The 52,802-nt window shown below is 71.8% G+C and carries 64 protein-coding genes (2 of these 64 cut by a window edge); 30 read left to right on the top strand and 34 right to left on the bottom strand.

Annotated elements, in window-relative coordinates:
• A protein-coding gene (locus VM685_RS20260) for a S9 family peptidase (RefSeq protein WP_325461990.1) crosses the window boundary here: on the bottom strand, positions 1–1,973 show its 5' portion. 112 nt of this gene lie to the left of the window's left edge; the window shows 1,973 of its 2,085 coding nt (coding positions 1–1,973); its start codon is at positions 1,971–1,973; its stop codon lies off the left edge, out of view.
• Positions 1,974–2,158: 185 nt separating this feature from the next.
• Here VM685_RS20260 and VM685_RS20255 point away from each other — a divergent pair, with 185 nt between their 5' ends.
• Complete coding sequence (locus VM685_RS20255) at positions 2,159–2,974, top strand: trypsin-like serine peptidase (protein WP_414693396.1); 816 nt, start codon at positions 2,159–2,161, stop codon at positions 2,972–2,974.
• 160 nt (positions 2,975–3,134) lie between these two features.
• Here the strand turns inward: VM685_RS20255 and VM685_RS20250 are convergent, their stop codons facing one another.
• The gene (locus VM685_RS20250; RefSeq protein WP_325461988.1) at positions 3,135–3,584 is read right to left on the bottom strand and encodes a MaoC family dehydratase; all 450 of its coding nucleotides are present in this window, start codon (positions 3,582–3,584) and stop codon (positions 3,135–3,137) included.
• 230 nt (positions 3,585–3,814) lie between these two features.
• The gene (locus VM685_RS20245; protein ID WP_325461987.1) at positions 3,815–5,353 is read right to left on the bottom strand and encodes an acyl-CoA synthetase; all 1,539 of its coding nucleotides are present in this window, start codon (positions 5,351–5,353) and stop codon (positions 3,815–3,817) included.
• Positions 5,354–5,483: 130 nt separating this feature from the next.
• On the opposite strand from VM685_RS20245, the gene VM685_RS20240 reads away from it, so the two are divergent.
• From VM685_RS20240 to VM685_RS20230, 3 genes are all read left to right on the top strand, one after another.
• Positions 5,484–6,368: a crotonase/enoyl-CoA hydratase family protein gene (locus VM685_RS20240; protein WP_325461986.1), complete on the top strand. Its 885-nt coding sequence runs from the start codon at positions 5,484–5,486 to the stop codon at positions 6,366–6,368.
• Positions 6,369–6,671: 303 nt separating this feature from the next.
• Positions 6,672–7,091, top strand: coding sequence for a MucR family transcriptional regulator (locus VM685_RS20235; RefSeq protein ID WP_325461985.1), 420 nt, complete (start codon positions 6,672–6,674; stop codon positions 7,089–7,091).
• Between the two features lie 198 nt (positions 7,092–7,289).
• On the top strand, positions 7,290–7,775 hold the full coding sequence (locus VM685_RS20230) for a PAS domain-containing protein (protein WP_325461984.1): 486 nt from the start codon (positions 7,290–7,292) through the stop codon (positions 7,773–7,775).
• Positions 7,776–7,779: 4 nt separating this feature from the next.
• On the opposite strand, the gene VM685_RS20225 is transcribed toward VM685_RS20230, so the two are convergent.
• The 5 genes from VM685_RS20225 to VM685_RS20205 all read right to left on the bottom strand — a co-directional run bounded on the left by VM685_RS20225 (position 7,780) and on the right by VM685_RS20205 (position 10,791).
• Positions 7,780–8,208: a SufE family protein gene (locus VM685_RS20225; RefSeq protein WP_325461983.1), complete on the bottom strand. Its 429-nt coding sequence runs from the start codon at positions 8,206–8,208 to the stop codon at positions 7,780–7,782.
• A 42-nt stretch (positions 8,209–8,250) separates the two neighbouring features.
• Entirely contained in the window at positions 8,251–8,583 is a 333-nt protein-coding gene (locus VM685_RS20220) for a hypothetical protein (RefSeq protein ID WP_325461982.1), read from the bottom strand.
• Between the two features lie 167 nt (positions 8,584–8,750).
• Positions 8,751–9,260: a helix-turn-helix transcriptional regulator gene (locus VM685_RS20215; protein WP_325461981.1), complete on the bottom strand. Its 510-nt coding sequence runs from the start codon at positions 9,258–9,260 to the stop codon at positions 8,751–8,753.
• Positions 9,257–9,910: a cytochrome b/b6 domain-containing protein gene (locus VM685_RS20210; protein ID WP_325461980.1), complete on the bottom strand. Its 654-nt coding sequence runs from the start codon at positions 9,908–9,910 to the stop codon at positions 9,257–9,259. Before VM685_RS20210 ends, VM685_RS20215 begins: the two co-directional genes overlap by 4 nt.
• A 110-nt stretch (positions 9,911–10,020) precedes the next feature.
• On the bottom strand, positions 10,021–10,791 hold the full coding sequence (locus VM685_RS20205) for a HAMP domain-containing sensor histidine kinase (RefSeq protein WP_325461979.1): 771 nt from the start codon (positions 10,789–10,791) through the stop codon (positions 10,021–10,023).
• 167 nt (positions 10,792–10,958) lie between these two features.
• Here VM685_RS20205 and VM685_RS20200 point away from each other — a divergent pair, with 167 nt between their 5' ends.
• Positions 10,959–12,632: a PAS domain-containing sensor histidine kinase gene (locus VM685_RS20200; protein WP_325461978.1), complete on the top strand. Its 1,674-nt coding sequence runs from the start codon at positions 10,959–10,961 to the stop codon at positions 12,630–12,632.
• On the opposite strand, the gene VM685_RS20195 is transcribed toward VM685_RS20200, so the two are convergent.
• Positions 12,568–13,452: a hypothetical protein gene (locus tag VM685_RS20195; RefSeq protein ID WP_325461977.1), complete on the bottom strand. Its 885-nt coding sequence runs from the start codon at positions 13,450–13,452 to the stop codon at positions 12,568–12,570. The two genes, VM685_RS20200 and VM685_RS20195, sit on opposite strands and share 65 nt — an antisense overlap.
• A 220-nt stretch (positions 13,453–13,672) precedes the next feature.
• Here VM685_RS20195 and VM685_RS20190 point away from each other — a divergent pair, with 220 nt between their 5' ends.
• Positions 13,673–14,005 (top strand): DUF1491 family protein, encoded by a 333-nt coding sequence (locus tag VM685_RS20190; RefSeq protein WP_325461976.1) that lies wholly within the window; start codon positions 13,673–13,675, stop codon positions 14,003–14,005.
• A gap of 193 nt (positions 14,006–14,198) precedes the next feature.
• A complete protein-coding gene (locus tag VM685_RS20185) occupies positions 14,199–15,239 on the top strand; it encodes an ATP-dependent DNA ligase (RefSeq protein ID WP_325461975.1) in 1,041 nt (346 codons plus the stop codon).
• A gap of 215 nt (positions 15,240–15,454) precedes the next feature.
• Here the strand turns inward: VM685_RS20185 and VM685_RS20180 are convergent, their stop codons facing one another.
• Complete coding sequence (locus tag VM685_RS20180; RefSeq protein ID WP_325461974.1) at positions 15,455–16,432, bottom strand: TerC family protein; 978 nt, start codon at positions 16,430–16,432, stop codon at positions 15,455–15,457.
• Between the two features lie 10 nt (positions 16,433–16,442).
• On the bottom strand, positions 16,443–16,640 hold the full coding sequence (locus VM685_RS20175) for a DUF465 domain-containing protein (RefSeq protein WP_325461973.1): 198 nt from the start codon (positions 16,638–16,640) through the stop codon (positions 16,443–16,445).
• 401 nt (positions 16,641–17,041) lie between these two features.
• Between VM685_RS20175 and VM685_RS20170 the strand changes: the two genes are divergently transcribed.
• The gene (locus VM685_RS20170; RefSeq protein WP_325461972.1) at positions 17,042–18,676 is read left to right on the top strand and encodes a peptide chain release factor 3; all 1,635 of its coding nucleotides are present in this window, start codon (positions 17,042–17,044) and stop codon (positions 18,674–18,676) included.
• Between the two features lie 36 nt (positions 18,677–18,712).
• On the opposite strand, the gene VM685_RS20165 is transcribed toward VM685_RS20170, so the two are convergent.
• Together VM685_RS20165 and VM685_RS20160 are read right to left on the bottom strand one after the other, a co-directional pair.
• Positions 18,713–18,895, bottom strand: a complete 183-nt coding sequence (locus tag VM685_RS20165) for a YdcH family protein (protein WP_325461971.1) — start codon at positions 18,893–18,895, stop codon at positions 18,713–18,715.
• A gap of 204 nt (positions 18,896–19,099) precedes the next feature.
• Positions 19,100–19,978: a LysR substrate-binding domain-containing protein gene (locus VM685_RS20160; protein WP_325461970.1), complete on the bottom strand. Its 879-nt coding sequence runs from the start codon at positions 19,976–19,978 to the stop codon at positions 19,100–19,102.
• Positions 19,979–20,089: 111 nt separating this feature from the next.
• On the opposite strand from VM685_RS20160, the gene VM685_RS20155 reads away from it, so the two are divergent.
• Positions 20,090–21,538, top strand: coding sequence for an NADP-dependent isocitrate dehydrogenase (locus VM685_RS20155; protein ID WP_325461969.1), 1,449 nt, complete (start codon positions 20,090–20,092; stop codon positions 21,536–21,538).
• Positions 21,539–21,678: 140 nt separating this feature from the next.
• Positions 21,679–22,191, top strand: coding sequence for a hypothetical protein (locus tag VM685_RS20150; RefSeq protein ID WP_325461968.1), 513 nt, complete (start codon positions 21,679–21,681; stop codon positions 22,189–22,191).
• Between the two features lie 60 nt (positions 22,192–22,251).
• On the opposite strand, the gene VM685_RS20145 is transcribed toward VM685_RS20150, so the two are convergent.
• Positions 22,252–22,482, bottom strand: a complete 231-nt coding sequence (locus VM685_RS20145; RefSeq protein ID WP_325461967.1) for a hypothetical protein — start codon at positions 22,480–22,482, stop codon at positions 22,252–22,254.
• A 125-nt stretch (positions 22,483–22,607) separates the two neighbouring features.
• Here VM685_RS20145 and VM685_RS20140 point away from each other — a divergent pair, with 125 nt between their 5' ends.
• A complete protein-coding gene (locus VM685_RS20140) occupies positions 22,608–23,897 on the top strand; it encodes a family 1 glycosylhydrolase (RefSeq protein ID WP_325461966.1) in 1,290 nt (429 codons plus the stop codon).
• Here the strand turns inward: VM685_RS20140 and VM685_RS20135 are convergent.
• Complete coding sequence (locus VM685_RS20135) at positions 23,894–24,124, bottom strand: hypothetical protein (RefSeq protein ID WP_325461965.1); 231 nt, start codon at positions 24,122–24,124, stop codon at positions 23,894–23,896. The genes VM685_RS20140 and VM685_RS20135 overlap by 4 nt on opposite strands.
• Positions 24,121–24,303 (bottom strand): hypothetical protein, encoded by a 183-nt coding sequence (locus tag VM685_RS20130; protein WP_325461964.1) that lies wholly within the window; start codon positions 24,301–24,303, stop codon positions 24,121–24,123. The genes VM685_RS20135 and VM685_RS20130 overlap by 4 nt, the downstream gene beginning before the upstream one ends.
• Positions 24,304–24,661: 358 nt before the next feature.
• On the opposite strand from VM685_RS20130, the gene VM685_RS20125 reads away from it, so the two are divergent.
• From VM685_RS20125 to VM685_RS20115, 3 genes are all read left to right on the top strand, one after another.
• Entirely contained in the window at positions 24,662–24,994 is a 333-nt protein-coding gene (locus VM685_RS20125) for a hypothetical protein (protein WP_325461963.1), read from the top strand.
• 121 nt (positions 24,995–25,115) lie between these two features.
• Entirely contained in the window at positions 25,116–25,409 is a 294-nt protein-coding gene (locus VM685_RS20120) for a hypothetical protein (RefSeq protein ID WP_325461962.1), read from the top strand.
• A gap of 10 nt (positions 25,410–25,419) precedes the next feature.
• Entirely contained in the window at positions 25,420–25,668 is a 249-nt protein-coding gene (locus VM685_RS20115) for a hypothetical protein (RefSeq protein WP_325461961.1), read from the top strand.
• 268 nt (positions 25,669–25,936) lie between these two features.
• Here VM685_RS20115 and VM685_RS20110 read toward each other — a convergent pair whose 3' ends face one another.
• A complete protein-coding gene (locus VM685_RS20110) occupies positions 25,937–26,479 on the bottom strand; it encodes a hypothetical protein (protein WP_325461960.1) in 543 nt (180 codons plus the stop codon).
• Positions 26,480–26,615: 136 nt separating this feature from the next.
• Between VM685_RS20110 and VM685_RS20105 the strand changes: the two genes are divergently transcribed.
• The 4 genes from VM685_RS20105 to VM685_RS20090 all read left to right on the top strand — a co-directional run bounded on the left by VM685_RS20105 (position 26,616) and on the right by VM685_RS20090 (position 29,246).
• Positions 26,616–27,212 (top strand): GbsR/MarR family transcriptional regulator, encoded by a 597-nt coding sequence (locus tag VM685_RS20105; RefSeq protein ID WP_325461959.1) that lies wholly within the window; start codon positions 26,616–26,618, stop codon positions 27,210–27,212.
• Between the two features lie 140 nt (positions 27,213–27,352).
• Positions 27,353–28,252, top strand: coding sequence for an SRPBCC family protein (locus tag VM685_RS20100; protein ID WP_325461958.1), 900 nt, complete (start codon positions 27,353–27,355; stop codon positions 28,250–28,252).
• Positions 28,253–28,303: 51 nt separating this feature from the next.
• Positions 28,304–28,588, top strand: coding sequence for a hypothetical protein (locus tag VM685_RS20095; protein ID WP_325461957.1), 285 nt, complete (start codon positions 28,304–28,306; stop codon positions 28,586–28,588).
• A gap of 190 nt (positions 28,589–28,778) precedes the next feature.
• Positions 28,779–29,246, top strand: coding sequence for a hypothetical protein (locus VM685_RS20090; protein ID WP_325461956.1), 468 nt, complete (start codon positions 28,779–28,781; stop codon positions 29,244–29,246).
• Between the two features lie 187 nt (positions 29,247–29,433).
• Here VM685_RS20090 and VM685_RS20085 read toward each other — a convergent pair whose 3' ends face one another.
• From VM685_RS20085 to VM685_RS20040, 10 genes are all read right to left on the bottom strand, one after another.
• A complete protein-coding gene (locus tag VM685_RS20085) occupies positions 29,434–29,673 on the bottom strand; it encodes a DUF6894 family protein (RefSeq protein WP_325461955.1) in 240 nt (79 codons plus the stop codon).
• Between the two features lie 361 nt (positions 29,674–30,034).
• Positions 30,035–30,658: a glutathione S-transferase family protein gene (locus tag VM685_RS20080; RefSeq protein ID WP_325461954.1), complete on the bottom strand. Its 624-nt coding sequence runs from the start codon at positions 30,656–30,658 to the stop codon at positions 30,035–30,037.
• Between the two features lie 61 nt (positions 30,659–30,719).
• The gene (locus VM685_RS20075) at positions 30,720–31,721 is read right to left on the bottom strand and encodes a sensor histidine kinase (RefSeq protein ID WP_325461953.1); all 1,002 of its coding nucleotides are present in this window, start codon (positions 31,719–31,721) and stop codon (positions 30,720–30,722) included.
• Positions 31,722–31,867: 146 nt separating this feature from the next.
• Positions 31,868–32,527, bottom strand: coding sequence for a glutathione S-transferase family protein (locus VM685_RS20070; RefSeq protein WP_325461952.1), 660 nt, complete (start codon positions 32,525–32,527; stop codon positions 31,868–31,870).
• Positions 32,524–33,030 carry an SRPBCC domain-containing protein gene (locus VM685_RS20065; protein WP_325461951.1) on the bottom strand — a complete coding sequence of 169 codons (507 nt, stop codon included), beginning with the start codon at positions 33,028–33,030 and terminating at the stop codon, positions 32,524–32,526. The genes VM685_RS20070 and VM685_RS20065 overlap by 4 nt, the downstream gene beginning before the upstream one ends.
• Complete coding sequence (locus VM685_RS20060) at positions 33,014–33,367, bottom strand: metalloregulator ArsR/SmtB family transcription factor (protein WP_325461950.1); 354 nt, start codon at positions 33,365–33,367, stop codon at positions 33,014–33,016. The genes VM685_RS20065 and VM685_RS20060 overlap by 17 nt, the downstream gene beginning before the upstream one ends.
• Positions 33,368–33,528: 161 nt before the next feature.
• Positions 33,529–33,885 carry a DUF2200 domain-containing protein gene (locus VM685_RS20055; RefSeq protein ID WP_325461949.1) on the bottom strand — a complete coding sequence of 119 codons (357 nt, stop codon included), beginning with the start codon at positions 33,883–33,885 and terminating at the stop codon, positions 33,529–33,531.
• 101 nt (positions 33,886–33,986) lie between these two features.
• Entirely contained in the window at positions 33,987–34,148 is a 162-nt protein-coding gene (locus VM685_RS20050; protein ID WP_325461948.1) for a hypothetical protein, read from the bottom strand.
• A gap of 81 nt (positions 34,149–34,229) precedes the next feature.
• Positions 34,230–35,369 (bottom strand): zinc-binding dehydrogenase, encoded by a 1,140-nt coding sequence (locus VM685_RS20045; protein WP_325461947.1) that lies wholly within the window; start codon positions 35,367–35,369, stop codon positions 34,230–34,232.
• A 118-nt stretch (positions 35,370–35,487) separates the two neighbouring features.
• The gene (locus tag VM685_RS20040; protein WP_325461946.1) at positions 35,488–35,994 is read right to left on the bottom strand and encodes a hypothetical protein; all 507 of its coding nucleotides are present in this window, start codon (positions 35,992–35,994) and stop codon (positions 35,488–35,490) included.
• Between the two features lie 122 nt (positions 35,995–36,116).
• Here VM685_RS20040 and VM685_RS20035 point away from each other — a divergent pair, with 122 nt between their 5' ends.
• A complete protein-coding gene (locus tag VM685_RS20035; RefSeq protein WP_325461945.1) occupies positions 36,117–36,716 on the top strand; it encodes a hypothetical protein in 600 nt (199 codons plus the stop codon).
• Here the strand turns inward: VM685_RS20035 and VM685_RS20030 are convergent.
• The gene (locus tag VM685_RS20030; protein WP_325461944.1) at positions 36,713–37,339 is read right to left on the bottom strand and encodes a glutathione S-transferase family protein; all 627 of its coding nucleotides are present in this window, start codon (positions 37,337–37,339) and stop codon (positions 36,713–36,715) included. The two genes, VM685_RS20035 and VM685_RS20030, sit on opposite strands and share 4 nt — an antisense overlap.
• Before the next feature lie 222 nt (positions 37,340–37,561).
• On the opposite strand from VM685_RS20030, the gene VM685_RS20025 reads away from it, so the two are divergent.
• Together VM685_RS20025 and VM685_RS20020 are read left to right on the top strand one after the other, a co-directional pair.
• Positions 37,562–37,903 carry a hypothetical protein gene (locus VM685_RS20025; RefSeq protein WP_325461943.1) on the top strand — a complete coding sequence of 114 codons (342 nt, stop codon included), beginning with the start codon at positions 37,562–37,564 and terminating at the stop codon, positions 37,901–37,903.
• 90 nt (positions 37,904–37,993) lie between these two features.
• Positions 37,994–38,611 carry a DUF938 domain-containing protein gene (locus tag VM685_RS20020; RefSeq protein ID WP_325461942.1) on the top strand — a complete coding sequence of 206 codons (618 nt, stop codon included), beginning with the start codon at positions 37,994–37,996 and terminating at the stop codon, positions 38,609–38,611.
• An 87-nt stretch (positions 38,612–38,698) separates the two neighbouring features.
• Here the strand turns inward: VM685_RS20020 and VM685_RS20015 are convergent, their stop codons facing one another.
• Both VM685_RS20015 and VM685_RS20010 read right to left on the bottom strand, forming a co-directional pair.
• Positions 38,699–39,250 carry a demethoxyubiquinone hydroxylase family protein gene (locus tag VM685_RS20015; RefSeq protein WP_325461941.1) on the bottom strand — a complete coding sequence of 184 codons (552 nt, stop codon included), beginning with the start codon at positions 39,248–39,250 and terminating at the stop codon, positions 38,699–38,701.
• Between the two features lie 334 nt (positions 39,251–39,584).
• Positions 39,585–40,106, bottom strand: coding sequence for a hypothetical protein (locus tag VM685_RS20010; protein ID WP_325461940.1), 522 nt, complete (start codon positions 40,104–40,106; stop codon positions 39,585–39,587).
• 210 nt (positions 40,107–40,316) lie between these two features.
• Here VM685_RS20010 and VM685_RS20005 point away from each other — a divergent pair, with 210 nt between their 5' ends.
• From VM685_RS20005 to VM685_RS19990, 4 genes are all read left to right on the top strand, one after another.
• Positions 40,317–40,925 (top strand): hypothetical protein, encoded by a 609-nt coding sequence (locus VM685_RS20005; protein WP_325461939.1) that lies wholly within the window; start codon positions 40,317–40,319, stop codon positions 40,923–40,925.
• Positions 40,926–41,380: 455 nt separating this feature from the next.
• Positions 41,381–42,763 (top strand): hypothetical protein, encoded by a 1,383-nt coding sequence (locus VM685_RS20000; protein WP_325461938.1) that lies wholly within the window; start codon positions 41,381–41,383, stop codon positions 42,761–42,763.
• A gap of 10 nt (positions 42,764–42,773) precedes the next feature.
• Positions 42,774–43,844 carry an energy transducer TonB gene (locus VM685_RS19995; protein ID WP_325461937.1) on the top strand — a complete coding sequence of 357 codons (1,071 nt, stop codon included), beginning with the start codon at positions 42,774–42,776 and terminating at the stop codon, positions 43,842–43,844.
• Positions 43,845–43,909: 65 nt separating this feature from the next.
• Positions 43,910–44,584 carry a hypothetical protein gene (locus VM685_RS19990; protein ID WP_325461936.1) on the top strand — a complete coding sequence of 225 codons (675 nt, stop codon included), beginning with the start codon at positions 43,910–43,912 and terminating at the stop codon, positions 44,582–44,584.
• Here VM685_RS19990 and VM685_RS19985 read toward each other — a convergent pair.
• The 4 genes from VM685_RS19985 to VM685_RS19970 all read right to left on the bottom strand — a co-directional run bounded on the left by VM685_RS19985 (position 44,581) and on the right by VM685_RS19970 (position 49,346).
• Entirely contained in the window at positions 44,581–45,336 is a 756-nt protein-coding gene (locus tag VM685_RS19985) for an ABC transporter permease (RefSeq protein WP_325462052.1), read from the bottom strand. The two genes, VM685_RS19990 and VM685_RS19985, sit on opposite strands and share 4 nt — an antisense overlap.
• Before the next feature lie 8 nt (positions 45,337–45,344).
• Positions 45,345–46,085, bottom strand: a complete 741-nt coding sequence (locus tag VM685_RS19980) for an ABC transporter ATP-binding protein (protein ID WP_325461935.1) — start codon at positions 46,083–46,085, stop codon at positions 45,345–45,347.
• Entirely contained in the window at positions 46,082–47,077 is a 996-nt protein-coding gene (locus VM685_RS19975) for an ABC transporter substrate-binding protein (protein WP_325461934.1), read from the bottom strand. The genes VM685_RS19980 and VM685_RS19975 overlap by 4 nt, the downstream gene beginning before the upstream one ends.
• 472 nt (positions 47,078–47,549) lie before the next feature.
• A complete protein-coding gene (locus VM685_RS19970; RefSeq protein WP_325461933.1) occupies positions 47,550–49,346 on the bottom strand; it encodes an ABC-F family ATP-binding cassette domain-containing protein in 1,797 nt (598 codons plus the stop codon).
• A 97-nt stretch (positions 49,347–49,443) separates the two neighbouring features.
• Here VM685_RS19970 and VM685_RS19965 point away from each other — a divergent pair, with 97 nt between their 5' ends.
• From VM685_RS19965 to VM685_RS19945, 5 genes are all read left to right on the top strand, one after another.
• Positions 49,444–49,908: a YcgN family cysteine cluster protein gene (locus VM685_RS19965; RefSeq protein ID WP_325461932.1), complete on the top strand. Its 465-nt coding sequence runs from the start codon at positions 49,444–49,446 to the stop codon at positions 49,906–49,908.
• Between the two features lie 54 nt (positions 49,909–49,962).
• Positions 49,963–51,189: an alpha/beta hydrolase gene (locus VM685_RS19960; RefSeq protein WP_325461931.1), complete on the top strand. Its 1,227-nt coding sequence runs from the start codon at positions 49,963–49,965 to the stop codon at positions 51,187–51,189.
• A gap of 95 nt (positions 51,190–51,284) precedes the next feature.
• Positions 51,285–52,244, top strand: coding sequence for a DnaJ C-terminal domain-containing protein (locus VM685_RS19955; RefSeq protein ID WP_325461930.1), 960 nt, complete (start codon positions 51,285–51,287; stop codon positions 52,242–52,244).
• A gap of 101 nt (positions 52,245–52,345) precedes the next feature.
• Positions 52,346–52,630 carry a PepSY domain-containing protein gene (locus tag VM685_RS19950; protein WP_325461929.1) on the top strand — a complete coding sequence of 95 codons (285 nt, stop codon included), beginning with the start codon at positions 52,346–52,348 and terminating at the stop codon, positions 52,628–52,630.
• Between the two features lie 32 nt (positions 52,631–52,662).
• Positions 52,663–52,802, top strand: the 5' portion of a protein-coding gene (locus VM685_RS19945; RefSeq protein ID WP_325461928.1) for a response regulator transcription factor. The gene runs 550 nt beyond the window's last position; only the first 140 of its 690 coding nucleotides appear in the window; it begins with the start codon at positions 52,663–52,665; its stop codon lies beyond the right edge, outside the window.

Genomic DNA, 52,802 nt, shown 5'->3' with positions numbered 1-52,802 from the left:
TTGATCTTCAGGAGGATGGGCGCGTCGCCCGCCTGGAATTCGCGCAGCTTGGCCACCCACTTGGCCGGCTCCCAGTAGGTCACCCTGGGGTCGGAGAGCCCGCCGGTCGCCAGGATCGGCGGATAGGCCTGGGCGCTCACCTGGTCGTAGGGGCTGTAGCCGGCGATCCGGTCGTAGGCGTCGGCGTCCTCGATCGGGTTGCCCCACTCGGGCCACTCCGGCGGGGTGAGCGGCAGGGTCGTGTCGCTCATGGTGTTCAGCACGTCCACGAACGGCACCGCCGCGATGATCGCGCCCCAGAGCTCGGGCCGCAGGTTCGCCACCGCCCCCATCAGCATGCCGCCGGCCGAGCCGCCGTAGGCCGCGATCTTCCCCTTCCGCCCATAGCCCTGGTCGATCAGGTGTTCGGCGCAGGCGATGAAGTCGGTGAAGGTGTTGGTCTTCTTCTCGCGCCGGCCGTCCAGGAACCAGCCCCAGCCCTTGTCCGAGCCGCCGCGGATGTGCGCCGTGGCCCAGATCCAGCCGCGGTCCACGAGGCTGAGGTTCCGGATCGAGAAGCTGGGCTCCATGGCGTGGCCGTAGGAGCCGTAGCCGTAGAGCAGCACCGGCGCCGACCCGTCGAGCGGGGTGTCCTTCAGCATCAGCACCGTGATCGGCACGGTCTCGCCGTCGCCCGCCGTGGCGAACAGCCGCCGGGCCACATAGCGCGCCGGGTCGTGGCCCGAGGGGATCTCCTGGGTCTTGCGCAGCGTCCGCTCGCGGCTGGCCATGTCGTAGTCGAACCACTGCCGGGGCGTCGTCGGCGACTGGTAGACGAAGCGGGTGACGGTGGTGGCGTACTCGAACCCGCCCTCCAGGTTCAGGGCATAGGCTTCCTCGTCGAAGGCGATCTCGTGCTCGCCGCCCTCGCGGGCCATCACCACCAGCCGGTCCAGCGCATTGACCCGCTCGGCCCGCACCAGGTGGCCCTCGTAGGCGAGGAAGCCGGTGATGTAGCGGCCGGGCTCGTGGGCGATCCAGTCGCGCCAGGTCGCCTTGGCCGGGACCTCGGCGTGCGAGACGCAGAGCTTGAAGTCCAGCGCCCCGTCATCGTTGGTGCGGATCACCCAGCGGTCCGTCCAGTGGTCGAGGCTGTACTTCACCCCCACCCTCCGCGGCTCGGCGACGACGGGCGCCGCCGTCGGGTCCGAGGCCGGGATCAGCCAGCTCTCGGTGGTCTCCTGGTTGCCCACGTGGATGACCACATGGCTGTCGTCGGCCGTCACGCCCACGCCCAGGAACATGCCGTCGTCCGGCTCCTCGTAGACCAGCACGTCCTCGCCGCCGCGCGCCGGCCGCCGGAAGACCTTGGACGGCCGCGCGTTCTCGTCGCGCCAGATCCAGAAGATCCACGCGCTGTCCGGCGAGAAGGCGAAGTCGCCGTAGGCGCTCTCGATCGGCGCGGCCACCTCCTCGCCGGTGGCCAGGTCCTTCACCCGGATGGTGTAGTATTCGCTGCCCTGCTCGTCGGCCGCCCAGGCATAGAGCGCATGGTCGTTGCTGTGGCCCGCCCCGCCCACGTGGAAGTAGGCCTTGCCCTTGGAGAGCGCGTCTTCGTCGATCAGCACCTGCTCCTCGCCGCCGCCGCGGGGCTTTCGCCCGTGCACGGGATGCTCGGCGCCCAGCTCGTAGCGGACGTAGTACTCCCACCCGCCGTCGGGGGCGGGGACGGAGCTGTCGTCCTCCTTGATCCGCCCCTTCATCTCCGCGAACAGCTGCGCCTGCAGCTCTTCGGTCGAGGCCAGCATGGCCTTCATGTAGGCGTTCTCGGCCTCCAGGTGCTCGCGCACGTCGGCGCGCAGGGCCTTCGGGTCGCGCAGCACCTGCTGCCAGTTGTCGTCCTTCATCCAGGCGTAGTCGTCGGTGCGGACGCGGCCCAGCTGCTCGATGCGGCGGGGATCCTTGCGGGCTTTCGGCGGTGCGGGGAGGCTCATCCCGGCTAGATGCGGCGCCGGGACCGCCGGCTCAAGCGCGTACCCGCGTCACTAGGGCGCGACGCTGCCGTACGTTCTCGTCTTGTTGCGCGGGACGAACCCTCATTAACTAGGTGTGCATCGAGATCGCGCGAAGACGCGAGGGGCGTAGTTCACAATCTGGGAGCCTTGGGGGCGCCATGGTCATGGATCTCTCCGTCGAGCTGATCCACGCGACGGTTCAGCTGGAGCAGCCGCTCGGCGACGGCACGCGCACGGTCGGCACCGGCTTCCTCATTTCCGAGACGGCGCCGGACGGACGGCCGCGGACCGTGCTGGTCACCGCCAACCACGTCTTCCAGAAGATGCCGAGCGCCAACGCCCGGATCGGCTACCGCATCTCCAACGCCGACGGCTCCTGGAGCTACTCGCCCCAGACCCTGAAGATCCGCGACCCCAAGGGGACGCCGCTCTGGACCCAGCACCCCAGCCGCGACGTCGCCGCCATCGCCATCACCGCCCCGCCGGAATTCGCCAAGGCTGCGATCCCCGCCGACTACCTCGCCGCCGACGACACCTTCTCGCGCTACCAGGTGGGCGCGGGCGACGAGATGATGGCGCTCGGCTTCCCGCGCGGGCTCGCCGCCAACCAGGCCGGCTTCCCGATCCTGCGCTCGGGCCGGGTGGCCTCCTTCCCGGTCGCCCCGGCCAAGATCTTCCCGACCTTCCTGCTCGACTTCTCGGTCTTCCCGGGCAACTCGGGCGGGCCGGTGTTCATGACCGACAACTCCCGCCGCCGCGCCGGCGCCGAGGGCGAGGCGAAGTTCATCGCCGGCCTGCTCACCCAGCAGGTGGAGCTGAACAACGAGCGGCTCGAGATCGGCATCGTCACCCACGCCAAGTACATCCGCGAGACCCTGGCCCTGGTCAGCGACCCGGCCGCGCCCGTCACCATGGCCGCCGGCGAACGCACCACCGGCGCCAAGGCCGCCTCGGCGGAAGAAGCGGTCGCGAAGAACTAGCTCCGGTGTCATCCCGGCCGCAGCGAAGCGGAGAGCCGGGACCCATGGACTCCGCATCACGACAAAGGGCCCAGCGTCGCCGCCGGGCCCTTTTCTTTTCGCCTGGTGTTCATGGGTCCCGGATCGGCCTGCGGCCGCCCGGGATGACACCTGCAGCAGATCAGCCGCCGTAGACCACGCTGATCGTCTCGGCGATGCAGGCGGGCTTGTCCTCGCCCTCGATCTCGATCGTGCACTCGTTCTTCAGCTGCATGCCGCCGGCCTTGGGCTCGGCGCCGATCAGCTTCTGGCGCAGGCGCACGCGCTTGCCGACCCGGACCATGTTGGTGAAGCGCACCTTGTCCGAGCCGTAGTTGATGCCGCGAGTCACGCCCTTCACCGGCATCAGGCCGGCCGACAGGAACGGGATCAGCGACAGGGTGAGATAGCCGTGGGCGATCGGCCCGCCGATCTCGCGTGTGGCCCGCTCCACGTCCACGTGGATCCACTGGTGGTCGCCGGTCGCCTCGGCGAACTGGTTCACGCGCTCCTGGGTGATCTGCACCCAGTCCGACACGCCCACCTCCTGGCCCACCAGGCCGGGCAGGTCCTTGATCTCCACCGGGTTCATTCGTCTCTCCCTCGTAATGGCTTGGGTTCCTGACCGTCCTAACACCTGTTCGGACGGCCGCAAGAACTCCCTCTCCCGCGCCCGGGCGCGGGAGAGGGCTGGGGTGAGGGCGGCTCCGCGATGCGATCGCCCCCGGCGTTGGACCCGCTCGCTGCTGGTCCTGCCGGAGCGCGAAAACCGCGTCCTGCGCCGCCCTCACCCAACCCTCTCCCGCAAGCGGGAGAGGGGGCTCAGACGATCTTCGAGCCTTCCTTGCCCCAGTAGGCGTCGCGGATCAGGCGCTTGTAGAGCTTGCCCGTCGGGTGCCGCGGCAGCTCGTGCATGAAGTCCAGCACCCGGGGCGACTTCACGTGGCTGAGGTTCTGGCGGGCGTAGGCCATCAGCTCGGCCCGCAGTTCGTCGCCGGCGTCGGCCCAGTCCATCGGCTGGATCACCGCCACCACCTTCTCGCCCATCTCCTCGTCGGGGGCGCCCACCACCGCGGCGTCGGCGACCTTCGGATGCCCGATCAGCAGGTTCTCGATCTCCTGCGGATAGATGTTCACCCCGCCGGAGATGATCATGAAGCTCTTGCGGTCGGTGAGGTAGAGGTAGCCCTCCTCGTCCATCCAGCCCACGTCGCCCAGGGTCGTCCAGCCGTGCTTGTTGGTGCCCTCGGCGATCTTCTCGGGCGCGTTGTGGTAGCTGAGCGGCGGGCCGTTGGCGAAGTGGACGACGCCCTCGGCGCGCGGCGGCAGGGGCTCGCCGTCCTCGTCGCAGATCCTGAGTTCCCCCAGCACCGCCTTGCCGACGCTGCCCTTGTGGGTCAGCCACTCGTCGGCCTTGATGAAGCAGAAGCCGTTGCCCTCGGTCCCGGCGTAGTACTCGTAGATCACCGGGCCCCACCAGGCGATCATCTGCTCCTTCACCGGCACGGGGCAGGGGGCGGCGGCGTGCACCGCCGACTTCATCGACGAGACGTCGTACTTCGCCCGCACAGCCTCCGGCAGCTTCAGCATCCGCACGAAGTGGGTCGGCACGAACTGGCCGCAGTCGCACCTGTACTTCTCGATCAGCGCCAGCGCCGCCTCGGGATCGAACTTCTCCATGACGATCACCGTGCCGCCCAGCTTGTGCACGCTCATGCACCAGCGCAGCGGGGCGGCGTGATAGAGCGGCGCCGGCGACAGGTAGGTGCAGCCCGGCTGGAAGCCGAACAGCCCCTGGGCCATCATGACCAGCGCATTGGGCTCGTCGATCGCCCCGCCGGTCAGGGCCGGCTTGATGCCCTTCGGCCGGCCGGTGGTGCCCGACGAATAGAGCATGTCCGAGCCCGCGGTCTCGTCGGCGATCGGCGTCACCGGCATCTTCGCCCGCGCCGCCTCGAAGCTCTCGTAGGGGGCCCGCGCCTCGCCGACCATGTAGAGCTTCACGCCCTTCAGTAGGGCCGGCAGCTCGTCCAACACCGGGCCGACCCCGGCCGAGGTGATCAGCACCTTCGCCCCGCAGTCGCCCACGATGTACTCCACCTCGCCGGCCGTCAGCTTGGACGAGATGCAGGTGTAGTAGAGGCCCGAGCGCTGCGCCGCCCAGGCGATCTCGAAGTACCTGGGGCTGTTGTCCATGAAGAGGGCGATCACGTCGCCGGGCTTCAGGCCCAGCGAGCGGAACAGCTGCGCCCCCTGGTTCGAGCGCTCGTCGAGCTCCCTGTAGGTCACGGTCTCGCCGGAGCCCGCCATCACATAGGCGGGGCGGTCGGGCTGGGTCTTGGCGTGGGTCGCCGGATGCATGGACGTCTCGTTTCTCCCGCGGGCGGCCGTGGTCCGGCGCCTGACTTATCTGTGTTCAGGGCCATTCACGGGCCTTGACCTACCGTCCGTCAACCCGTCCGGAGTGGCCCAAACCACAAGGGAGACGCCCATGTCCGCGCCGACGTTCGAGACCATCCAGTATGCCGTGGAGGACGGCGTCGCGACCGTCACCCTCAACCGCCCCGACAAGCTCAACGCCTTCAACACCCAGATGATGAAGGACCTGATCGCGGTGTTCGACGTCACCGACGCCGACGACGCGGTGCGCGCGGTGATCGTCACCGGGGCGGGCCGGGCCTTCTGCGCCGGGGCCGACCTCTCGGCCGGCGCCCAGACCTTCGACTACGAGGCCCAGGGCGGGGCGGCGCTGGCCGAGCGGCAGCGCGACGGGGTGCAGCGCGACGGCGGCGGCCTCCTCACCCTGCGCATCTTCGACAGCCTCAAGCCGGTGATCTCCGCCTGCAACGGCCCGGCCGTGGGCGTGGGCGTCACCATGCAGCTGGCCATGGACATCCGGCTCGCCTCCACCGACGCCCGCTACGGCTTCGTCTTCGCCCGGCGGGGGCTCAATCCCGAGGCCGCCTCCTCCTGGTTCCTGCCCCACCTGGTGGGCGTCCAGACGGCGCTGGAGTGGTGCTACACCGGCCGGATCTTCCCGGCCCAGGAGGCCTTCGACAAGGGCCTCGTCCGCTCGCTGCACGCCCCGGACGACCTGCTGCCCGCCGCCCGCGCCCTGGCCCGCGAGATCGCCGACAACACCGCCCCGGTGTCGGTCGCCATCACCCGCCAGCTGATCTGGCGCATGGCCGGCGCCGCCCACCCGATGGACGCCCACATGGCCGACAGCCGCGGCATCCAGGCCCGCGGCAAGTCCGGCGACGCGCGGGAGGGCGTCAGCTCCTTCCTCGAGAAGCGGCCGCCGAACTATCCGGACCGGGTGTCCAGGGACCTGCCCGACATCTGGCCGCACTGGGAAGCGCCGACCTTCCGCTAGTCTTTCGCGGCAGATGTCGCCGAGGTTTCGCCGGGCTCCCGCCAAGGATCCCGGCGAAATCGTGCGTGCGCGACTGATTCGCGACGCGGGCGCCACGGCAGGTAGAGCAGAGCAGGCTTACTCGGCGTACCGGCGGCGCCCAGTTTCAAAAACCGTATTTATCTCAATTGCCGAGAGCGTTCGGTGAAATTAAGTCGTGCTGACTTGCTTGTCCTTGGCGCGAGTTCCATATAAGGACCGCGCTACTGATCTACTGGATCGCTTCAGCGCCGTTCATCGGCGCGCTTCTACGGAACGACAAGAATGGACGAGAAGTCGGAAGTCATCGAGATGACGGCGGATATTGTCTCCGCCTATGTGGGCAACAACTCCGTCGCGGCGGCCGACCTTCCCGGTCTGATCCAGAGCGTGCACCGCGCGCTCGCCGGCGTTTCGTCGGGCGTCGAGACCGCCGAGGCTGCGCCGAAGGAGCCGGCCGTGCCGGTCCGCCGGTCGATCACCCCCGATTTCCTCGTCTGCCTCGAGGACGGCCGCAAGTTCAAGTCGCTGAAGCGGCACCTGCGCACGAAGTACAACATGAGCCCCGAGGAATACCGGGCGAAGTGGAACCTGCCGAAGGACTATCCGATGGTGGCTCCCAACTACGCCAAGGCGCGCTCGGACCTCGCCAAGCAGATGGGCCTGGGCCAGGGCGGCCGTCAGGCGCCGCGCAAGAAGCGCTAGGATCTACGGCTCAGGTTTGCTGAGCCGGATCATTTTTACAGTCTTGGGGCGCCCGCCGGCTTCGGCGGGCGTTTCCGTTTTCAGTCGAGCCACCTGCGAAATCTTGTAGCGCGGCCATAGTTTTGACTTGCCGCAGATTCGCGCATCAGGCGATAAGTGATTCGTCGCGATTCCAAGGGGTTGTTAAGGAATCTGAATATGGCTGCGCAGATCGGAGCCCCCGCCGCGGCGGCCCGCGCGCATGAGGAGTTGCTTCGCTATTGGGTCTCGCTCCGGCGGGGCGCGAAGCTTCCCGGCCGTCCGGATATCGACCCTGCCGGGTTCAAGCGGCTGCTGCCGACCGTCAGCCTGATCGACGTCCTCTCCGATCCTGTCGACTACCGCATCCGCCTGGCCGGCACCGGCCTCTACGGCGTCTACGGCCGGGAGATCACCGGCCGCATGCTGTCGGAGGTCTACGCCTCGGGCGCCGCCGACTACTGGCGCTACGAGCTGGGCAAGGTGGTCGCCGAGCGCCGCCCCTCGGTGGGCGTCCACAACCTCGCCTGGCGCGGCGCCTCCCATCTGTCGATCCTGTGGCTGCGCCTGCCGCTGGCCTCCAACGGCACGGACGTGGACATGATCCTCGGCCTCGACGCCGTCGTCGGCATGGGCCAGCTCACCAGCGGCATCCGCGCCGCCTGAGCCCCTAGGCCGCGCGCGCCAGCTCCGCGTCCCGGCGGATGCGCGCCACCATCGAGGCCAGCCCGTTCGACCGCTGCGACGACAGCGCCCCCGTCAGGCCCAGCTGGTCGAACGCCGCCTTGGTGTCGAAGCCGAGGATATCCTCCGGCCGCCGGCCCGAGAACAGCCTGAGCACGATGGCGATCAGCCCGCGCACGATGTGGGCGTCGGAATCCCCGCGGAAGCGCAGCGTCCCGTCGTCCTGCGGCTCGGTGACCAGCCACACCTGGCTGGCGCAGCCGCGCACCTTGTTCGGGTCCGAGCGCTCGGCGTCGGTCAGCGGCGCGAGTTCGCGGCCGAGCTCGATGACGTACTTGTAGCGCTCCTCCCAGTCGCCCAGGAGGTCGAACTCGGCGGCGAGATCTTCGAGGTCCTGGTCGATGCTGGAAGCCATGGCCGGGCCACTTAAGGACCCCGCCGCCCGCACGCAACAGCCCTAGAGGTCCGGCCGCCTGGCGTGGTCGACCTGCAGCAGCTCGACCGGCGCCCCGTTCACCTCGATGAAGGCCACGAGCACCCCCGGGCTCGGGCTGTTGGGTTCGATGATCACCTTGTGGCCAGCGATCGCCGCCATCAGGTCGTCCACCTCGAACGCCACGTGGGCCACCGTCTTCACCAGGTCCGGATAGGGCGCGTCGTCCCAGTAGCGCTGCCACTGGATGCCGAAGGGGTTGTTGGCGTGGTCGCTGACGGTGATCCGCAGGTGGGGCAGGGGGATCTCGCCCTCGAACCGGTCCCGCGTCGGGATGCCGATGTGCTGGAATTTCATCTGGGTCTCATGGCTGGCGCGCAAGCGCCGTCGCGCGGCGCCGGGCCGCGCAGTCGCAGGAGCGGGCTCGCCGATCGTCGTCGGCGGCTAGGCGAACGCCTTCATGAGCCGATCCTCCAGTCGAGGCCCGCCGACGCTAGCACCGGGGGCGCGAGGCGAACAGCCGGTCAGCGGCCAGGGCGCTCCGGCGCCGCGATCAGGTCCTCCAGGAACAGGCTCGCCAGGTCCGAGCGGGACCGCACGCCGGCCTTCTCGTAGACCCGGGCGAGCTGCGCCCGGACCGTCCCCGGCGCGGAATTCCGCAAGGCTGCGATCTCGGCCACGTCGCAGCCCTTCAGGGCGAACACCGCCACGTCCGCCTCGGCCGGAGTCAGGCCCCAGGCCTGGACGCGCTCCTGGATCACCTCGCTGAGCGCGCCGGCCGCGACGGCCAGGGCGGCGCTCTTGCGTCGCCCCGCCGCCAGGATCTCCCGCAGCTGCAGGCTCCCCGTCACCACGCCCGCGAGCAGGGCGACGGCGATGACGCCCTCGATCGCCACGTGCCAGGTGACGCCCTGGGCGGCCACGTCGCCGGCCGCGTCCACGATGAAGAACACCGCCGCCAGGGCCTGCAGGGCCGCCACCGCGGCGACGGCCTCCGCGCCCGGCTCGCGCCGCCGCCGCGCGCGGACCCTCATTCGGCGGGCGCGGCCTTTCGCCGGCCCCCGATCATGGCGGTCAGGATCTGCCGGCCGCTCCGCCGCGTCTCGAAGGCGACGCCGAGGATGTGCAGCGCGGCCAGCACGAACAGCAGGTTCGCCGCCGCCTCGTGGACCTCCTCCATCCATTCGTCCTCCTCGTGCTCCGCGTCGCCGTCGCGTGCGGAGCCGTGCGCCTCGTGGCCGCCCTCGTGCTCGGCCGCCTCGGCGGCCTCGTGGCCCCGTTCATTAGAGGCCGCCACGGCCGGCGGTGTCGAGAGCGTCGGCGGTCCGGCCATGGCCACGCCCGTGGCGATCACCACGGCCAGGGTCGCCCACAGGGCGTAGACCATCAGGGCGCCCAGGGGATTGTGCGAGCGATGGTGCGAACGGCGCCCCTCGGCGATCTCGCGCAGGTGCGCGGCCGCCCGCCCGGGGCTCGGCGGGAAGGCCGAGAACCGCGCCTCCGCCGGTCCGATGAACCCCCACAGCAGACGGAGCGCGAGCAGCGCGCCCACACCGTAGCCGACCCATAGGTGCAGTCCCGACCCCTCCTCGGTGAACGCCCCGTTGGCCAGCACGCCCGCCGCGACGCCCCAGTGGGTGAGCCGCACCAGCGGGTCCCACCGCCGCGCCTGGATGTTCTGCATGGTCGCCTCCGTCGTTGATCGACGGATCAGGCGCGCCCGCGGCGCCGCGGGGCCATTGCCGGCGCGCTTATCCGGCCGGCCGTAAGCGTGTGCTTACGGCGGGGGCGCCCCTAGCCCGCCGGCAGGCGGACGCGGGCCGTCATGCCCTGGCCGACGGCGGACGCGAGCTTCAGCGTGCCGCCCATGGCCTGGCAGTTGAGGTCGCAGATGGCCAGGCCGAGGCCCGCGCCGTGGCCGCGGCGGGTGAGCGCGTTCTCGCCCTGCTCGAAGGGCTTCAGCAGGCGCGGCAGGTCGGCGGGGTCGACGCCCTCGCCCTGGTCCTCGATGACGATCTCGACGCTGTCGCCGCAGCGCTCGACGCGCACCTTCACCTCGCCGCCGTCGGGCGAGAAGGTCACGGCGTTCTGCAGCAGGTTGCCGACCACGGTGCGCAGCGCCTTGGGGTCGGCGTGGATCAGGACGTGCTCGGCGCTTTCGTCGACGCTCAGCGCCACGTCGCGGGTCACCAGCTCCTCCTTCAGGGCCCCGGTGACGTCCTCGAGGACGCACTCCAGCGGCTCGGCGCGGGCGTTCATCTCGGCCGCCCCGCTCTCCAGCCGGGCGATCTCCAGCACCTGGTTCACCAGCTTCAGCAGCTTGGCGCCGCTGCCGCGGATGATCTCGGCGTATTCCTTGTACTGCGGGTCGCCCAGGGGTCCGTAGAGCTCGGTGGCGAGGATCTCGGAGAAGCCGAGGATCGAGTTCAGCGGCGTGCGCAGCTCATGGCTGACCATGCGCAGGAAGGACCGCTTCTGCTCCTCGAAGGCCGCGTCGCGGCGGGTCTGCTGCGCCTGCGCCTTCTTGGCGGGCGGAGCGATCGTCTTGAATGCCGGCTGGGCCATACTGTCGCCGCGGACCTTCTGTCCAATGGAGGCGCGAGCTTCGGCTATCGCGCTTACGATTTCGTTTCGCCCGGTCGGCCGGTCGCGCCCCAGGCGAGCGGCCTTACGTGGACTCGCTTGGGCCGCTAAGCTCGCGGCGCAACCGGAGAGGGAAGCCACCCCAGACCATGCCGTACGTGCGGTACAGCTCGCGCAGGAAGGTCCGCCGCGGCGGACCGGGCTTCGCCGTGGGCTGGCATCTGGCCTGGGCGCTCGCCGTGGCGCTGGCCGCGGGCGCCCTGGTGGGCTCGGGCCGCCTTTCGTCCGGCGTGGAGCTGGCGGCGCTCGCCGTGGGCGCCGTGCCGGCCCTGGTCGGCGCAGGCCTCGCCATGAGCCGCGTGCAGCCCGCCCGGATCATCGCCCTCCTCATCTGGACCCTGGCCGGCGCCGTCGCCTGTCAGATGACCGGCGGCACGCTCGGGCCGCTGGCCGCCTGGTGCCTGGCCCCGCTCGCCGCCGCCGCCGCCTTCCGCCGCTCGGAACTGCTCTCCCTGGGCGCCGCCGGCGCGGTCGCCGCTGCGGCCCTGGCCACGGTGGGCACGCTTCTCATGCCGCTGCCGGCGCCGCCCGCCGGGGCCGCGCCCTGGCTCAGCCTGCTGTCGCTCTCCACCGTCGCCGTGGGCCTGGGCGCCGGCCTGGTCTCCCTGCAGGGCCAGTCCCGGCGCTACGCCCGGACGCGCGACGAGGCCGAGGCGGCCCTGCGCGAGCTGCTCGACAACCAGCCGCAGCTGCTGATGGGCGTCTATCCGGGCGGCCGTATCCTGGAGGCCTACGGCCAGGCGCCGGTGGGCCTCGACCACCGCGAGTTCGTCGGCCGCAATCTCGGCGAGATGGTCTCCCGCGACGACCGGCCGGCCGTGGACGAGGCCCTGCAGCGCGCCGTGCAGGACGGCTCGGCCGAGGTCGCCTTCATCCCGATCCACGATCCCCAGGGCTGGTGCGTGCTCAGCCTGCGCCGGATGAGCAGCATCCGCATCGTCGCCGCCCTGCGCGACGCCCGCGCCCAGCGCGCCCGCGAGACCGAGCTGGAGCAGGCCCGCGCCTCGGCCGAGAGCCAGAACGCCGGCAAGAGCCGCTTCCTGGCCAACATGAGCCACGAGCTCCGCACCCCGCTCAACGCCATCATGGGCTTCTCCGACATCATGCGGCAGCGGCTGTTCGGCCCGATGTCCGACCGCTACGTGGAATACGCCGAGCTGGTCCACGAGAGCGGCGCCCACCTCCTGGAGCTGATCAACGACGTGCTCGACATGTCGAAGATCGAGGCCGAGCGGTTCGAGCTGGCCCGCGAGACCTTCGACGCCCGCGACGCCGTCTCCTCGGTCCTGCGCCTGATGCGCGGCCAGGCCGACCGGGCGGGCATCCAGCTGCGCGGCGTCCTGCCGGCCGACCCGCTGGAGGCCGACGCCGACCGCCGGGCGATCAAGCAGATCGCGCTGAACCTGGTCTCCAACGCGCTGAAGTTCACCCCCCGCAACGGCTCGGTGACCGTCACCCTGCAGGGCTCGGGCGAGATGCTGGAGCTGGTCGTCGCCGACACCGGCGTCGGCATCGCGCCCGAGGACCTCGAGCGTCTCGGCCGGCCCTTCGAGCAGGCGGGCGACGCGGGCCAGAAGGCGGCCGGCGCGGGGCTCGGCCTGTCGCTGGTGCGGGCTTTCGCCCGGCTGCATGGCGGGGAGATGTCCATCGAGAGCGCGGTGGGCGAGGGCGCCACCGTCACCGTGCGGATGCCGGTGCTTATCGGCCCTGAGACGGCGGCGGAGCCCGAAGCGCCGCCTGCCTCTGCCCTGTCGGGGCTCTAGCCGGCGTCACGTTCAGGAAGGCGCGGCCGGCGGCGAAGTCGCCGACCTCGATGTAGGCGCGCCGCGTCCCGCCGGAGAACAGGAACTCCACCACGATCGCCTCGCGCGGGTCGAGCTGCGCCAGGTGCCGCGCCGCGCCGGCCGGGAAGCGGAACGCCCAGCCGCTCCGGGCGTCCTCGGGCAGCAGGTCCTGGCCCGCGGAGCTCCGCGCCTCGGCCATGTAGCCGCGGGTGGCCGAGGCCGGCGGCACGCGCCGGGCGAGCGGCAGGGCCGCGGTCGGCCCGCCGTAGTAGCGGTCGAGATAGGGGCCCCAGGTCCGCAGGGTGTCGCGCAGCAGGAGCCGCGCGCCGTAGGGCTCCGCCCCGTCGGCGAAGCGGGCCACGGCCATCAGGGCGCCGGCGCGCTCCTCGCCCACCAGGCCGAACGACAGCCGGTCGCGCCCGAAGCGGGCGTCCTGCACCAGCCGCCAGCGCAGGCCGCGCGAGGGGACGCGGTCGGCGCGCCAGGCGCCGTGGTCGCCGGGATAGGAGAGGCGGGTGAGCCGGGCGTAGCCGTCGAAGGCGTCGCGCACGCGGCCGGCGGAGACCGCCATCTCGGGCGCCTCGCAGGCCGTCCGCGCCGCCTTGGCGCGGGCCGACCGCTCGGCCGCCTTCAGGGTCTCGGGAGACGCACCGGCCCGCAGCGCCGAGCCGCGCGCCTGGGCCACGCCCACGGCCAGCGCCTGCGACACCTCGGGCGCAAAGAGCCCGCAGCGGGAATCGGCTTCCCGGATGGCCGTACGCTCGAGGAACAGGTCCACGGGCTGCGCATGCGCCGCCATCGGCGCGATCACGCTCGCCGCGCCCACCAAACCCAACCACCGAGACGCCGGCCGCGCTGGCTTGCGCGGAACCGTCATGCGTCTTCTGTTCTGCGTCCGGCTTTTCCGGACATTGCGGCCACCCTAGGGACCGCGTCTTGAGGTTGCGTTGAGGAACGTCCTTAACCGGCGCGGTTAACGGCGTGACACCGCGGGCGGACTTCGCGCATGGTCCCCAGCCATGCTGCTTTCCACCGACATCTGGGTCGGCGCCCTGATCCGCCGGGCCGAGATCGGCGGCGCCTTCGCCGTCGTCGTCCGCAAGGGCGACGCCCGCGCCGGCGCGGTCCTGGTCAAGGTGCTCAACCGCACCGACGGGACCGCCCGCCTCTACGCCGAGGCCACCCGCATGGACGGCGAGCGGGTCTGGATGCAGCCCCAGCTCACCGACCAGGAGCAGGACCTCGACCGCTACATCGAGCGCGCCGCCCGCATCGACCCCGACATCTGGGTCGTCGAGATCGAGGACCGCGAAGGCCGCCACTTCCTCACCGAGCCGGTGGAGAAGGCGTAGGCGGCGGTCCCCTTTCTATCGGCCCGTCATCCCCGGGCTTGTCCCGGGGATCCATGATCTCCGTTCGTCCCGGATGCAGGCGAACGTCGCCGCCGCCGACGCAACGCGGAGCTGATGGATGGCCGGGACAAGCCCGGCCATGACGAACGCGAGGTGAAGGAACACCTGCGACGGCTCGCAGTTAGCCCCCCCGATGCCCAGCCTCTCCGACCTGCCCGTGCCCCTCGACCTCGCCACCATGGAGGCGAAGCTCGTGGACGAGATCCCGAAGCAGGCCGGCTGGCGCTACGAGCCCAAGTGGGACGGCTTCCGGTGCCTGGCCTTCCGGGCCGGCGAGGAGGTCGAGCTGCACGCCAAGTCCGGCAAGCCGCTCGGCCGCTACTTCCCCGAGGTGGTGGAGATGCTCCGCGCCCTGCCGGTCGACCGCTTCGTCGTCGATGGCGAGCTGGTCATCGAGACCGGAGGCGCGCTGGACTTCGACGCCCTGCAGCTTCGCCTGCACCCCGCCGAGAGCCGGGTGCGCAAGCTCGCGGCGGAGACCCCGGCCGCCTACGTCCTGTTCGACTGCCTGATGGACGCCCGGGGCGCCCCGCTCGTGGACGCCCCCTTCACCCGCCGGCGCGCCGAACTGGAGGCGCTGTTCAGGCGCTTCGGCGACCAGCCGCGCCTGCGCCTCTCCCCCGGGACCACCGACCGCGAGGAGGCCTGCCGCTGGCTGCAGCAGGCCGGCGCCGGGCTCGACGGCGTGGTCGCCAAGCGCCTCGACGGCCCTTACGTCCCCGGCGAGCGGGCGATGCTGAAGATCAAGCGCATGCGCACGGTCGACTGCGTGGTGGGCGGCTTCCGCTACGCGCAAGGCTCGAAGCTGGTGGGCTCCCTGCTGCTCGGCCTCTATGACGACGCCGGCCGCCTGAACCACGTGGGCTTCACCTCGACCATCTCCAACGCCGAGCGGCCGGAGCTGACGAAGCGGCTGGAGGCGCTGGCCCCCGGCCCCGGCTTCACCGGCTCCGCGCCCGGCGGCCCCAGCCGCTGGTCGAACGAGCGCTCTACCGAATTGACGCCGCTGCGCCACGAGCTGGTCGTCGAGGTCCGCTACGACCACATGACGGGCGGCCGCTTCCGGCACGGGACCAAGCTGGTCCGCTGGCGCCCGGACAAGGCGCCTCGCCAGTGCGCCTACGACCAGCTCGACGGCGGCGGCGCCGCCGCCTTTGCCGCGCTCGGCGCGTAACCGGACGCGGCCCGGCCTCCGCCTGGAAGCCCTCCTCCTCGATGGAGGAGGGTTGGGTGGTGGTGTGTCCGCGGAGCCGCCGGACGTGGCGCTCGTGGGCGCCGAGCCCGACGGTGCTGACCCGGCCTCACGGTGCGACCACCACCAACCCTACCCTTCCTCCATCGAGGAGGAAGGGGCGCGAACCCTGCGGCGCCGCGCCCGGAACGATCCCGCTAGGCGGGCAGCGGCGTGCGCCGCGTCCGCCACATGGAGTAGAGCACCCCCCCGGCCAGCAGGGCGGCGGTCACGCCCAGGGACACGGGCGCGGGGAACTTCTCCCAGCCCATGGCCTCGGCCACGAACACCTTGCCGCCGATGAACACCAGCAGCAGCGCCAGCGCCGTCTTCAGGTAGGCGAACCGCTCGGTCAGCGCGGCGAGCGCGAAGTAGAGCGCCCGAAGGCCCAGGATGGCGAAGATGTTGGAGGTGAAGACGATGTAGGGGTCGGTGGTGATGGCGAAGATCGCCGGCACCGAGTCCACCGCGAACACCACGTCGGCCAGCTCGATCATCACCAGCGCCAGGAACAGCGGCGTGGCGTAGAGCAGGGGCCGCGTCCCGCCCGGCGGCGTGCGCCGCACGAAGAACCGGCCGCCCTCGAAGCCGTCGGTCAGCCGCAGATGCCCGGCCAGCCAGCGGTAGGCGGGATTGTCCCTGGGGTCGCCGTGCCCGGCCTTGGAGAACAGCATCTTCAGCCCGGCGATCACCAGGAAGCCGGCGAACAGCAGCAGCACCCATTCGAAATTCGCCACCAGGGCCGCGCCCGCGCCGATCATGATGGCGCGCAGCACGATGACGCCCAGGATGCCCCAGAACAGCACCCGGTGCTGGTAGGCGGCCGGCACGGCGAAGGCGGCGAAGATGCTGGCGATGACGAAGACGTTGTCCATCGCCAGGCTCTTCTCGACCAGGAAGCCGGTGACGTATTCGAGCCCGGCCTGCCGGCCGAGCTCGCTCCAGACCCAGGCCCCGAAGGCCAGGCCCACGGTCAGGTAGCCCGCGGAGAGCACCAGGCTCTCCCGGGCGCCGATCGGCTTGGCCTTGCGGTGCAGGACGCCGAGGTCCAGCGCCAGCAGCACCACGACCACGGACAGGAAGGCGAGCCACATCCACACGGGCTTGCCGAGGGCGACCTGGGTCAGGACATCCATGGCGGCGGCCTCACCAGGCGCGGGCGGGGGTCAGCGGGGCGAACCCGCTCTCCAGGCGCGACAGCTCGCTCTTCACGGCGAGCTTGCCGCGTTCGAGCTTCGCCACGCGGCCCAGGTCGGGCGCGGGCCTGGCCAGCTCGCGGCGGATCTCGCGCTCCAGCTCACGGCGCCGAACGCGAAGTCGATAGATCAGGATGTGCGACATCATCGGGGCTCCTCTCGTTATGGAGGGTGCGCCCGACACCGGGATCCGCGTGGGGGGAGGCGACGGACCCAAGGCATCGAGCACACCCGATGCGGTCCGACATCGCGATCACTGGGAGATCGATCGCCAGAGGGGCCCGGCCCGCAGCCTTAAGTTTGGGATCGTGCGTGCGGCTTTCAAGGCCCCGCTGTCGCACTTTTTCCCTCCCCTTCATGGGGAGGGGCAGGCCGCGTGAGCGGCCGGGGTGGGGAGGTGCGGGCTGGGCGCGGCGCCCGGGCTTGAACCTGGCCTCCCCACCCGGCGGCGCTGTCGCGCCGTCCGCCCTCCCCATGAAGGGGAGAGAAGGCCCCCGCGACCTCGCCGCATTTGCGGAAAAGCCCCCGACCCGCTACCTCACGCCCCCCATGAGCACGCCCCCCGCCGCCGAGGCCGCCACGTCCCGCTCACCCATCGCCGTCCAGGCGGCCAGGCGGCGCACCTTCGCGATCATCTCCCACCCCGACGCCGGCAAGACGACGCTGACGGAGAACCTGCTGCTGGCCGGCGGCGCCATCCGGGCGGCGGGCCAGGTCCGCGCCCGCGGCGAGAACCGCCGCACCCGGTCCGACTGGATGAAGATCGAGCGCGAGCGGGGCATCTCCGTCTCGGCCTCGGTGATGACGTTCGACCACGCCGGCAAGATGTTCAACCTGCTGGACACGCCGGGCCACGAGGACTTCTCGGAGGACACCTACCGCACCCTGACGGCCGCCGACGCCGCCGTCATGGTGCTGGACGCCGCCAAGGGCATCGAGCCGCAGACGCTGAAGCTGTTCGAGGTCTGCCGCCTGCGCGACATCCCGATCGTCACCTTCATCAACAAGATGGACCGCGAGGCCCAGGATCCCTTCGCCCTGCTGGACGAGATCGGCTCCAAGCTCGCCCTCGACCCCGCGCCGCTCTACTGGCCGGCCGGCTCCGGCGGCCGCTTCAAGGGCATGCTCGACCTGCGCCGCGAGCAGTTCATCCCCTTCGCCAAGAAGGGCGCCGACGGCTCCGACGACGGCCATCCGGAGCCCGTCGCCCTGAAGGGCAATTCGCTCGCCGCCTACCTGGACGAGGCCGAGCAGGCCGAGGTGGAGGAGGGCGCCATGCTGGTCCAGGAGGCCGCCAAGCCCTTCGACCCGCAGGCCTTCCTGGAAGGCCACATGACCCCGGTGTTCTTCGGCTCGGCGCTCCGCCACTTCGGCGTCGACCAGCTCCTGGAGGGCCTCGGCGACTACGCGCCCGCGCCCAAGGCGGTGCCCGCCACCAAGGGCGGCGAGCCGGTGCAGGTGCAGCCCGGCGACAAGGAGGTCGCGGGCTTCATCTTCAAGGTCCAGGCCAACATGGACCCCAACCACCGCGACCGGATCGCCTTCCTGCGCCTGACCTCGGGCCGCTTCAGCCGCGGCATGAAGCTGAAGGTGCAGAACACCGGCAAGCAGCTCAGCGTCAACGCGCCGGTGATGTTCTTCGCCTCCGACCGGGAGCTGGCCGAGGAGGCCTTCGCCGGCGACGTCATCGGCATCCCCAACCACGGCGTCCTGCGGGTCGGCGACAGCCTGTCGGAGAGTGGGACCCTGCGCTTCGCCGGCCTGCCCAACTTCGCGCCCGAGATCCTGCAGCGCGTGCGCGTGAAGGACCCGCTGAAGGCCAAGCACCTGGCCAAGGCGCTCACGGGCCTCGCCGAGGAAGGCGTCACCCAGCTCTTCCGCCCGACCATGGGCGCGGACTTCATCGTCGGCGCCGTGGGCCAGCTGCAGTTCGAGGTCATGGCCGACCGCCTGGCCAACGAGTACCAGCTCGAGGTGCTGTTCGAGGCCAGCCCCTGGGCCGAGGCCCGCTGGCTGGTCGCCGAGCGCGCCGACCTCGAGGACTTCGCGAACAAGCACCGGATGCAGATGGCCACCGACATCGACGACCAGCCGGTGTTCCTGGCCAAGTCCGCCTGGGAGATCGGCTACGTGGGCGAGAAGTACCCCAAGGTCCGCTTCGAGCGCGCCCGCGAGCGGGCCTGAGGGCGGGCGCGGAGCCCGCCCCCGCCCCGGCCGGCCCTAGAGGCGCAGCGGCGCGAGGCCCGCCTCGGCGAGGAAGATCTCGTCGCGCACCTGCAGCTTGCGGCGCTTGAGATCCTGGATCGCGAGGTTGTCCGGCTCGGGCCGGCGCATCTCCTCGCGCAGCTGCTCCTCGAGCCAGCGGTGCTGGTTCCGGAGACGGGCGATCCTGTAGCTGGTCATTGGCTCCTCCTCGAATGGAGGCGCGCCCGGCCGTGGGTGGGACTGGAGAGCGGCCGGCCGGACGCGCCTGTGGCGGTCCGACATCACGACCGGGGGAGGCCGTCAGAGGGGCCCGGTCCGCCACGCCTGATATGGCCACGCCGGCCGCGGCCGGGGAGGGCGGCGGCGATTGATCCTCGTGATGGACAAGATCAGCCCGGCTGATCACCCGGCCATGGCGTGGCGGCGGTCCAGGGAGGAGAGGATGAAGCCCGCCAGGCGCTCGGCGGCCGGCGGCACCGCGGTCGTGGCCCGCATCAGGGCGATCTCGGCGTCGGCCAGCGGCGGCAGGCCGGTCTCCGGGCCGAGCACCGCCAGGTCCGGCGGGGTCATGTCGCGCGGCAGGACGGTGACGCCGAGCCCGGCCCGCAGCGCCGCGTGCTGTCCCGCCAGCGAGGGGCTGGTGTAGCCGATGCGCCAGGGCCGGCCCGCCTTCTCCAGCGCCGTGATCGCCCGCCGGCGGTAGACGCAGGGGCTGGGCGCCACCACCAGGGACGCGGTCTCCGAGCGCTCCAGCACCCCCGGATCGGCCGCCGCCCAGACCAGCGACTCGCGCCAGACCCGCACGCCCAGGTCCGGCCCCAGCGGCTCGCGCTTCACCAGCGCCAGGTCCAGCGCCCCGTCGCGCAGCCGGTCGAGCAGGTTGAGCGTCAGGTCGCAGGTCACCGTCAGCGTCACCCTGGGGTGGGCCTTGGCGAATTCGCCCAGGATCTCGGGCAGGTGGACGGTGGCGAAGTCCTCCGGCGAGCCCAGCCGCACCTCGCCCTCCACGTCGCCCTCCGTCAGGCGGCCCACGATGTCGTCGTTCAGCCGCAGCAGCCGCCGGGCCTCGGGCAGGAAGGCCTCCCCCTCGGCGCTGAGCGTCACGTGCCGCGGGTCGCGCGACAGGAGCTGGCGTCCGAGCCGGTCCTCCAGCCGCCGGATCTGCAGGCTGATCGCCGACTGGGTCCGCCCCAGCCGCTCGCCGGCCCGCGTGAAGCTCCGCGCCTCGGCCACCGCCACGAAGGTCCGCACCAGGTCGAGATCGAGGTTGATGAACGCCATGCCGCCTCCGGATGATGAGGATAGCTAATGACCGGCATCACCATAATCAACGTCGGCAATCCACAGCTCGGCCCTAAGGGAGCTCACCTCCAATCCGGGAAGCGAGACTCCATGAGCGCAGTGAACCTGAAAGCCCCCGTCACCGTGGCCTATGGCGACGGCATCGGGCCGGACATCATGCAGGCCAGCCTCGACGTGCTGCTCGCCGCCGGCGCCCAGCTCGACCTCGACGTCATCGAGATCGGCGAGGGCGTCTACCGCCGCGGCTACAGCGCCGGCATCGCCCCGGAGGCCTGGGACAGCCTGCGGCGCACGCGGGTGTTCTACAAGGCGCCGATCACCACACCCCAGGGCGGCGGCTTCAAGTCGCTGAACGTCACCATCCGCAAGACGCTCGGCCTCTACGCCAACGTCCGGCCCTGCGCCGCCTACGCGCCCTTCGTGCCCACGCGCCACCCGGCCATGGACGTGGTGATCGTCCGCGAGAACGAGGAGGACCTCTACGCGGGCATCGAGCACCGGCAGACCGAAGAGGTCTACCAGTGCCTGAAGCTGGTGAGCCGGCCGGGCTGCGAGCGGATCGTCCGCTTCGCCTTCGAATACGCCCGCGCCAACGGCCGCCGGAAGGTCAGCTGCTTCACCAAGGACAACATCATGAAGCTGACGGACGGCCTCTTCCACGAGGTCTTCCGGGAAGTGGCGGCCGAGTACCCGGACCTCGAGCACGAGCAGTGGATCGTCGACATCGGCGCGGCGAAGCTCGCCGACACGCCCGAGGCCTTCGACGTCATCGTCATGCCGAACCTCTACGGCGACATCCTCTCCGACGTGGCGGCCCAGATCGCCGGCTCCGTGGGCCTCGCGGGCTCCGCCAACATCGGCGAGCGGGTGGCCATGTTCGAGGCCATCCACGGCTCGGCGCCGAGGCTCGCCGGCCAGGACCGCGCCAACCCCTCGGGCCTGCTGCTCGCCGGCGTGATGATGCTGAACCACCTCGGCCAGTCGGCCGTCGCCCAGACGGTGCACAACGCCTGGCTCGCCACCCTCGAGGAGGGCGTCCACACCCGCGACATCTGGCGCGAGGGCGTGTCGCGCCGGCTCGTCGGCACGCGCGGCTTCGCCGAGGCGGTGATCGCCCGCCTCGGCCGCCGGCCGGAGACCCTGGCCCCGGTGACCTACGGCGCCAACGCCCCCTTCGCCCCGCCCCGCGCCCGCCTCCGGCCGCCCGCCGAGAAGCAGACCGTGGGCGTCGACCTCTTCGTCCAGTGGCGCGGCGCTCCCGACGTCCTCGCCCGGCGGCTGCAACGCCTGGGGCAGGGGGCGCTGCAGCTGAAGATGATCACCAACCGCGGGGTGAAGGTCTGGCCCGACGGCCTGCCGGAGACCACCTGCACCGACCACTGGCGCTGCCGGTTCATGAACGGCGGCGGCCCCGTGTCGCTCGATCAGATCGTCGCCCTCTCCGCCCGGGCGGCCGACGCCGGCGTCGACTTCATCAAGACCGAGCACCTGTGCACCTTCGACGGCGAGCCGGGCTACAGCCTCGGCCAGGGGCAGTGAGGCCGCATCGCAGCCATTGCGATTTTCAATGGCCAAGCCTGTTGGCGCGGGGGCCCGCCCCGCTCACCTAGCCTTCAGGGCCCGGGCCCCTCTGGCGGCCGGCCGGCCGCGATGTCGGGCCAAGCAGAACGGAGGAAGCTATGAACAATCAGAACATGGCCTTCGGCCTCAGCGGGGCGGTGATGCTGGCGATGAGCCTGGTCGCCCTCTGGGTCTGGCCGAAGTTCGTCGGGCTCGACATCCACCCGATCTACGGCTGGGCCGAGGCGAAGTCCGGGGTGGGCTGGCTGGAGCCCGGCGCCCGCTACGCGGTGGGGATCGTGGCCGGCGTCCTGGCCCTGCTGCTGCTCGTCAAGCGCACGCGCCTGGCGGCCGCGGTCGGCGCGCTGGTGCTGTCGACGGCCTTCATCGTCGCCCACCTGACGCCGTGGCTCGGGATCAACATCCCGGACTACACCCCGCTGATGGAGGCGCTCGCCGCCGGCCGCACCGCCGCCGAGATCGAGGCCCTGGGGCTCAAGGGCGACCGCGGCGCCCACTTCGCCGTGGCCCTGGTCAACGCCGGCCTCGCCGTCCTGGTGATCGCCGCCGAGCTGGGCTCCACGGTCCGCCGCCGGCGGGACTACACCCCGATGGAGCTCGCCGGCGCCTGACCGCGCCGGCCGACCGCCGCGCTCGCCGCCGCCCGCTCCGCGCGGGCGGCGGTTGTCGCCTCAGCCGGACCGCGCCGCCGCCTGCGGCGTCCAGGTGGGCAGGCCGCCGCACCAGTCCCAGGTCCCCAGCGGGGTCACGGCCTCGCCCCGGCCCCGGGCCACGGCGATCCGCGGCTGCTCGGCCGACAGCAGGTGCCGCACCTCGGCGATCAGCGCCTCTTCGTCGCTATAGTCCGTCAGGCGCGCCTGCTGGCGCCCGTCCGGGCCGGTGACCAGGAGCGTGTACGTCATATCGGGACCAACGACCCGGCCGCGCCGATTCATCCCCCGGGGGCCGTTTTCGACCTTGGCCCTCGGAGCCAGAACCGGCCCCGCGCGCTAGCCACGGACGCCCCCGACCCACGCAGGACCGCGGCATGTTCAACTTCGCCTTCGCCACCGGGATCGAGAACAGCGCCCCCACCATCGACAACGGCGCCAAGCGCGTGGACGAGCTCGAGAAGTGCGGCTTCTACGTCCACTGGCGCACCGACTTCGCCCTGGTGAAGGACCTGGGCCTGGACTTCCTCCGCTTCGGGCCGCCGATCCACCGCACCTGGACCGGCCCGGACCGCTACGACTGGGAGTTCGCCGACCTCACCTTCGGCCAGCTTCGGGCCCAGAACACCGTCCCCATCGTCGACCTCTGCCACTTCGGCGTTCCCGACTGGCTCGGCGACTTCCAGAACCCCGACTTCCCGGCCCTGTTCGCCGGCTACGCCCGCGCCTTCGCCGCCCGCTATCCGTGGGTCCAGCTCTACACGCCGGTGAACGAGATGTTCGTCTGCGCCAGCTTCTCCGCCCGGCTGGGCTGGTGGAACGAGCAGCTGAAGGACGAGCGGGCCTTCGTCGCCGCGCTCAAGCACCTGGTCCAGGCCAACATCCTGGCCATGGAGGCCATCCTCGAGGTGCGGCCCGACGCCCTGTTCATCCAGAGCGAGTCCTCCGAGTACTTCCACCCGGAAACCCCCGCCGCCACCGTCTGGACCGACCGCTACAACGCCGAGCGCTTCCTCTCGCTCGACCTGAACTACGGCCGCTCGGTGGACGCCCAGACCTACGCCTATCTCCTCGAGCACGGCATGAAGCCGGAGGAGTACGCCTTCTTCATGCGCCGCGCCCTGCGCAACCACTGCATCATGGGCAACGACTACTACGCCACCAACGAGCACTGGGTGGCCGAGGACGGGACCGTCACCACGGCCGGCGAGGTGTTCGGCTACAGCGAGATCACCCGCGAGTACTTCGAGCGCTACCGCCTGCCGGTGATGCACACCGAGACCAACATCCGCATGGAGGCCGAGGAGGCGGCCGCGGTGCACTGGCTGAAGAAGCAGTGGGCCAACGTGCTGCGCGTGCGCCGCGCCGGCATCCCGGTGCTGGGCTTCACCTGGTACTCGCTCACCGACCAGGTGGACTGGGATTCCGCCCTGACCCTCGACCGCGGGCAGGTGAACCGCCTCGGCCTGTTCGACCTCGACCGCCGGCCGCGGCAGGTCGGCCACGCCTTCCGCCAGCTGGTGGGCGACTGGAAGGCGGTGCTGGCCCGCCAGAGCGCCTGCCTCACCCTGCCGGTGATCATGCCCGACGAGGCCGACAGCCCGGCGGTGGAGGCCCAGGGGCGGCGGGCCCGCGAGGTCCGCCTCGCCGCCGCGGCGCGGAGCTAGGCGGCCTCCAGCGGCCGCAGCTGGCCCCAGCGGTCCTGCACCAGGACCGTCACCTCGGCGCGGTTGCGGCGCGCCTGCCCGGCCAGCCGCAGGGCCGCCTCCTCGGCGTCCACCCGGTACTGGAACCGCCGCCAGCCGCCGTTCGGGCCGAAGACGCGCCAGCCGTCCCGGTGCCGCAGCACGGCCAGGGTGAGGCCGGCGTCGGTGTCGTCGGGCCGCGCGCTCATCGGGCCTCGGCGCAGACCAGGCGCTCGTTGTCGTGCAGTTCGTAGGCCTGGTGATAGGCGCTGGCGTGCAGCTCGCGCTGCGCCAGGGCCCGCGCCCGGTCGGCGTCGGCGGCCAGGATGAACGACAGGGTCGGCACGGAATAGCGGCTGTCCGTGAGCAGGCAGGTAAATGTACGCATGACGCTCTCTCCCACGGCCAGAATACCCCGCCGCCGGACCCCCAAAATTCAAGTGGGTTAAGGGGGTTGGGCGTTTTTCGCGCGGACCGGGGGAAGCGGCCGCCGCCTGCCGCCCGGGCAGCATTTCATCCTGCGGTCTGCCCGCCGCGCGCCACCGGACGCCGCCTGATTTGAACGCGCGGAACCCAAGGTGAGGCTTGGCGGTTGTCCTGCTGCGCCGGGTGGGTCAGCCCCGGCGCAGCTGGACGTCTGAAGTCCGCGCGCCGGGCCCTCGCCCGGGTCGCGAGGCCGGAGCCCTCCGGATCCCGTCGAACCGGGGGGCGCCGGCCGGCGCAGGCGCCGAACCCAAGGAGCCCGAATGACCTCGTTCCCCACCCTCAAGGCCCCCCTCCTCAAGGTCACGGTCGCGGCCGCCGCCCTGGTCGGCCTCGCCGCCTGCCAGCAGCGCCAGGAGGAGGCCACGACCCCGCCCGCCGCCGACGTCAACGTCACCACCCCGGCCCCGGTCAATGTCACCCCGCCGGCGGTGAACCCGCCCGACGTGAACATCAATCCCCCCGACGTGAACATCAAACCGCCCGAGGTGAACGTGCCGGGCCCGCCGTCGTCCACCACCACCACGACGCGCGAGTCCACGGTGACCGTGCCCGGCGTCGGCTCGAGCACGACGACCACCGTCGAGAAGAAGTAGCCCGTCCTGCGCCGGGGCCTTCGGGTCCCGGCGCAGGCCCGACCGCCCTCCGTCCGCGGACGGCCGGGCCATTGACTCGCGCGCCGTCTCTGGGAGATTTCGCGCTCCCAGGAGGCGTCCCTTGTTCCATCGACCCGTCCGGCTGGCCCATGGCGGCAATGACGGCGACGGCGACGGCGAGGCCGGCGGCGGCGGCTTCGGCGGCCTGCCCTTCACCATCGAGGGCGACGACCTGCCCTACAAGGTGGAGCTCTGGGATCCCGACGGCGCCCTCGACCGGGTGATCGCCATCGCCGCCGACGCCACCATCGGCTTCGCCGCCTACTACGCCGCCGCCCGGGAGAACCCGGGGCGCGACGTCACCATCACCCACAAGGGCCGCGTGCTCGCCAGGTGGGCCCGGCGCTCGCACTGAGGCCGGCGGCATGAACAAGGCCCCCGACCGCCCCCAGCCGCCCGCGCTTCGGCCCGTCGAGGACGAGGCCGCCGCCGACCTGTCCTACATCGTCGAGACCAGCCCCGCCGCCGATCCCGAGGCCCTCACCGTGCTCGCCCGCCTGCACAGCCTCGCCGTCGCCGAGGCCACCTGGCAAGCCGCCGCCGACGAACGCCGCGGCGCCCGCGTGGTCCTCCGCCAGGGCGCCCGCATCCTCCGCCGCGGCGGCCCCGCCTGACCGGGGCGGGGGAGGGCGGCCACGCCGGGCCTGCAGCCATCTTCGTGACATCAGGCTCGGCCAACGGTCGGGTCGCCTTGACGCCCTGTTCCCCGCCGCGCAGCTGCAGAAGCGGTAGGTCTCGCCATCCTCAATCCGCCGGGAACCAGCGCTCGCGGCATGACGGCGCCCGCGCCCCCTCCCGCCCTTAAGTCCATGGTGGATCGCGAGCGTGCCGGTCCAGGCGTGTCAAGGACGCGCCTCCGGCGCGCCGCCCCGCGGCCGGTCCTCACGGACCGGTCCTTGAGACGCCTGGCCCGGCAGGCAGAATGCTGGCCATGGCTTCAGGGGCGCGGTCCGCGCGACGCAGCGTGGCGGGAGAGGTCCGCCACGTCGGAAGCGGACGCTGGCTCATCGGCTGAAAGCGTAGGTTCGGGAGCGTCAACCGGCCCTTCCGGATCGTGGGCGGGTCTAAACTCGCCACATCGACAACATCGTCTGACCCGGCGATCTGCCAGTGCCGTAGCGCCTCTCCTTCGTGAGTCCACGTCGCTTCAGCGACCCAGGCTAGGAAGCGGCTGGCAGTCAGCTCCTTGTACGGGCCTCCCAGGCCCCCTTTGTCGATGTTGGCGAAGCTCTCATTGCGCACGGCGTAGGCGTGCACCAAGTCCCACGCGAACTGGAACTGCTCAGAGTGTTGTTGGTCATCGCGAACGGTGATGATGAGGCCACCCCCCACCGGCTCTATGGCCATCACACTCAGCCATCGCCAGTTGGTTCGTAGGTCCGCCTCTAGCGCATCTTGCTCGCCGCTCCCGTAGACCTTCGCCATCGATCGAGCAGAGGATGATCGCGACCGCAGGTCAATGTCGGAGACGGGTCGGTAGCGGACCCTCGGAATGCCAGCTTGTGTGCTCGTCACGCACCAGAGCTTGACAGCCAATTCAGTTGCGTCGATAATTTCTGTCATGACAGAAATTTCGGACAGCGCCCGCAGGCTTCCGCCAGCTGTTGAGCAAACGGTCCTGCGCTGGGGCGATCTCGGCGGCCAGTGGGGAGTCAATCGCTCGGTGGCGCAGATCCAGGCGCTCCTTTTCCTCAGCGATTCCCCGCTAACTGCGGAGGACATCGCCGAGACGCTTGGACTGGCCCGTTCCAACGTCTCGAACAGCCTTAAAGAACTTCTGGCCTGGAAGTTGATCTACCGGATCCCGGTGCGGGGCGATCGCCGTGACCACTATCAGGCTGAGACTGACCTCTGGCAGATGGCTACCAAGGTCGCGCAGGGGCGGAAGGCGCGCGAAATCGACCCCCTGGTCGCCGCCATCAATGACGCCGTCGCGAACATCGATGCCAAAGACTCCGGTGTCAGCCCTGAGGTGAAGGCACGGCTAAAGCGGATGCACGCCTTCGTCGGCACGGTCGATAGTTGGTACCAGCAGATGCTGGACGTGCCGCCCGATACCCTCATGCGGCTGATCAAGATGGGCTCGAAGGTCGTGGGTCTACTCAGATTTGTCGGGCGCAAGGATCAGGAAGGCGGCTCACGCCAACAATCGTCCTGAAATCTCTGAACACAAGAATGCCGCCGGAGTGAGCTGTGAAGCGAGCCTTGAAGTTCCCGGATGCTCTCCGTCGCCGACCACTCCGTAGTGTCGCCTCCGGTTTCGCTCTCGCCAGCGTTATAGCGCTCAGTGCCTACTTCTTGCTGTCGGCGTCGCGCGCAGGCTCAGCGTGGTTCGCCAGCATCTGGTTTCTAGCCCTCCTGCCGGCGCTGCTCAGCGCGCTGATCTGCTACATCGGCGACCCTGATCGCACTCGCTCGGAAGTGTTCTACTGGTGGGTGCCCGTGATCCTCTGCGGCCTCGTCAGCGCCGCCTCCATATTCTTCCTGCGCGAAGGGGTCATCTGCCTCATCATGCTCGCCCCGATCTGGATGGGAAGCGGGTGGGTCGGCGCGTTCATTATGCGCTCACAGCGCAATCGCCGCGGCAGATCAGTTCAATCCAGTTTCCTGATCATTCCGCTCGTAGCGGCGATGGTGGAGGCCCAGCTGCCGACCCCGCACGAGACCGTGGTGCTTACCCGCAGCATAGTCGTTCATGCCTCGCCCGAAGATATCTGGCCCTACGCTGTCTCAAGCCGCGGGATCGGGCCGGACGAAGGGCGCTGGACGATCACGCACAACTTGATCGGCATGCCGAGGCCAAGGCAGTCAGTTGTCGACAAGCTAGGCGTCGGCGGGGTTCGGACGGCCTACTGGGGTGACCACGTCAATTTCGAAGAACGCATCGTGGAATGGGTGCCGGGCCGCAAGCTGGGTTGGCGGTTCAACTTCACGAACAGCAGCGTGCAGGACTACACGGATCGGCATATCTCGCCGGATGGCGAGTTCCTGAAGGTGGATTCTGGGGATTACACCTTGCGGCGGATCGCGGACGGGAAGACCGAGCTCACGCTGACCACCCGCTACATCGCAAAGACCCGCGTCAACCCGTACGCAAAGCTATGGGGCGAGCTGATGATGGGCGATGTGCAGGACAATGTGCTCACCGTCATCAAGGATCGTGCAGAACGAACGGCCGCATCTCGTCGTCGCGCTTAGGTCCGCTTCCGACCCTTTGCGGACCTTAGCGGTCCAACCATCCTGATCTCCATGACCAACTCTCTTCGCCAGCAGCTGCGGCTCTACCTTAGCGAGGGTGTCTCCTCCTATCCCAAGCGGAACCCGCACGCGGTCTTGGAGGTGTTCGGTCCCGACGCGTTGCGGCGGGTCGAGCGCCTTTCAGAGGAGATTGGCGGTCTTGAGCCTGACTGGACCGTCCATGACCTCGTGTCGGCAACCCACTGGGCGGTCCACGAGATGAGGCGTCGTCATCCGGACCTAGACGATCAGGGGGCGAGCGTTTTGGGCTGGGCTTTCAGCTTCTGGAACAAGTGACCAAACGCCCTCAATCCAGCCTAAGCCGTCATCGAGAACGTCCGCTCGTCGGCATGGCGGCGACGTCGCCGGGAAACGCCCCGGCGCCCTTTTCGTCCTGCGCCAGGGCGACCGCATCCTGCGCCGCAGCGGCCCCCCCTGACCGCACGGAGCCATCTTCCAGCCATCTCGGGCGGCCAAAGGGTGGGCGATGCGCATCCGGATCACCGCCCTTGCCCTCGCCCTTTGCCTCGCGCCGGGCCTCGCCCTTGCTGAGCCGAGCGCCGTCGACGTCAGGGCGCGGTACTGTCTGGACGTCCTCGACCTCCACGACGGCCTGGCCCGCAACGCCCGGCCGTCCGCCGAGGCCGACGCCCTGCTCGGCTCCACGCGAAGCCAGAGGCGCGAGGCGAGGCGGCGGATCGAGCGCTACCTCGCCTCGCGGCGCCTGGGCCCCGCCGACGCCGAGGCGCTGAAGCGCGCCCGGTCGGAGGACCTCGCCGCCGACCTGACGGACCTGATCTTCGTCACGCCGGACCCAGGGTGCCGGGCCTCCACCGCGGGCCATTGCCGAATTGAGGCGTGGATGCAGGCCGACCCCCGCAGGCGCCATGCCCAGTGCTCCACCGACCTGTCGTGGCTGCCCGAGGCGCCCGGCCGCCGCCAGCGGACGCGCTGAGCCTCGCCTGCGGGCCCAGGCTCCGCGACAGGGCAAATGCCGGCGCCGCACCTACGGGCAGGTCCGCGCGACGCGGGCGTGGCGGGAAGGGGCTGGCGCGGGTCGCGAGCGGACGTTGGCTCGGGTTACCGAGCAGACCTCCGGAACCGCAGCCAAGGGTGGGTCGCGGGCCCCGGCGGCCCAAGGTCTAGGTCGGCCGCAGGACGAGCGCCTCGAACGTCAGGCGTGCGACCAGCACCGGGCCCGCGTCGTCGCGCACCTCCACGGCAAGTTCCCGCTTCAGGCTTCCAGGAACGACATCCCGCGCCAGCTCGGTCAGGGCCCTCGCCGCCTCGACCTTGACGGCCTCCAGGTCCGGAAACGTCAGCCCCATGTCATCTTCGATGAAGACGTCGCCGTCGCGGGTGTCGAAGAAGTACAGCGGCATCCGGCCAACTCCGGGCGGTGGGCGGGAGCGCGCGGTCTCTCAGCCGCCGCAGCCCAGGAAACGCGGCGATGGCGCGCATTCTGGCGGCGCGCGGGCATGCCGACAACGACCCAAGCGACCGGCGACGCGCTGCGTTCCCGGATTTGCCCCGCCGCCCGCGCCGCCGATCCCACGGAGCGCCAGGCCTGCGGGAAGATCGCCCAAGGCTGGCGCGGGCTCGAAGCCGGCGCCAGGAAGCCCAAGCAGGGCTCGGCAAGCGGGGCGAGCGGCCGTCGCGTCTTCTGCGGCGACTGCGGGGAGCTCTCGACGGCCCAAGCGCTTCCACCATTCGCGCGGTCGCCGGGCTGATGCGGCGCCCGCCTCAGCCCGCCGCCGCGAAGTGCGCCATCTGCTCGGCGTGGGCCTTGCGGAACGCCGGCCGATCCGTAATCCGCGCCACATAGGCCTCGCTCGCCGGACGGTCGCCGAAGGCGCGCACCTTGGGCACGCGCAGCACGTCGGCCATCAGCAGGTCGGCGACCGTGAAGCGGCCGGCGGCCAGCCAGTCCCGTTCGGCCAGCACCCGTTCCACATGGTCGAGGCGCTGGGTCATCCACCCGGTCAGCCCGTTGTCCGGATCGCCGCAGATGTTCAGGAACCACCACGGCACGGTGACCATCTCGATCGAGTTCAGCGCCGCGATGACCCACTGCAGGGTCTCGGCCTCGCCGGCCGGATCGGGCGGCATCAGCCGCTCGCTCTTGCGCGCCAGGTGCAGCAGCCCCGCGCCGCTTTCGAAGATCTCCAGCGCCCCGTCGTTCAGGAACGGGACCTGGCCGAACGGCTGGCGCGCCAGGTGGTTGGTCTCGCGGCCCTCGAATGGGACCGTGCGGACGGCGTAGGCCAGCCCGGCCTCCTCGCACGCCCATCTCAGCCTCAGGTCGCGCACGAAGCCCCGGGGGCCCTCGGGGACCCGGTCGTAGGTCCAGATGGTCAGGTCGCTCATGGCGGAGGCCTTTCCTCTCTCATCGCGGATCCGGCCCGCGAACCTGGTCGCGGAGCCCGTGTCAGGCGGCGAGCCGGTCCTTCCGCATGTGCAGGGTCACCACCAGGCCGCTCGGCTGCCAGTCGTAGTCGATCGACCCGCCCAGCTGGTCGGAGATGCTGCGGCGGACCAGGGTGCTGCCGAAGCCGGCCATCTGCGGCGGCTCGGCGATCTCCGGCCCGCCGGTCTCCGCCCAGATCACGACCACGTCGCGCTCGTCGCTGGTGCTGGACACGTCCAGGGTGCCCGCTCCGGTGGACAGCGCGCCGTGCTTGAGGGAGTTGGTGGCCAGCTCGTGGACCACCAGGGCCAGCGTCCGGGCCGAGGTCTCGCCGACCCCCATCCGCGGCACGGCCACCCGGATGCGCCCGGCGAAGGCGGCGTGGTCGTCGTAGGGGGCGAGCAGCACGGAGAAGATGTCGCCCAGCAGGGCGGCCGTGCCCTGGTGGCCCGGCAGCGGGCGGACCAGGTCGTGCGCGCGCCCGAGCGCGGTGAGCCGGCCGACCAGCTCCGTCGCCATGCTCTCCATGCTGCCGGCGGTGCGCGAGGTGATGTGGGTCAGGGCGGTGGCCACGGTCAGCAGGTTTTTCACCCGGTGGCTCATCTCGCCGGCCAGCAGCTCGTTGCCTTCCTCGGCCTGCTTGCGGCCGGTGACGTCCAGGAAGATGCCGAACATCAGGCGGTCGACGATGCCCGCGTCGGCCCCCTGGCCGCGCGCCGAGATCCAGCGCACCTCGTGGCCCAGCACGATCCGGAAATCGATCTCGTAGGGCTCGGCGACCGACCGCGTGGCGAGGAACGCCGCCCGGACCCGGTCCCGGTCGGCCGGATGGATGTGCGCCGAGAGGGTCTCGAAGGCGACTTCCTCCGTCCAGGGAAGGCCCCACAGCTCGAAGGCCCGCTCGTCCATGGTGAAGCGGTTGCTGTCGACGTTCCAGGACCACAGGGCGACGGACGCCGCGTCGATCGCCAGCCGCAGATGCTCGGGCCGCCAGACGTCCGCGGGCTTGGTGTGTACGGACAACGGCGTGCTCCTCCACCGGCGGCGCCGGGTGAGCGGCACTAAGCGCGCCGGGCCCGGTCCGCGCAAGGGAGGTGGCTGAAACAACTGGGCTTTGGCCGCGACGGCGACGGGTGCGGCGGAGCCGGCCGGCCCCGCCGCGCGCTTCGTCACGCCGGCTCCAGCGCCGGCTCGTGGGCCGCGAAGGTCGCCAGCTGGTCGGCCAGCGCCGTCTTGAACGCCGGCCGGGCCTCGCAGCGGGCGAGGTAGGGGCCCAGCACCGGGTCGGCGGTGACGATGTCGGTGTGGCGCAGCAGGCGCAGCACCGTGGCCATCATCAGGTCGCCGATGGTGAACCGGTCCTCCAGCCACTCGCGGCCGTTCAGCCGCCGGGCCAGGGACGCCAGCTTCATGCGGGTGAACGCCTCCTGGCCGGGCCGGCGCAGCTTCGCCCACTCCTCGTCCTGGTAGAAGATGTCGATCAGCACCAGGTTCTGCACGTGCGGCTCGATCGAGTTCAGCGCCGCGATGGTCCACTGGATGGCCTTGGCCCGCCCGGCGGGGTCCTTCGGCGCCAGGGCCTCGGACCGCTCGGCCAGGTGGATCAGGATGGCGCCGCTCTCGAACAGGGTCAGGCCGTCCTCCTCGAACACCGGCACCTGGCCCCAGGGCTGCACGGCGCGGTAGGCGGGGGTGTCGCCGTCGCCTTCGCCGAGCAGCCGGGCCTCGTAGGGCAGGCCGGCCTCCTCCAGCGCCCAGCGGACGCGCAGGTCCCGGACCAGGCCCTGGGCGAAGGGCGGGACCCACTTGAATGCGGTGGTGGTGATCATGAGGGGGCTCCTTGCGATCTGGCCTCGGCATAGGCCTGCTGGCGGTCGATGAGGGTGCTCCAGCCGGTGACGTGGCTGTCGCGGCGCTCGACGCTGGTGAACGGGGTCTGGTGGAAGGTCTGGATGGTCTGGCCGTGGGCCTCGGCGAAGGTCACCGTCACCAGGGTCTCGACCCCGCCGGCCGGGCCCTCGTCCCAGACGAAGGTGAAGGCGATCCGCCGGTCGCGGTCGATCTCGCGATAGACGCCGCCCTGCCAGTTCTCGCCGTAGGTCTCGGAGACGAAGCAGGCCCGCCAGGCCCCGCCCTCGCGGAAGTCGTGGCTGAAGTGGGTGCAGCGGCAGCCCTTCGGGGCCCACCAGTTCGCCCGGTGGACCGGGTCCTCCCACAGCCGGAAGATCAGGCCGCGCGGGGCGTCGAAGGCCCGCACGATCAGCAGTTCGTCGTCCCTCAGCGGCATGCCCGGATCGACCGGCGCCCCGCGGACCTCAGTTCTTGCGTCCATTGGGATCTCCCTTGGTGAGCGTCGCCAGGTAGGCGTCCATCTTGTCGAAGCTGCCCTCCCAGAACCGGCGGTAGGCGGCCAGCCAGTGGTCCAGGTCCTTCAGCGGTCCCGCCTCCAGCCGGGCCGGCCGCCACTGGGCCTCGCGGCCCCGCGAGATCAGCCCGGCCTGCTCCAGCACCTTCAGGTGCCGCGACACCGCGGGCAGGCTGATCTCGAACGGCTCGGCCAGCTCGTTCACCGTCGCCTCGCCCTGCGCCAGCCGGGCCAGGATCGCCCTGCGGGTGGGATCGGCCAGCGCCGACAGGGTCGCGCTCAGGGGGTCGGCTTGCGCCTGCATTCGGATGCCTGGTGTTCCTCGACCTAATTTAACAAACCGTTTAATTAGCGCAATGGTTAAATGCGCCCGACGGCGAAATCCCGCCGCCTGTCGGGGGTCCCCAGGCGCGTTCGTCCTTCAGCTGGGATGCCCAACGCCTGCCCAGGCCGGCGGCTGACCGCTCAGGCCCGCAGGATCTTCGCCATCGCCTTGCCCCTGGCGAGCTCGTCGATCAGCTTGTCGAGGTAGCGGATCTCCCGCATCAGCGGATCGGCCACCTCCTCCACGCGCACGCCGCAGACCACGCCGCGGATCTCGGTCCGGGCGGGATTGAGCGGCGCCGCGCCGAAGAAGGTCTCGAAGTCGGTCTTCGCCGCCAGGTGCGCGTCGAGCTCGTCCTGGCTGAAGCCGGTGAGCCAGCGGATGATCTCGTCCACTTCGGCCTTGGTGCGCCCCTTCTTCTCCGCCTTGGCGACGTAGAGCGGGTAGACGCTGGCGAAGCTGGTCGTGAAGATCCGGTGCCTGGTCGTGGTCGTCACCGTCTGGCTCCCCTCAGGCTGGAGGCGCGCAGAGGCTAGCACGCCGCCGCCCGCTTGCGCACGGGCCGGCGCGCCAGGGGCGGGGCGTCCTTGGCCGGCCGCTAGAACAGGCCGGCCCGCTGGGCGATGACGATCGCCGCGATGATCAGGATCAGCGCCTGGATGATCGTCCCGAAGGGCGAGGGCAGGGGCAGCTTCTGCACGGCCCAGGCGATCAGGGCGGCGACGACGATGACGATGAGGGCGAAGACGAGTATGGACATGGCGTTCCTTCAGCGGCCCGGCCGCGGTCCCTGCCATAGCGTGCAACAAGCTGCAGCGTTCCCGCGGCCCGCCCCGCCCGCTCACAGCCCCTTGTTCGGCGCCACCAGGTATTTCTCGCCGGTGTGCTTGGCGGCGTAGGCCGCGACGTTCGCCGGCTGCAGCGCCTCGGCCAGCGACAGCTCGCCGGTGTAGTGGCTGGCGAAGGTGGTCTTCAGCTCCGCCGCCACCCGCTCGCGCAGCGCCTGGGCCCGCGCCGGCCCCGCCTTCACCAGGAACGGCGTCAGCAGGAAGCCGGAGAGGCTCCAGGAGAAGCCGAAGTTGCGGTTGAACTCGGTGGGCCCGGTGTCCAGTCCGCCGTAGATGTAGACCTGCTTGAAGGTGTCCGAGCCGTAGCGGCTGTAGACCGGCATCTTCCGCACCGCGGCCGCCTCCATGCAGCTCAGGATCTGGCCGGCCAGCCGCCCGCCGCCGATCGCGTCGAAGGCGATCGTCGCCCCCGTCGCCTCCAGGGCCGCGGTCAGGTCGGCGAGGAAGCCCTCGGCGCTGGAATCCACCACGTGCTTGGCCCCGAGCCCGCGCAGCAGCTCGGCCTGCTGCGGCTTGCGCACGATGTTGACCAGCTCAACCCCGTCCTTGAGGCAGATCCGGTTCAGCATCTGGCCGAGGTTCGACGCCGCGGCCGTATGCACCAGCGCCGTGTGGCCCTCGTTGCGCATGGTCTCCACCATGGCCAGCGCCGTCAGCGGATTGACGAAGCACGACGCCCCCTCCGCCGCCGTCGCCCCCTCCGGCAGCAGCAGGACCTCGGCCGCCGGGGCGGTGATGTACTGGGCGTACATGGCCCGGCCGAACACCGCCACGGTGCGCCCGATAAGATGCCGCGCGTTCTCGCCCGCGGCGATCACCACGCCGGCCCCCTCGTTGCCGGCCGCCAGCGACTGGTCCAGCCGCCCGCGCACCGCCGGCAGGAACCGCTCGGGCACCCGCGCGGTCAGCACCGGCCGCTCGGCCGAGCCGCCCAGGCTGGCGCCCGACAGGTCGGCCGGCCCGAACAGCAGGCCCAGGTCCGACGGATTGATCGGCGCCGCCTCGATCCGCACCAGCACCTCGTCCGGCCCCGGCGGCGTCACCGGCTGGTCGACCAGCGAGAGCTGCAGCTCGCCCGACGCGGTGATCAGGGTCCGCAGGGAAAGGCCGGTTTGCGGGATCTCGGTGGTCATGCTCGGGCGTCCTCGAAGGTGGGCGGTGGGTCGGCCGGCGGCGCGCGCCGGCTCGCGGACCCGCAGGTGAGGGCGCCCGCCGCCGCCTGTCCACCCGCCGGCGCCGGCGGGCCGCGCCCTACCGCCCGCCGCCGCACCGCGCCGCGAACGCCGCCGCGACGTCCCGCGGCGCTCCGGGCAGGGTCAGCTGGCGGGCCCCGTACGAGACCCCCACCTCGCGCCCTTCGGCCAGCCCCTCCACGAACCCCGGCTGCGGCTGGCCCGTGGCGCGCAGGCCCTGGTCCGGCCCCGCCATGGAGACCACGAACACCGCCAGCTCCGTCCCGGCCCCGAGCGTCAGCCGGTCCTCGCTGCCGATCCGCGCGATCCCGGGGACGGCGGCCTGCAGCTCCCGCCGGTCCGGACGGCAGCCCACCCGAAGCACCTCCCGGCCGCCGGCGTCCGCGTGGACCAGCGCCGCCCCGCCCGCCGCCGGGGTCTCCAGGCTCCACCGCGGCTCCGCCACGGCGACCGGCGCGGCCGCCTTCGGCTCCGGCGTCTCCGGAGTCGCCGGCGCCTGCGCGGCCGGCCCGCACGCCGCCAGCACCAGCCCCGCCAGGGCCGCCACGCATCTGCCTGCCCGCATCGTCACGCCTCCGGCCCGCGCCGCCATGCTCGTCCTATACACCCGAAGCCTCCCGCCGCCCTCTTCCCGCCCCAGGGCCGGCCCTAGGCTCGCAGCCCGACCCGCTTCCGGAGGAGACGAGCTTGCGGCCCACGCCCACCCCCCGCCGGCCCCGGCGTACACCCGCGGCGGGCCTCGCCCCGACCGCTGCCGCCGTCCTGCTCTGCGCCTGCTCCGGCTCCGGCGGCGTCGACGCCGCCCGCGCGCCGGCCGCCCCGGCCGCCGTCCCCGCGTCCCGCCCGCCGGACCCCGCCCCGGCGCCGCCCGCCCCGGCGCAGGCTCCCGAGGGCGCCACGGTCGGCGGCGACGGCTCGCCCATCGCGCTTTCGCCCCTGTCGCCGGCCGAGATCGAGGCGGCCCGGCTGCCCGGCGAGCTGGGGTGCAGCTTCCAGGCCTCCGCGGGCGGCCCGCTCCTCGTCGCCATGGGGAACGTCGCCTCGCGCGAGCCCGCCCTCGGCGTGGTCAAGGTCGGCAGCTACGTGGAGCGCGTCGCCGCCCCCGGCGGCTTCGACGCCATGCTGGAGGGCGCGTCCTTCTCGGGCGCGGGCAAGACCGTCCGCATCGCGCTCACCGGTCCTGCGATCGGCGGCGGCGAGTCCCCGCCACGCCCCGCCACCCTGACCTACGACCGCGCCGACGGCGCCCGGCGCACCTTCGCCGGCCGCTGGTCCTGCGGCCCCTAGGCCGGGAGCCCCTCGTGCGAGCGCTCGAAGGCGCGCCTGTAGGCGTCCCGGGCCGTCGTGCGGGCGAGGTAGGCCTGTTCGGCGTCGCCCAGGACGAACCCGGCGTGGTTCGCGCCCAGCCGCAGCGCGTAGCTGACCGAGATGTCGGCGGCGGTGAACCGGTCGCCCGCCATGTAGGCCGCGCGGTCGAGCTGCCGCCGCACGAGCAGCAGCCGGCGCTCGACGCACTCGCGCGCCCAGCGGGCGCCCCAGTTGTCCCGCTCCGCCTCCGGCGCGATGAAGCCGCTGACCAGCGGGACCATGATCAGGGTCGCCAGGCCCGCTTCGCCCATGTGGAGGAACTGCTGGTAGGCGGGGAAGGCCGGATCGTCGGGCGCCGGCTGCAGCGGCGTGGGGCCGTGGCGGCCCATCAGGTACTCCAGGATCGCCACGGACTCGACCATGGTGACGTCTCCGTCCTGGATCGCGGGCAGGAAGTCGCCCGGATTGACGGCGAGCCAGGCGGCATCCTTTTCGTCGGAGAGCATGTCCACCTGCCGCACGCGGTAGGGCAGGCCCATCTCCTCCAGCAGCCAGACGACCCGCAGCGACCTCGACGTCTGCCCGCCCCACACCGTGATCATCGTCCCGCTCCTCCATGCGATCCTGGTTTCAAGACGCGCCGCGCCCGGACCCTCCGACATTGCCCGGACGGCGCCGTCTGCCGCCAGCCTTTCCCGACGGGCGTGAACGTCCGCGTCCTGCGGCCGAAGCCCCGACGTCCCCACGTGGCCCTAGGCTGACCTCCCGCGGCCGTTTCCGTGTATCCTGCGGGCGTGGTGCAGGATCGTGCCGGGCCGGGCTGGATGGCGGACGCGCGTCGCGCCGCGCAGGGGTTGCGGGCGACCACGGCCCGGACCCGCGGCGCCTCCCACTCCGTGTACGTGATCCTGCTGCACGACAGCCGCCGCGCCGAGCCCTGGGGGCTCTACGTCGGCCAGACCGCGCGCGATCCCGACTGGCGCTTCGACCAGCACAAGCTCGGCTACAAGGCGAGCGGGGCGGCGCGCCGCTTCGGGGTCCGCCTGCTGCCGGAGTTGGTCGATCACCTCAATCCCATGCGCCGATGGGAGGCCGTCGAGCTGGAAGCCGCGCTTGCCGAGCAGTTCCGACGCGCCGGGATCCCGTGGGTCGAGGGCGGCCACTGACGCCGGCCGGGCGCCGGCCCAGCGACGCCTCGCGGCACGCCCGGGCGTCCGCGCCTGGCGCCGGCCCGCCGGAGCCCTCAGACTGTCGCCATGTCCGATCCGCCGCCCCCCGCCGCGCGCACGTCCCCCTCCACCGCCCGGAACCGCGATCCCATCCTGCAGGTCCTGCGGACCCGCCTGCCGGCGGGCGGCCTGGTGCTGGAGGTCGCGGCGGGCGCGGGCGAGCACGCGGTCCACGTCGCCGCGGCCCTGCCCACCCTGCAATGGCGGCCGACCGACGCCGATCCCGACGCCCTGGCGAGCATCGCCGCCTGGCGCGAGCACGCCGGCCTGGACAACCTCCTGCCCCCGCTGGCGCTGGACGCCTCCCAGCCGGACACCTGGCCCGTGGACCGCGCCGACGCCGTCGTCGCCATCAACATGGTCCACATCTCGCCGTGGGCGGCCACGGCCGGCCTGATGGCGGGCGCCGCGCGCGTGCTGCCCCCGGGCGGCGGCCTGTTCCTGTACGGCCCGTTCATCGAGAGCGACGCGCCGACGGCCCCCAGCAACCTCGCCTTCGACGAGAGCCTGAGACGCCGCAACCCCGACTGGGGGCTTCGCCGCCTGGACGATCTGGCCGCCCTGGCCGCCGCCCACGGCCTCGCCCTCTCCGAGCGCCGCCCCATGCCCGCGAACAACCTGGTGCTCGTCTTCCGCAAGACCTAGCCGCCGGGCGCCCCCCGCAAGATCCGGCTTCCGGAGAGGCGCCGAAGTCCGCTCCCGACCCATGGCAGACGTCGAACTAGCGCGGGACTAACGCCCGATCCGCCGCGCCATCCGCGAGGATGCACCGTAGGTGGACATCCAGATCAGAAGTTCGGTCGCTTTAGAGACGAACGCGTCGAGCACCTTCCCGCCCCGAGACCCTCGCCGCTCTCGTGCTCCTTCCAGGTGTGCAAGCTCTTCTACCTGGATGGCCGCTATCGCCTCTGAGACTTCCGGGTCGCGGTCAGCGAGCCACGCAAGCTGAGCTTGCAGATGGGCGTGCACCGTCCGTTCGACAGCCTCGGTGCAGACAAGGATCGCTGATCTGCCCAAGCCTGCGGTCGCCAAGCCAAGAAGCCAACCACCGACGCCCCAAAGTGCGAGCGCGCCGCAGGGCCTGATCCCGCGCTGCTTCATCAGAGCCGCGAACTCATCTTTGTGGCCGCGCTCATCCAGCAGCGCCTGATCCAGGAAGGTCAGCAAGTCTGGCGACCGCCAGCGAGCGAGGTAGCGTTGGCCGGTGTAGATGCGGATAGCGCCGCACTCTCCAGCGTGATTGACGCGAAGGATGTCGGCGAGGATTCGATCTACTGCGCGCACGTGTGCAGGTCACCACACAGCAGAGACGCGAGCCATCGCAATGTCTGCTCCCCACCCTCAGCCGCCGCCGGAAACGCCCGCTCGTCGGCACGACGGCGGCCTCGCCCCTCCCGCCCTTGAGTCCATGGTAGATCGCGAGCCTGCCGGGCCAGGCGTGTCAGGGACGCGCCCCCGGCGCGCCGCCCCGCGGCGAGCGCTGCGCGCTCGTCCTTGAAACGCCTGACCCGGCAGGCAGAATGTTGGCCATGGGCTCAAGGGACAGGTGTGCGAACCGCGCCTCACGGTGCGGGCGACCTTCCTCCGCCCTCGCGCCTGGGCGAGCCATGGGCCCCGGTCAGATCTTCTCTCTCGCCGGCACGAAGAGCTGCAGGACGACGACGCCTCTCAACTGCGTCACCACCAGCATCGTCACGTCGCCGCTGAACGGGTCGGCGGCGAGCTGCTCGGGCGAAAGCGGTTCGCGGCGACCTTCGAGGTCCCGCCAGAGATAGCCGATTGCGTTCTTCTGGAACGCGAGGCCCCGCTGGGCCGGCGTCGCGGCGAAGCGCTCGACGTCCCGCGCCACCGCCGCCATGTCCACGGACGGGCCGGCCACGATCGAGCAGGTATCCGCAGGCATTTCCCGGCGGGGAACCATCCAGCTCGTCCGGGCCACGACCACCGCCAGCTTGCCGTGAAGGTCCCGCGCAGCCCGTCCCGCGGCGCCGGTGGTGACTTCGCCCGGTTCGCTCGGCTTGGTGAGGATCCTGACGAGTCTCGGAGGCGCTGCGGACCAGCCGAGAGCTTCAGCCTTGGCCAGCGCCGCCGCCGGCTCCGCCCTGGTGGCGAGGCACAGGTCGCCGAAGAGATCGAACACGGACGCGGCCTGGGCGCGGGTCCCCACGAGCGAGAGCGCCGCCGCCGCGAGCGCCGCAACAGGCCTTCCCGACATCAACGCCCCCGCTGACCACCCAAGTCGCACAACTAACCATGATCCTGGCCGCAGATGCAGTCCTCGATCCAGTCCCGCGAAATCTCCCCCACTCAAAATTTGCCTTCCAGGGACTTCCATGTTCCCGTTACGTTCATGTCCGCGCCGCCGCCCATCCCCGCGATCGCCGAAGACCGCCACGGCCGCATCCTGGCGGAGCTGGCCGGGCTGAGCCTGGAACTCGCGCGCGACCTGCAGGCCCGGGCTCTGGCCGCTGAGTCCGCCGAGGACGCCGCCAAACTCGCCGCCGCCTTCCACCGCACCGCGCGCTGCGTGCGCCAGTGCCTGGCCCTGGAGGCGAAGCTGGTCCACGACCTGGCCCGCGAGGCCCGGGTCGCGGCCGAGGCGCGCCTGAAGCGCGACCACCAGCGCCGCCACGCCGACGCCTGCCGCCTCGGCCCCGCCCGTCCCGAGCGCGAGCGGGAGACCCTCCACGACCCCCTCGACGCCTTCGAGGCCTTCGACGACGACCTCGACGAGCTCCTGGTCCCGCCTGAGCTCCGCCGCGCGCCCGCAGACACACCGCTCATCCCGGCGACCCCGGACCCGATCCGGGGCGGGACCCAGGCCGCGCCAGGAGACACCCACCGCGTCCCGACCCGCCCCTCAGCCTGGGCCGCGTCGTCCGCCGGGGTGAGCGGAGGCGGGGACAGCCAGCCCCTCACGCCCACCGCCGCGCCGCCGCCGCAACCCAACTCCAGCTAGCAAAACCCCGCTCATCCCGGCGAAAGCCCGGACCCAAGCCGAGCCCGCCGGCGCGCTGACGCGCAGGATGGAACCACGGAAGACACGGACCACACGGAAGGCGGGCCCCCTCACAGGCCGTGCCGAGGTCACCCTGCGCGCCTCCGGCGCGTGATCTCACGTCCCCCCACACCGCCCGGCTCGCACGTTCAGCGCCGCGCCGATCCGTGTGATCCGTGTAATCCGTGGTTCCTTCCTTCCTTCTCATCACGCGCCACCCGCCAGACGCCGCGAGACCACCCCGTGCGCGGAACACATCAACAACATGCGCCTTTACTTGTGGATGGCAGGCTTTCGTTAACCATAACCAAGACGTTAATGACTTGTTAAACCCTTCGGCTCCGGCTTTGCTGACCTCCGTCAGGGCGCAGACGTCGCGTTTCATCGCGGGACGCCCGGTCCGCTGGAGGGGCGCGATGTTCGAGTTGGGACGGGAGCTGAAGCGGCTGTTCGGGGCCGAGGCCGCCCACCTGCCGCAGGATGGCTTCACCGGCGGCGACCCCGCCCTGCTGGAGCTCCTCGACCTCAAGCTGCTGCGCCAGGAGGGCAAGGCCGCCGACGTGGCCGCCGGCCGCGTGGGCGCCAAGAACCCCGGCCAGCGCCGTCTGGAGGCCGCCGCCGTCTGGCGCGAGGTCGCCCGCCGCACCGGCGACGCCGCCGCCCTGCGCAAGGCGGCCGCCACCGCCGAGCTGGCGGCCGTGGCTTTCGAGGGCCGCCGCAAGGGCGAGCCCTGGGCCCGCGCCCGGGCCGAGCAGGGCTTCTGCGCGCTCACCGGCGCCGAGCTGTTCGGCGACCCCGGCCTCGACGCCGCCGCCGAGGTGGCCTTCCGCGAGGCCCGCGCCGTCGCCCGCGGCGGCCTCGCCGCGCCGCTCGCCGACCTCGGCCTCGCCGCCGTCCAGGGCCGCCAGCTCATGGGCCGGGGCGACGCCTCCGACGCCCACCTGATCGCCGCCGCCTTTTCGGGCCCGATCGCCGCGCTGGACGCCCAGACCCGCCGGGTGGTCGCCGCCCGCGCGCTCGCCGCCGAGGCCCGCCTCACCCGCGCCGACCTGATGTGCGGCTGGGGCGTGCGGCTGAAGGACGAGGTGCTGCTGAAGATGGCCGTGGACGACGCCTCGGCCGCCGCCCGCCGCCTCGACCCGGCCTACGAGCCGCTCACCTGGGCCCGCGCAGAGGCCCTGCGCGGCCAGGCGCTGACGCTCTGGGGCGAGGCGCTGGGCGACCTCGACGCCATCTCGGCCGGCGCGACCGCGCTCGCCTCCGCGCTGGACGAACTCACCCGCGACCACAGCCCGCTCGACTGGGCCCGCGCCCAGCTGGCGCTCGCCCAGACCCTGCAGACGCTCGGCGAGGCCTGCGCCGACGAGCGCGCCTTCGAGCAGGCGGTCACCTGCTACGACCGGGCGAACCTGGTGCTGAAGGACGCCGTCGCCCTGCCCCTGCGCGGGCTCGCCGCCGGCTCCCGCGCCGTCTGCCTGGCCCGCTCGGCGGAGCTCACCGGCGACCTCGCCGTGCTCGACGCCGCCGAGGCCGCCATGAAGATCGAGCTCGCCGCGGCCCGCCCGGGCAAGGACCCGGTCGGCTGGGCGCTCGCCCAGCTCAACCTGGCCCGGCTCTACGAGGCGCGCCTCGACATCACCGGCAAGGACCGCGGCCAGCGCGCCGCCGCCATCATCGCGCTCGACGCCGCGCTCGAGGTGTTCGGCGAGCACGGCCTGCGCTCGCTCGCCGTCGCCGCCCAGGACGCGCTGGACCGGGTCCGCGCCGGGGCCGCCCGCAACCCGCGCACCGCGGTGTAGCGGAGGCCGCGTGCGCCGTCCGGTCCTCGCCCTCCTGGCGATCCTCGCGGCGGCGCCGGTCCTGGCGGCGCAGGCGCCAGGCCCCAAGGCCCCGGCCGCCGACGGTCCGCCGGACACCGAGCCGGACTGGCGCCGCCGCCCGACCCCCGAGATGCTCCGCGCCGTCTGGCCGACCGAGGCGTGGAAGCGCGGCCAGGGCGGCAAGGCGATCATCGCCTGCAAGGTCTCGATCCAGGGCGTGCTGTTCGACTGCAAGGTGGACGAGGAGACCCCAAAGGGCTCGGGCTTCGGCGTCGCCGCCCTCAGCATGACCCCACAGCTCCTGATGAAGCCGGCCACGAAGGACGGCAAGCCGGTGATCGGCGACGTCCGCATCCCGTTGAACTTCGTCATGCCCGGCGGGCCGGCGGCGGGGGGCAACCCGACGTTCGGGACGCGCCCGGTCGTCCCGGTGGGTCAGGCCTGGCCCCAGGCGCCCAGCTACCAGGACGTGGTCGCCGCCTATCCGGAGAAGGCCCGCGCGGCCCGGGTCGGCGGGGTGGCCACCCTGCAGTGCGACGTGCGCGAGCAGGAGTTCCGCCGCTGCCAGGTGATCCGCGAGGAGCCGAAGGGCCATGGCTTCGCCGCCGCCGCCCGCAGCCTCGTGGGCAAGTTCCGCACCCAGGCCACCGGCGCCGACGGCAAGCCGGTCAACGCCACCATCCAGATCCCCTTCGCCTTCTCGCCCGACATGCTGGACGCCTCCCGCCCGCCGGTGATCGGCAAGCCGACCTGGGCGAAGCTGCCGACCGCCGAGGCGCTCAGGACCGCCTTCCCCGCCGAGACCGCCGGCGGGACCGTCCGCGTCCGCCTGTCCTGCAACGTGGAGCAGGGCGGCTCGGTCTCCGGCTGCGAGGTCGTGAGCGAGGAGCCGGCCGGCCGCGGCTATGGCGCCGCGGCCCTGAAGATCGCCTCCGAATTCATGCTCGACACCTGGACCGTGGAGGGCTTCCCCACCGTCGGCGGCACGGTGCAGATCCCGATCCGCTTCGAGCTCGGCCCGCCGAAGCCCGCGACGCCGCCGCCGGCCGCAAAGAAGTGACCGTTCGTCGTCGCGGCTTCTCAAGCGTGGCCGTCGGGTGCAAGCTCGCCCGCGGAGGAGAGCTCATGCGCTTCGAAATCTTCGCCGCCGCCGGCGCGGCCGTCCTGATGGCCGCCGGCGCCGCCCAGGCCCAGCCCGCCGTCAGCTGGGCCAGGACGCCCACCCCGGCCGACGTCGCCGCCGCCTATCCCGAGCGCGCCCGGGCCGAAGGCGTGGGCGGGGTGGTGCTGCTGACCTGCACGCTCAACATGTCGCTGACCCCGCGCGACTGCGCCACCCTGCGCGAGACGCCGTCCGGCTACGGCTTCGCCACCGCCGCCCGCAAGGTCGCCGCCGGGCTCGCCGCCGCGCCCGGGACCGGGCTCCACAAGGGCGTCGAGGTGGAGGTCCCGGTGACCTTCGCGCCCGAGCTGGCCGCCGCCGGCCCGCTGGTGATCCGCAACCCGGCCTGGGCGTCGATTCCCACGCCCCAGGACTTCCAGGCCACCTTCCCGCAGACCCAGAACGGCGTGAACAGCGTCCGCGTCGCCCTGATCTGCACCGCCCAGCCGGGCGGCGCCCTGGCCGACTGCGCCGTGGACCGCGAGGAGCCCGCCGGCCAGGGCTACGGCCAGGCCGCCCTGGCCCTCGCGCCGAAGTTCCGGGTCGCCGCCTGGTCCACCGACGGCCAGCCGACCTATGGCCAGAAGGTCCGTGTGCCGATCCGCTACGAGCTGACCCAGGTGCAGGCCGCCCGCTAGCGGCCGCGCCACCACTTGAGGCCCGCCCGCTCGGCGGCCTCCAGCGCGGCGTGCAGCACCGCGCCCAGCACGCCCAGCACCACCAGGGCGGCGAACATCCGGGCGGTCTGCAGCCGGTTGCCGGCCTCCAGGATCCGCCAGGCCAGCCCCTGGGCTCCGCCCGAGCCGGCCACGAACTCGGCGACCACGGCCCCGATGACCGCCAGGCCCGCCGCCACCTTGTGGCCCTCCAGCAGGTAGGGCACGGCCGAGGGCAGCCTGAGCCGCGCCAGCCGCTGGACCCGGCCCGCGCCATAGAGGTCGAACAGCCGCTCCAGGTCCGGATCGGCCGCCTTCAGCCCGGTGACCGCGCCCGAGAAGATCGGGAAGAAGGCCACCACCGCCGCCAGCGCCACGATCGCCCGCGTGGGATGGTCGATCCCGGCCCAGATCAGCACCAGGGGCGCGATCGCCACCACCGGCGTCACCTGCAGCACCACCGCCAGCGGCCTGACCGCCCGCTCCACGACCGGCGACAGCGCCACCGCCAGCGCCACCGCCTGGGCCACCACGCTGGCCGCGACCAGCGCCATCAGCGCCATCCGCAGCGTCGCCCAGGCCGAGGCGAGCAGCGCCGGCCAGTCGCTCGCCAGCGCCTGGCCGATCGCCGACGGCGTCGGCAGGAAGTAGGCCGGAACCTCCAGCGCCCGGCACGCCACCTCCCAGCCGGCCAGCAGCACGGCCACCAAGGCGACCGGCGCGATCACGCCCATGAGCCGCCTCACGCCGCCATCCCCTGGGCCAGCAGGCCCGAGACCGCCTCGACGGTGTCGCGGAACGCCGCCGTGGTCCGGAACCCGGCCGGCCGGGGCAGGGGACCGGCCACCGCCGCCTCGCCCGCCGTTCGCCCGGGTCCTCGGGTCATCACCACGACGCGGCTGGCCATGTAGACCGCCTCCTCGACGTTGTGGGTCACGAAGACGATGGCCGGCCTCGACTGCGCCCACAGGCCCAGCACGTCGTCGGCCAGCGCCCGTCGGGTGATCTCGTCCAGCGCCGCGAACGGCTCGTCGAGCAGGAGAAGCTTCGGCTCCGTCGCCAGCGCCCGGGCCAGCGACACCCGCATCGCCATGCCGCCCGAGAGCTGCGCCGGCCGGGCCGCTTCGGCTCCGGAGAGCCCCACCCGCGCCAGCGCCGCGTCGGCCCGGGCCCGCGCCTCGCCCTTGCCGACACCCGCCAGCTCCAGCGGCAGGGCCGCGTTGGCCCGCGCCGAGAGCCACGGCGCCAGCGTCGGCGCCTGGAACACCACTGAGGTCTCGCCTCGGCCTGGCGTGCGCCGCACCTCGCCCCGGCTCGGCGCCTCCAGCCCGGCCAGCAGCCGCAGCGCCGTGGATTTGCCGCAGCCCGACGGCCCGACCAGGGCGACGATCTCGCCTGCGCCGATCGCCAGGCTGAACGGCCCCAGCGCCCGCCCGCGCGCGGCGTAGTCGACCTCCACCTCGCTGAGCGCGGCGACGCTCACTTCGGCGCGAACTGCAGGGTGTAGGCGGCCCGGTAGTCCAGGGTCTTCGGATAGACGCCCTGGGCGCTCGCCATGTCGAAGAAGGTCTTCCACCGCGCGTCGGTCATGGCCCCGATCGGCGCGCCCTCGGCGCCCTCCACGATGCGGTAGCTCTTCAGCTTGGCCCGGGCCTGGTCGAGGACGTCCTGGGTCATCTCCGGATTGTCCTTGCGGATCAGGGCGTCGGCCGCCGAGGCGTCGCCGTTCAGATAGTCGGCCCAGCCCTTCGCCGAGGCCTCCACGAAGGCCTGCACGGCCGCCGGATTCTTCGCGATCAGGCTGTCGGGCGCCAGCACCATGGTGGCGTAGCCCGGGTAGCCCTCGTCGGCGAGCAGGAAGACCTGCGGCTTCATCCCCGACGCCTTCTCGATCGTGTAGGGCTCCGAGGTCACATAGCCCTGCTGCGCCACCCGCTTGTCGGCCAGGAACGGGGCGGAGTTGAAGGTGTACTTGCGCACCTGGTCGTCGGTGAACCCGTATTTCGCCTTGAGCCAGACCCAGAAGGCGGTGACCGAGGCGTCGGACAGCAGGATCGGCCGGCCCTTCAGGTCGGCCAGCGACCCGATCCCCGGGTCGGGGTGGGCGATCAGGACCTGCGGATCCTTCTGCATGAAGGCCGCCACCGCCTTCACCGGCACGCCCTCCTGGGCGAGGTTCATGACGATGAAGCTGTTGGAGCCCATGCCGAGCTCCACCGCGCCCGAGGCCAGCAGCTGGGGCACGTTCACGCCCGGGCCGCCCTGGACGATCTGCACGTCGAGGCCGCGCCTGGCGTACTCGCCGGAGGCCAGCGCCTGGTAGAAGCCGCCGTGCTCGGCCTGGGCCCGCCAGTCGGTGGCGAAGCGGATCACCGTGCGCTGCGGCTGGCCGGAGGCGGCCTCCTCCTTCTTGGCCGGCGAACAGGCGGCGACCAGCGCGGCGAAGGCGACGGCGAGCAGGCGCAAGGCTTTCATGGACACCCCCGGATCAGGCCGGGAAACCTAGCTCAAGGGCGGCTACGGCCAAGCCCCAAAAGCAAGAGGGCGGCGCTCCGGTTTCCCGGGGCGTCGCCCTCTCATCCAGATCCGTTGGGGGATCTGTGTCGCTAGGTCGGTCACGGTGTCGGTTTGCGGGTCGCCCCGCTGGTTTTCCGCCGTGATCGGTGCCGCTCTTCGAAGCTCGTCCCGGGTCGCCCCGGTTCTTCGCCTCTGGAGGAGCCTCCTGTTCGCTTGAGCGTTCCCGTCGCCGGTTCAGCTCTGCGCCTCAGTCCCTCTCGACGACTTGACGGTGCGCCTGAACCCGTTATGAGGCAAGCGCCCGAGAGCGCCCCCGTGTGCGCGAGGCGTCACTCTTCTGTGAATAAAGTGTTAACAACCCGGGGATCGCGAGCGGTTTCCCGAGGCTTTTCAGTGTCCTGATCTATCCACAGGAAAGCGGATCGCCACCTTAGCGGCCGGCTTCCAGCGCCTCACGCCGTTCTTCCAGCGACAGCCATTCCTCCTCCGCCGCCGCCAGCTGCTCGCGGGCCGCGTCGAGCGCGCGGGAGTAGCGGTCGAAGGCGCTCGGGTCGCGGGCGTAGAGGTCCGGATCGGAGAGGCCCTTCTCCAGGGCGGCGATCTTCTGCGGCAGGTCGTGGACCAGGCCGTCCAGCTCGGCGAGCCGCCGCTGCTCCTTGAACGACAGCTTGGCGGCGGGGGCCGGGGCGGCCTTCGGTCGGGGCGCCGCGGCCTTGGCCGGAGCGGGCGCCTCGCGGACGCCGAAGAAGCCGGGGTTCTGGGCGATGAAGTCCTGCCAGCCGCCCGGCGTCTCCACCGCCCGGCCCGTGCCGTCCAGGCCGATGGTCGAGGTGGCCAGCCGGTCGATGAAGTCGCGGTCGTGGCTGACCAGGATCAGGGTGCCTTCGTAGTCGGCCAGCAGGTCCTCGAGCAGGTCGAGGGTGTCCATGTCGAGGTCGTTGGTCGGCTCGTCGAGCACCAGCACGTTCGACGGCTGGGCCAGCGCCCGGGCCAGCAGCAGGCGGTTGCGCTCGCCGCCCGAGAGGCTGCGCACCGGCTGGCGCAGCTGGCTGTCGCGGAACAGGAAGTCCTTGGCGTAGCCCGCGTAGTGCATCGGCCGGCCGCGGACCATGACCTGGTCGCCGCCGTTCGGCGTCAGCACGTCCTTCAGCGTCATGTCCGGGCTGAGCGCCGCGCGCGCCTGGTCGATGTAGGCGATCTCGAGATTGGTCCCGAGCTTGACCGAGCCGGTGTCGGGTTCCAGCTCGCCCAGCAGCAGCTTGACCAGCGTGGTCTTGCCCGCACCGTTCGGCCCCACGATCGCCACCCGGTCGCCGCGGATGATGCGGGTGGAGAACGGCTTCAGGATCACCCGCTCGCCGAAGGCCTTGGAGATCCCCTTGGCCTCCGCCACCCGCTGGCCGGAGACGCCGGAGGTGGCGAGCCCCATGTTCAAGTCGCCACGCTGCTCCCTCATCCACTGGCTCTTGGCCTCGCGCATGGCGTTCAGCCGGCGCAGGCGGCCCTCGTTGCGCGTCCGGCGCGCGGTGACCCCGCGGGCCAGCCAGTGCATCTCCTTCCTGATGGTGACCTCGAGGCGGCGCGCCTCCTCGGCCTCCTGGGCCTCGATCTTCTCGGCCCAGGCGTCGAAGGCGGCGAAGCCCCCGTCGAGGCGGCGCACCTGGCGGTGCTCCAGCCAGAAGCAGCGCTTCGTCACCCGCTCCAGGAAGGCGCGGTCGTGGCTGACGATCAGGGCCGCGGCGCGGCTGGCGGCCAGCTCGGCCTCCAGGGTCTCGATGGCCAGGATGTCCAGGTGGTTGGTCGGCTCGTCGAGCAGCAGGACGTCGGCGTCCTCGGCGAAGGCGCGGGCCAGCGCGGTGCGGCGGATCTCCCCGCCGGACAGCCCCGCGGTTCCCTTGGCCGGGTCCAGGCCGAAGGCCTGCAGCGCCGCCTCGGCGCGATGCGGCTCCGCCCCGCCGCCGGTGGCGTGGTCGAGCAGGGTCGCGCCCGTGATCTCCGGCTCCTGCGGCACGAAGGCGATGCGCGTGCCCGGCGTCACCGTCCGCTCGCCGCTGTCCGGCTCGATCTGGCCGGCGATCACCCGCAGCAGGGTGGACTTCCCCGCCCCGTTGCGCCCCACCAGGCAGGCGCGGACCCGCGGCTCGAGGCCCAGGTCGACGCCGTCGAACAGCATCACCGGGCCGTCGGCCAGCCGGACGTCCTTCAGGGCGAGGATGGGGGCTCTCATGGGGGCGCTGACATAGAGGCTCGCGGGCGTGACGGAAAGGCGCGCGAATGGCCGCGGGGTCTTGGGTCCGGGGCCGCGAGGGTCTAGATGCCCCCGCATGCCGCGTGAACCCTTCTGGCGCCGCAAGACCCTGGAACAGATGACCGTGGCGGAGTGGGAGAGCCTCTGCGACGGCTGCGGTCTCTGCTGCCTGGTGCGTTTCGAGGACGAGGAGACCGGGGAGATCATCCCCACGCGGGTCCACTGCAAGCTGTTCGACGCCGACCTCTGCGCCTGCACCGACTACGCCAACCGCAAGCGCCACGTGCCCGACTGCATCAAGCTCACGCCGCACAACATCGAGGCCCTGCAGTGGATGCCGAAGAGCTGCGCCTACCGCCGCATCCACGAGGGGCGCGACCTCGCGGACTGGCACCCGCTGATCTCCGGCGATCCCGAGAGCGTGCACCGGGCGGGCGTTTCGGTGCGCGGCCAGACGATCAACGAGGACGCCCTGGCCGATCCGGAGGACGCCCTGGACTTCGCCGCCTGGGACCTCGTCGAGGAGCGCGGGCGCGACTAGCGGAACCTTGGCCTCTTACGACTGTTCCTCCGGCCGGTGGGTTGGAGGTCCGGGATGCTGCTTTCCCTGTTTCAGCGCCTTGCGGCGCTTGCCTCGCTGGCCTTGCTGGCCATCGGCGGCTGGTTCGTCTGGTCGTGGTGGCGGCTGCGCGAGATCCTCGATCCCCTGCCGGGCGAGCTGATCGAGAGCCAGGACTGGAGGCTCTGGACGGGCGGGGCCCTGATCGCCTGGTCCCTCCTCGGCCGGATTCCCGTGGGCCTGCTGCTCGGCCGCCGTGACGACGACCGCGAGCGCATGCGGCGGCTGCCGGGCGAGACGCTGGAGACGCCCGACGGCGCGCGGCTGCACGTGGAGCGCTCGGGGCCGCCCGACGCGCCGGTGCTGATCTTCGTCCACGGCTGGGGCCTCGACGCCGGGGTCTGGTGGGACGCCCGCCAGATGCTCGCCGACCGCTACCAGGTGGTGACCTACGACCTGCCCGGGCTCGGCCGGTCGAAGCAGCCCCGCGACGGCAAGATCAGCCTGGACCGCTTCGCCGACGACCTCATGGCGCTGGTCTCCGCCGCCTGCCCGCGCAAGGTGATCCTGGTCGGCCACTCGATCGGCGGGATGACGGTTCAGACCTTCTGCCGGCGTTACCCGGAGACCCTGGGCCGCCAGGTGCTGGGCGTCGTGCTGGAGAACACAACCCACACCGATCCCATGCGCACCACCGTGCTCGGTGAGGCGCTGCACGCGCTCGAGCCCGTCGTGAAGCCGCTGATGCGCCTCGACGTTTGGCTGCAGCCGCTGGCCTGGGCGATGAACTGGCAGAGCTACCTGTCGGGCTCGACACACCTGGCGATGCGCTTCGGCGGGTTCGGGACCACGCCGACCAAGGCCCAGCTGGAGCAGGTCTCCCGCGCGGTGACCCGCAACTCGCCGGCCGTGCAGGCCAAGGGCAACATCGCCATGATGGAGTGGGACGTGACCGAGGCCCTGCCGGAGATGCGCATCCCGGCCCTGCTGTTCATCGGCGGCTCCGACATCGTCACGGTCCCGGCCGCCGGCGAGACCATCGCCCGGCGCATGCCGCAGGCGCGGCCGGTCCACCTGGAGGAAGCCGGCCACCTGGGGCCGCTCGAACTGGCGGAGGACTACAACCGCGCCATCGCCCGCTTCGCCGACGAGGTGTTCACCCGCGGCGCCCGGTCGGCCGACGCCGCCTCGGGGTCATCCGCCGAGGACGACCCCATGACCCGCGCCGCGCGTCCGCCGCAGGAGCCGCGCCCCTACATCTGATGTGACAATTTTGCCACATCGGCCCTTGCGTGCATCTCGGCCCGGACCAATCTACAAGCCAGAGGTCTTAGACGATGTGGGCAAGGGCAGAGGATTTGGCGCGCGACCCCTACCAGGAGCTGGGCGTCCCCCGCAGTGCGAGCGCGGACGAGATCAGGAAGGCGTTCCGCAAGCTCGCCAAGCAGAATCACCCCGACGCCAACCCCGGGAACAAGGAAGCCGAAGAGCGCTTCAAGCGCGTCAGCGCGGCCTTCGACATCCTGGGCGACGTCGACAAGCGCAAGAAGTTCGACGCCGGCGAGATCGACGCCGATGGGCGTGAGACCGCCCGCGGCTTCGGCGGCGGCGGCCACGGCCCCTGGGGCGGACAGCCGGGCGGTCCCGGCTGGGACGGCGGCTACCAGCGCCGCGGCGGCCCCTACCAGAGCGAGACCTTCGAGGGCGTCGACCTTGGCGACATCCTGGGCGAGATGTTCGGCGGCGGCCGCCAGGGCCGCGGCGGCGCGGGCGGCGGCTTCGGCGGCTTCTCCCAGCGCGGCGCCGACGTACGCGCGAAGCTGGAGATCGACCTGCTGGACGCCATCCGCGGCGGCAAGCGGCGGATCGCCTTCTCCGATGGCCGCACCATCGACGTGACCATCCCCAAGGGCGCGCAGGAGGGCCAGACGCTGCGGCTGAAGGGGCAGGGCGCCCCCGGCCGCTCGGGTCCCGGCGACGCCTTCATCGAGCTGAGCATCCTGCCGCACCCGGTGTTCCGCCGGGAGGGCGAGGTGCTGGTCATGGACGTGCCGGTGACGGTCTACGACGCCGTGCTGGGCGGCAAGGCGGAGGCGCCGACGCCGGACGGGCCTGTAACCCTGACCATCCCGAAAGGCGCCAACACCGGCTCGCGCCTGCGCCTGAAGGGCCGCGGCCTCTCGGACGCGAAGGGCCATCGCGGCGACCTGTTCGCCCGGCTGGTGGTGACCCTGCCCGACACCGTGGACGCCGAGCTGGAGCAGATCGCCGAGACCTGGCGGCAGAAGCGGCCCTACACGCCGAAGCGGCGCACATGACGGGCACGGCGTGACGGGCTTCGGCGTGACAGGGCGCCGCAGCCGGGACATAAACCCTGTATTCAGGCCCGGTTCAGTCCTGGCCGGGTAGATCTGGGGCCATGAAACGCTTTCTCGTGATCGCCGCCCTGCTGGGCGCCGCCGCCGCGCCCATCGCGGCCGAGGCCCAGCCCGCGCGCCTGATCCCGGTGCAGTCCGGGCGCCAGGTGCCGCTGTCGCGCGTTCTGGAGACGATCGCCCAGCAGATTCCCGGGCGGCACCTGAACACCACCATGGGCGACGCGGGCGGCCGCCCCGCCTATTTCGTCCAGTGGCAGACGCCCGACGGCCGCGTGATGGTCATCGTGGTGGACGCTCAGACCGGCCGGATCATCGGCCGCCAGTAGGGCGATCCGGATCATAAGGAAGGGACGCGGACGTGCGCATCCTGCTTGTTGAAGACGACCCCGACCTGTCGCGCCAGCTGAAGCTGGCGCTGGCCGACGCCGGCTACGCCGTCGACCATGCCCCCGACGGCGAGGAGGCCCAGTTCCTGGGCGAGACCGAGCCCTACGACGC

Source organism: Phenylobacterium sp. (assembly GCF_035539035.1).
Classification (GTDB): Bacteria; Pseudomonadota; Alphaproteobacteria; order Caulobacterales; family Caulobacteraceae; genus Phenylobacterium.
The sequence above is the reverse complement of the archived record's forward strand: the minus strand, read 5'-3'. Positions and strand labels throughout refer to the sequence as shown.

Excerpts from the sequence above, each read along its gene's own strand:
- VM685_RS20225 (WP_325461983.1), bottom strand. The coding sequence starts at position 8,208 with ATGGCTTCCAGCATCGACCAGGACCTCGAAGATCTCGCCGCCGAGTTC.
- VM685_RS20090 (WP_325461956.1), top strand. The coding sequence starts at position 28,779 with ATGCGCATCCGGATCACCGCCCTTGCCCTCGCCCTTTGCCTCGCGCCG.
- VM685_RS19970 (WP_325461933.1), bottom strand. The coding sequence starts at position 49,346 with ATGAGAGCCCCCATCCTCGCCCTGAAGGACGTCCGGCTGGCCGACGGC.
- VM685_RS20080 (WP_325461954.1), bottom strand. The coding sequence starts at position 30,658 with ATGAGCGACCTGACCATCTGGACCTACGACCGGGTCCCCGAGGGCCCC.
- VM685_RS19965 (WP_325461932.1), top strand. The coding sequence starts at position 49,444 with ATGCCGCGTGAACCCTTCTGGCGCCGCAAGACCCTGGAACAGATGACC.
- VM685_RS20025 (WP_325461943.1), top strand. The coding sequence starts at position 37,562 with ATGGCGGACGCGCGTCGCGCCGCGCAGGGGTTGCGGGCGACCACGGCC.
- VM685_RS20200 (WP_325461978.1), top strand. The coding sequence starts at position 10,959 with ATGCCGTACGTGCGGTACAGCTCGCGCAGGAAGGTCCGCCGCGGCGGA.
- VM685_RS20235 (WP_325461985.1), top strand. The coding sequence starts at position 6,672 with ATGGACGAGAAGTCGGAAGTCATCGAGATGACGGCGGATATTGTCTCC.
- VM685_RS20145 (WP_325461967.1), bottom strand. The coding sequence starts at position 22,482 with ATGACGTACACGCTCCTGGTCACCGGCCCGGACGGGCGCCAGCAGGCG.
- VM685_RS20085 (WP_325461955.1), bottom strand. The coding sequence starts at position 29,673 with ATGCCGCTGTACTTCTTCGACACCCGCGACGGCGACGTCTTCATCGAA.
- VM685_RS20170 (WP_325461972.1), top strand. The coding sequence starts at position 17,042 with ATGAGCACGCCCCCCGCCGCCGAGGCCGCCACGTCCCGCTCACCCATC.
- VM685_RS19960 (WP_325461931.1), top strand. The coding sequence starts at position 49,963 with ATGCTGCTTTCCCTGTTTCAGCGCCTTGCGGCGCTTGCCTCGCTGGCC.
- VM685_RS20030 (WP_325461944.1), bottom strand. The coding sequence starts at position 37,339 with ATGATCACGGTGTGGGGCGGGCAGACGTCGAGGTCGCTGCGGGTCGTC.
- VM685_RS20110 (WP_325461960.1), bottom strand. The coding sequence starts at position 26,479 with ATGGCGAAGGTCTACGGGAGCGGCGAGCAAGATGCGCTAGAGGCGGAC.
- VM685_RS19950 (WP_325461929.1), top strand. The coding sequence starts at position 52,346 with ATGAAACGCTTTCTCGTGATCGCCGCCCTGCTGGGCGCCGCCGCCGCG.
- VM685_RS20005 (WP_325461939.1), top strand. The coding sequence starts at position 40,317 with ATGTCCGCGCCGCCGCCCATCCCCGCGATCGCCGAAGACCGCCACGGC.
- VM685_RS20175 (WP_325461973.1), bottom strand. The coding sequence starts at position 16,640 with ATGATGTCGCACATCCTGATCTATCGACTTCGCGTTCGGCGCCGTGAG.
- VM685_RS20115 (WP_325461961.1), top strand. The coding sequence starts at position 25,420 with ATGAACAAGGCCCCCGACCGCCCCCAGCCGCCCGCGCTTCGGCCCGTC.
- VM685_RS19975 (WP_325461934.1), bottom strand. The coding sequence starts at position 47,077 with ATGAAAGCCTTGCGCCTGCTCGCCGTCGCCTTCGCCGCGCTGGTCGCC.
- VM685_RS20250 (WP_325461988.1), bottom strand. The coding sequence starts at position 3,584 with ATGAACCCGGTGGAGATCAAGGACCTGCCCGGCCTGGTGGGCCAGGAG.
- VM685_RS20185 (WP_325461975.1), top strand. The coding sequence starts at position 14,199 with ATGCCCAGCCTCTCCGACCTGCCCGTGCCCCTCGACCTCGCCACCATG.
- VM685_RS20180 (WP_325461974.1), bottom strand. The coding sequence starts at position 16,432 with ATGGATGTCCTGACCCAGGTCGCCCTCGGCAAGCCCGTGTGGATGTGG.
- VM685_RS20245 (WP_325461987.1), bottom strand. The coding sequence starts at position 5,353 with ATGCATCCGGCGACCCACGCCAAGACCCAGCCCGACCGCCCCGCCTAT.
- VM685_RS20240 (WP_325461986.1), top strand. The coding sequence starts at position 5,484 with ATGTCCGCGCCGACGTTCGAGACCATCCAGTATGCCGTGGAGGACGGC.
- VM685_RS20060 (WP_325461950.1), bottom strand. The coding sequence starts at position 33,367 with ATGCAGGCGCAAGCCGACCCCCTGAGCGCGACCCTGTCGGCGCTGGCC.
- VM685_RS20155 (WP_325461969.1), top strand. The coding sequence starts at position 20,090 with ATGAGCGCAGTGAACCTGAAAGCCCCCGTCACCGTGGCCTATGGCGAC.
- VM685_RS20130 (WP_325461964.1), bottom strand. The coding sequence starts at position 24,303 with ATGCGTACATTTACCTGCCTGCTCACGGACAGCCGCTATTCCGTGCCG.
- VM685_RS20195 (WP_325461977.1), bottom strand. The coding sequence starts at position 13,452 with ATGGCGGCGCATGCGCAGCCCGTGGACCTGTTCCTCGAGCGTACGGCC.
- VM685_RS20230 (WP_325461984.1), top strand. The coding sequence starts at position 7,290 with ATGGCTGCGCAGATCGGAGCCCCCGCCGCGGCGGCCCGCGCGCATGAG.
- VM685_RS20020 (WP_325461942.1), top strand. The coding sequence starts at position 37,994 with ATGTCCGATCCGCCGCCCCCCGCCGCGCGCACGTCCCCCTCCACCGCC.
- VM685_RS20050 (WP_325461948.1), bottom strand. The coding sequence starts at position 34,148 with ATGTCCATACTCGTCTTCGCCCTCATCGTCATCGTCGTCGCCGCCCTG.
- VM685_RS19985 (WP_325462052.1), bottom strand. The coding sequence starts at position 45,336 with ATGGGCGTGATCGCGCCGGTCGCCTTGGTGGCCGTGCTGCTGGCCGGC.
- VM685_RS20220 (WP_325461982.1), bottom strand. The coding sequence starts at position 8,583 with ATGAAATTCCAGCACATCGGCATCCCGACGCGGGACCGGTTCGAGGGC.
- VM685_RS20210 (WP_325461980.1), bottom strand. The coding sequence starts at position 9,910 with ATGCAGAACATCCAGGCGCGGCGGTGGGACCCGCTGGTGCGGCTCACC.
- VM685_RS20255 (WP_414693396.1), top strand. The coding sequence starts at position 2,159 with ATGGATCTCTCCGTCGAGCTGATCCACGCGACGGTTCAGCTGGAGCAG.
- VM685_RS20045 (WP_325461947.1), bottom strand. The coding sequence starts at position 35,369 with ATGACCACCGAGATCCCGCAAACCGGCCTTTCCCTGCGGACCCTGATC.
- VM685_RS20160 (WP_325461970.1), bottom strand. The coding sequence starts at position 19,978 with ATGGCGTTCATCAACCTCGATCTCGACCTGGTGCGGACCTTCGTGGCG.
- VM685_RS20190 (WP_325461976.1), top strand. The coding sequence starts at position 13,673 with ATGCTGCTTTCCACCGACATCTGGGTCGGCGCCCTGATCCGCCGGGCC.
- VM685_RS19990 (WP_325461936.1), top strand. The coding sequence starts at position 43,910 with ATGCGCTTCGAAATCTTCGCCGCCGCCGGCGCGGCCGTCCTGATGGCC.
- VM685_RS20105 (WP_325461959.1), top strand. The coding sequence starts at position 26,616 with ATGACAGAAATTTCGGACAGCGCCCGCAGGCTTCCGCCAGCTGTTGAG.
- VM685_RS20215 (WP_325461981.1), bottom strand. The coding sequence starts at position 9,260 with ATGAGGGTCCGCGCGCGGCGGCGGCGCGAGCCGGGCGCGGAGGCCGTC.
- VM685_RS20140 (WP_325461966.1), top strand. The coding sequence starts at position 22,608 with ATGTTCAACTTCGCCTTCGCCACCGGGATCGAGAACAGCGCCCCCACC.
- VM685_RS20135 (WP_325461965.1), bottom strand. The coding sequence starts at position 24,124 with ATGAGCGCGCGGCCCGACGACACCGACGCCGGCCTCACCCTGGCCGTG.
- VM685_RS20205 (WP_325461979.1), bottom strand. The coding sequence starts at position 10,791 with ATGGCCCAGCCGGCATTCAAGACGATCGCTCCGCCCGCCAAGAAGGCG.
- VM685_RS20150 (WP_325461968.1), top strand. The coding sequence starts at position 21,679 with ATGAACAATCAGAACATGGCCTTCGGCCTCAGCGGGGCGGTGATGCTG.
- VM685_RS20070 (WP_325461952.1), bottom strand. The coding sequence starts at position 32,527 with ATGATCACCACCACCGCATTCAAGTGGGTCCCGCCCTTCGCCCAGGGC.
- VM685_RS20165 (WP_325461971.1), bottom strand. The coding sequence starts at position 18,895 with ATGACCAGCTACAGGATCGCCCGTCTCCGGAACCAGCACCGCTGGCTC.
- VM685_RS20125 (WP_325461963.1), top strand. The coding sequence starts at position 24,662 with ATGACCTCGTTCCCCACCCTCAAGGCCCCCCTCCTCAAGGTCACGGTC.
- VM685_RS20095 (WP_325461957.1), top strand. The coding sequence starts at position 28,304 with ATGACCAACTCTCTTCGCCAGCAGCTGCGGCTCTACCTTAGCGAGGGT.
- VM685_RS20040 (WP_325461946.1), bottom strand. The coding sequence starts at position 35,994 with ATGCGGGCAGGCAGATGCGTGGCGGCCCTGGCGGGGCTGGTGCTGGCG.
- VM685_RS20065 (WP_325461951.1), bottom strand. The coding sequence starts at position 33,030 with ATGGACGCAAGAACTGAGGTCCGCGGGGCGCCGGTCGATCCGGGCATG.
- VM685_RS20000 (WP_325461938.1), top strand. The coding sequence starts at position 41,381 with ATGTTCGAGTTGGGACGGGAGCTGAAGCGGCTGTTCGGGGCCGAGGCC.